Genomic DNA, 57,671 nt, shown 5'->3' with positions numbered 1-57,671 from the left:
CCACTGTTAGACATTAAACCATTTGTTCCTCAATTCGACCATAGAGAAACCAATCGGATCGGCTGGTTTGAAGGGAAAGTTGGAAAGGTTGATCGTACGAAGGCTTATGAGGGGGAGTGAACAGGAAACTGCCAGCATCTCCATTCGATGCTGGCAGTTTTTCATTGCTCATTTCAGAGTCTATAAATATATGTTTAATACCATTTACTCAAGAAGTCATCTTTTTGTTTATTTGAGATTTTTCGACTTCCTACATCATAAATCTCCTCTGTTTTTGTATCAATTCGATAAGTATTTAAATACCAAGAAGCTTCATGATTATAATAACTTAAGGTTTGAAGCTGATTTTTAGCTGTTAATCTTGGCGACCAAGTATAATACAGCCCAAAATCCTCTCTAGTATCTAACTGAACAAGCTGCCCATCTTTAACCATATAAACATTAGCCCCTCGAAAATTAGATGACATCGTCGCTTCTACAAAAAGCAAATCGCCCTGTCCCGCTATAGTTGATTGTTCCACTCTAATTAAATTACGTGTATAGTTATATTCGTAATTAGGTTCAACTAATCGGGATAAAATCGCGGGATTCCCTAATTGATGAAGGGTTAATTGATAATCTGCGCGAAACATTAAGTCACCCTCACCTGCACCTGCCCACACGGAAAATGGTCCATCATCGAATGTAGCATAGCCATATATGCCATTCATTTTCTTCGTGTTCACTTCAAATGCTTGACCATTGGCATCTTTCAACTGAAAAGAAGGAGAAGCAGCTTTACTAATATTAAAAGGCTGAACTTGTCGAATACCTGCTTTATGTAAATTATACAAAAACTTCGCAGCATGCCAACGAGCTAGTTCATCATTATACCCGTATGTGTGAAAATTTTGTACTCGAGAACTTTTCCCTTGCGAAATCTTATGCTTATACATATATTGAACCGCATTATATCCATCGCTTGCTACATTTTGTCCCGCCGCTACAAAACGAGCCATCTCTCCTCGTGTAATCGGATAAGAACGACCATATGTACTATAATAATCCAACAGAGGAATTTTATATTTCTTGAACTCTCTGTAATAGGGTTCACTCCAATGCTCCCCCTTTAACGGCTTCAAACTTTGAGAAGAAATATTTTGATAATAATTCGCCATCATAGCAACAAACTGCGCTTCTGTTAATTTATTATTCGGATAAAACTTTCCATCCTTATATCCATTTAAAAATCCGTTTTTCTTCGCCCATTCCATCTCCTTTGCCGCTGGATGATTAGCTGGTACGTCTTTAAAACTAGTTGCAGATGCTGAACTAAAGCCAAACAGCAACATAAAAGAGAAACACAATGACGCTACTAATTTTTTCATTTTATTACTACCTTCCTGTCTCTACTGTTATTCAATACGACTAACACTTTTCCTATTGTTTCTCAATTTTAATGATGAAACATAGAAATGATTTTCTCTTATCGTTACCTCCAATCTCATTATTGCAAAAACAATACCTTTGTACCACTTAACCATTTCTACAAATAATTCTAAATACCTACAAGTTTCATTCGACATATTTCTACTTTTTTATTTCTTTGAAAAGTTAACCTCAGGAAATAACATAAAAATACAATGCCCCGGTTGAATAAAGAACATTCTTCTTGTCTATATTCATATTTTTCACCTTAAATATCCCAAAAACACTCAGGAAAAAGAGCTTAATTGGCGAATATTTTAATAGTTGTAAATAAAAGAAGGAAATTGTATGAGTAACATAGGAGGGGGTGGAGAAGGACCAGTATCTCAGTTTATACTTCTTAGTAAGCAGTGGACGGAAGAAGCCTATTGCAACTAACATTAAAGAAGCTACAGATAACCCAGCTGAAATTTTAAGAGAGCTGCAAGCGCCGTCTCCACTTTCACAATTTTTAGATGTAAAAATTTAAATTAACTCAATAAAAAGGGGCCTAGACCCTATTCAGAGTCTGACCCCTTATATCGATTAATCTTTAATTAAAATTACCATATGAGCCACTGTATTCAATTGATTTTCCTTCAGCATTTCATTCGTCTGCTGTAAAAACTGTGGATGATGGTCAATCACTTTAGACAATGATTGAATCAATTTTAACACTAAGTCCATCGTTAATTCACCATGATAAGCAGCTAGACCAACGATATGCATTTTCACTAATGCATAATGAAGCACGAGTTGAACATAATCATTGAATAAGTCCTTATCTGATGAAAAGGCATTAGAAAAAGCAAGATGTACTAAATAGTTTTCAAATATGTACTCATGCTGATTCATAAACGGTGCAACAATGGATTCATAAGCCTCTTCATACGTCTTTACTTGTTTCTCTTTAGAAATGTTCGACTCGTTAAACAAAAGCCCTTTTTCTACTTCCTCTAAACATTGTGTATATCTCTCACTAGACACGCCTCCTGACAGCCGTACATTCAAAATAGCTGTCAGCATATTTAACTGTAGCTCCGTATGTTTAGATATCTTTTGAACCATTTGCTTAACTGAATCTACGTCTTGAATCATTTCTAGGAAACGCCCTGTAATCTCTTCAAATGATGTCACTGATAATTTTTCATTGATCTGCTTCACATACAAACCGACTAACAAAAGTCTTTCGACTAGAGTAAACTTTCTTTCTTGCAATAATTCGATCACTAACGAACGAATCTCAAAGAAATACTTGCGATGATCTCTATTTCCCATCGTGGCAGAAAGAACTTTTTTGGCCACATTTAATTGATTAGGTAGCTCTTTTTCTTCCAAAGAAAATTCAATCTTCTCCTTATTTAAAAGGGCTAGTCTCGCTACCTCTGGACAAGAGAGTGTGAGTGATTCCTCAATGATCTCATTGTATTGTGAATAATTTCGTGGATACACTTGGCATGTGTAAGAAAGAAGATCATGCCCAAAATCTTTATGAATCGAACACAATCCTTCCCCATCCAACATTGGACATGCAGCTTCTTCAGTTAGTTGTACATATCCAAAGTCATTGAAACCGACACTATCTTTATTCCGTTTAATCGACTTCTCAAACCGCTCACGCCACGGCCCCTCTTTCACTTTTCGATATTTCTTATACGTCTCTTTATCAATTGTCACACTCCAGCCTTTACAACATGTATCCTCACAAGCTGGCCCAATACAAGAAAACTGCTTCATATACTCTGGAGATAAGGTCATTTGGTTGGTCATTATTCAAGCTCCCATATGTTTAATTTCTACTATTAGTTATATCGGTTGTCGATACAGATTCTTCATTCCTTTATATTCTGGTTCAATAAACATTTGGATAAGCTGTCCAGATAAATTGATAATCTTTAAACCTTGATTAAATCCCTTTAAGCAATGAGTTTCCCACCCCTACACATTCTCTCACAGCTTCAATGACATATTTCACATCTTGATCAGTCATCTTCGGAAAAATCGGTAATGTAAGCGCCCCTTCATACCAAGCTTCAGCTTTTGGACAAAGTCCGCGTTCATAGCCTAGTTGTTGATAGTATGGGTGCAAATAGACAGGAATATAGTGAACATGCACACCAATATTTAACGCACGCAGTTCTTCAAAAATTTGTCGACGTGTTTTTTGTAAATCATTTAAGTTTAGTTGAAGCATGTACAGGTGCCAACCAGAATTCGTACTGGAAAGCTGGGTTGGCGTGATAACCCCGTCCCAATTCGAAAAAGCTTCACTATATTGCTCAGCTATCTCCCGTCTTCGTTCAATAAAAGTATCTAATTTATGAATTTGTGAGACCCCTAAAGCTGCTTGAATATCGGTCATTCGATAATTGAACCCAAGGTCAACCATTTCATAATACCAAGGACCTTCATCTTTGGATAAATGGTCGTGAATAATTCCATGCGAACGAAAGCTTTTTAATTTTTCATAGTAGTAATCTGAATCAGTAACAATGATTCCACCTTCTGCTGTTGTAATGGGCTTCACCGGATGAAAACTGAACATCGTCATATCGGCTTGTGTGCCCACTTTCCGTCCATTATACCCTGCTCCTAGTGAATGTGCTCCATCTTCAATTACCACTAAATCATGCTCTTTCGCTATTTCTAAGATGACGTCCATATCCGCTGGCTGCCCTGTAAAATCCACAGGCATAATGGCTTTCGTCTTGTCTGTGATTTTTTTCTTAATATCCTGTGGATCAATGTTATAGGTTTGCTCATCTATATCCGCAAAGACAGGCCGTCCACCACAATAAAGCACCGCATTCGCAGTTGCTACGAATGTGATAGGAGTTGTAATGACCTCATCTTCCTCAGAAATCCCTGCAGCAAAACAGGCTCCATGTAAAGCTGCGGTCCCATTAGAAAAAGCCACCGCATACTTGGCACCAACATAATCAGCTACAGCATGTTCGAATTCTACAACTTTTGGACCCTGTGTCAGATATGGTGAACGTAGTGTATCAAGAACGATTTGAATATCAGCTTCATCAATTGTTTGCTGGCCATAAGATAAGAAGGTGTCTCGTTTTTTCACAGTAATAACTCCCAACTTAATGGTGTTCCTTTAGGTGCATCTTGTTTGATTGTTTTCCCCAATACTAAATCAAAATATTTTGGCGACAGTCCATGTCCAGGACGAATGATGCGAACATTTTCTTTTGTCAGCACATCTCCTACCTTTAAGTCTTCCCCAATATAAAGAGAGCGTCTATGTTCTAAAGAAGGCTTTTCTGTAGAAGTCGGCCCGTACTTAACCACACCAAGACTTTCCCATGCTCGTTTCGTTTCTACCACCAGTTGCTTCATTTCAGACGGTTCTAGAGAAAATGCGGAATCCACTCCACCATCTGCTCGCGAGGTAGTAAAATGCTTTTCAATAACGGTTGCCCCTAACGCTACAGCAGTCACCGAGGTCCCAATTCCCATCGTATGATCAGATAGTCCGACTTCTGTCTGGAACAGCTCGCGCAGATGAGGAATGGTTTTGATATTGGAGTTCGCTGGCGTCGCTGGGTAGGTGCTTGTACATTTCAATAAAATAAGCTGATCATTGTCTTCCGAACGTACTGCCTGAACCGCTTCATCGATTTCTGCCACAGACGCCATACCTGTTGAAATAATCACTGGCTTTCTGGTAGCAGCTACCTTTTTAATTAAAGGAATGTCGATATTTTCAAATGAGGCGATTTTATAAGCAGGCACATCGAGCGTTTCTAAAAAATCAACAGCTGTCTCATCAAATGGTGAGCTAAAAGCAAGCAAGCCATGTTCCTTACATCGGTCAAAAATAGCTTGATGCCATTCCCATGGTGTATAGGCTTCTTTATATAAATTGTAAAGCGATTGCCCTTTCCATAGGTTGTTCTCACTTTCAATCCTAAACTCTCTAGTATGAATATCCAGTGTCATCGTATCCGGCGTATACGTTTGAAGCTTCACGGCATCCACGCCCGCTTCTGCAGCTAAATCCACAATTTTCAACGCACGTTCTAATGATTGATTATGATTGCCGGACATCTCTGCAATAATAAACGGCTTATGATCTTTACCAATGAATTTTGTTCCAATTTTAATCATTTCTTCTTTTTATACCTCTCTTATTGATAACAAATTTGAAAATAAGCAACTAGAGTTTCCTTGCAAATAGAATGACATCTCTCCCTAAACCATTTTTTGCTAATCCCTCATAAAATACTGATTTAACTTCTTGAAGGTTATTTTTTAATAAAGACATTTCAAAATTCACTCTTTTCCTATGACACTGCCTTCCAAGTTGATCATTTCCAATAAAATTATCCCCCATTAATAAAAACAGCTCCATTGGAAAACTAGTTGTTTCCTTCATGACATCAAATCCATTTTCATTTAATAATTTCTTAAGGGAATTAAATGAAAAATAATTCAAGTGTTCTTGTGGGCTAACCCACCATGGTTTATAGTTATAACTAGAGTGCAAAAGCTCTTGAAATACATTAAAATCATTAGGCACAGCAATACATAAAATGCCGTTTACTTTTAGCTTACTTCTCATTAATTCAATCGTTTGTTTAGGAGAAGGTAAATGTTCAAGTACATGATTCATATGAATAATATCAAATTGATCTAATTCTGTTGCTAACTCTTCAGAGAAAAATCCATTAATGACATCTAATCCTAAAGATTTAGAATAATCGTATGCCTGCATTGATGGCTCAATCCCTAATGTATTCCATCCTCTTTTCTTTCCTTCTACTAGAAAATATCCCGGTCCTGAACCAATATCTAGTGCATTTAACGCTTTACCAGATTCAAAGAAGTTCTCAATAGTAACAGCACGCTCTTTATAAACCTCAGACCACCATTCTTGATCTTGTTTCACTCGATTAATGTATTGCGGTTGTGCCTTTTCGTAATATTCTTCTCCATACAATTTATTTAATTCTTCTTGCTCAGGTAAAGGTATTACATGTTTAAACTCGCAATATTCACATTCAATAACTGAATGTTTTTCACTATCATAAACTACTTGACCTTTATGAATTCCAAATTCTTTGATCATAATAATTCCTCCAGACATTACATATGTAAATATGAGATAACATGATGCATCGAACGGTTGAACACATTCGGCTGACGATAATATTTAATAAAACTGCCAAATTCGGCATTATTCCAATGAGCTCTTCTCTCTAGTATCATAACAAGTAATGTATAATCGATTTTTATTTTTAAAAACGGCTCTTCCATTTGTGAAATATCCACAATCTCTGGTTCTTCTCCGTTAAAAGGGATTTTATATATGTAATCTTGTCCGGCATCAATGTACAGCGTTGAGTCAATTCGCAAATTATAATATACATCATCCATCTTTCTATACATTCGTTTCTGAGCCACTTTTAGTTTAGGTAATAAATTTTCATATTGATCTTTTTCAATTTTATTTTCAGGGAGTTGGAATATGTATTTCTTTTGAGATAACACCTCTTTGAAATATCGTTCTCTTTCTTCTTTTACAGACGGTTCGAATGGTTTCGATTGTATCTCACTACTTAAATCAAGATACTCTTCAGAATTTAGCAAGGTTACTTTTGTTTGAATTTTGTTCCCAAAGAAGAGTTCCTTTAATTCATCCTCTAACTCTTCTAAAGGGGTAGTAGCCGTAAATTTATTTAGAGTATAGAATTCTCCACCTATTACTCGTTGTGCTGCAAATGGTAAAACGAACTTTGGATTTAAATCCCTACAGTAATTGACTGTTCGATTTAAACATTTCTTTCGTATCTTTTCTTTTTCTATTAGCATTTCTTGTTCCGAAAAATTCTCAAAACACTGAGGATAAGGACTAGCTGCATTGTAACTTGTTAATAAGAAATCCACATGATTATATTTTTCAATTATATAACTATTCATCGTATGAGAAAGTTCATAAGGGCAATCATTAGTATTTACGACAACATAATCGCCACCTTTTATAATGGCTAAAGAGTCGATTTGTAGAGACTTTTCATATAGTTGAGAGACCTGGCATCCAAAAAATTTGTGACAAATTGCTGGGTCACAATTATCAGCAGCTAAGATTTCAATTGAAAATTCATTAGTGATTGAAAATATTTCTTTATGTTTTAACTCTATTACATTCTCAAATTCAATACTTTTCAATTTATTTAAAACATGTTTCTCTTCATAACAGTGAATTAATATAGGGATCTCTTTCGGAAAATATTTTAGTGTATTAACATCTAAATGGTCTTCATGAATATGAGAAATATAAATATAATCTACATCACGGAACTCTTCTATTTTCACATTCAATGGAGGATAGTGATATAAAGCACCATAACAAACGCTTTCACTCAACCATGGATCACAAAGAAGCTTCTTTCCTTTATATTCTACTAATACACAAGCATCAGTTATATATGTTACTTTCACTTCAGTATCTCCTCTCGAAAATTGTCAAACCCTCGATTCGCAATATAATCTATAATAGATAAATAAGGGATAAATGACATTTCTCTATATTGTTGATATGTATACGTACTACTTTGATGATAACTCACTTTAATTAACGACTCTTCGAAAACTTGTTCTTCTTCTATATATTCTTTGGAACCTGCAGCACTTAAATACTCATCAGCACCAATATAATGACAAATTTCTAATAAATATTTGGATCTTTTATCATAAATAGGAAGATCACTACTTTTTAAAAAGGTAGTCATTATACCCAACTTTTCTGAGATATCCTTGATAACATCAATAGTAAAGTTTGATAGAAGAATATGCTTTTTTTCATAGTGAGGAAGAATAGTTTCTAGATCTTTGTAGAAGGGTTTCTTTGAATAAGCGTATTTTATTAATTGAAGATGTTGATTGCTCCAATCTTGTTGATTATCTATATGAACTTCATTAATCTTTTGATCCCTCAATCCTTTAGAAACCACGGGAATTGTAATCATTTTTTCCACACTATTATAGGCGATTTTATTCCTTTGTTGCCATGACCTTTTAGCAAATTGAACATCATCTAAAAACACGAATACATCTACTTGATCTATCATATGGAAATATCCAGTCCAAGGTATATATGTCGGCTGCATAATTGCACATTTCAATATCAGTAAGCCTCCTTTCTTATCATCCATTCTCTTTTTAAAATGGAATATCTTAATTGATCTTTAAACAAAGAATTACTATAGTGGGATTCTCTTTCCACTCCTTCTCTTACAAAACCTAATTTCTCATATAAATTGATAGCATTCTTATTATCAGGAAACACTTGAAGCCATATCCGATTTAACTTTAAAGTTTCAAATGCATATTCAAGAACTGCAATTAAAGAATAATATCCAAGTTTTTTCCCTCTTGACTTAGGTTCCCCTAAATAGATCTGAAAAAAAGCTGAGTGATGAAGTGGATTGTAAAACAGAAGAAGGTTACCACAATGTATGTCATTATCTGTACTATAAACAGCCCAAATATAGGTGTTTCTTAAAGAATTAATCCATTCACTATGGGAATCTATTGTTATCTTCTTAGTTAATCCGAAACTTTCATAAACTTCAGGCTTATTTAACCACTCAACTGTTTTTAGATGATGATTATCTGTGTAAGGTACAAGCTTAGAGCTTTTATAAACTAAACAATTATTCATTCTTATCACCTATTCATCAATTCTTTAAGTACCTGAATTATTTTATTCTTTCCTAATCCATCTACATTATTAACACTACTAACAAACAATTGTCTTAATAAATCAGGAGAAGTAAGAAACTCTCTCAATCTTGAGATAAGTGTAGATGTCTGTATTGTTGAAGCTTCACCTAAAAATAAACATAGACCCCTTTCTTGTAGATTCTCCAATATATTTACTTGATTCTTATTAATTGCTAAATAAGCGGATGGAAGCCCTACACATGCTCTTTCCCAAGTCGCCGTACCTGGTGCTCCAAATGCTATGTCGCATTTCTGCATATACTCCGCCATATTGGGAATATTTTTTTTCCATTCAAACCGACCTTCATATTTTCTCTCTAACTGCTGTAAATCTAAGACAAATTCAAATTTTCTTCCTACTATTGACATTATCTTAACATTTGGGAAGTGACTTAAAATTAAGTCACTAAATTTAAACGTATAATTATTTTCATCTATTCCTCCAAAAAACAGATGGATTCTAATATCGTCTTGATTATAGTTAAATGTTTGCTTTCGATAGTATTTAAACTGATCTCTTAAAATTGCATATTGTAATCCATACAGACCTACAGCGCTTGGAGGTATGAGGTTTTGATAACTTTCTCCAGTTTCACCAAAAGTCTGATCCAACAATAAATCACAATTATGAGGACGATTCGCAAGATCATCTATAATCATTATTTTAGGACAAACTGACCGCAATTCACTTTCCCATCGTGCATCTAATCCATAATGATCTACAATAAGCAAGTCAATCTGCCTATTGGATTCCTGAATTACCGCTTTTGTTTCAGTAGCATCCTGTTTCCAGTGATATTGCGTCCAACATAAATCTTCTTTCTTCCTTTCATTAGGCAAAATACCTACGTGAAAGCCCTGACTGTATATAAAATCAATAACATTTCCCTCTAACTCTCGGCACACAAAGGTTATTTTTGCCCCTTCTCGAACAAGCTGTTTTGCTAAGGTCACACATCGCATCACATGTCCAGTCCCAATTTCAATAGAAGCATCTGTCCTAATTATCACATTCATTCATGTCACAACCTAAAATTTCTTTTGTTCAATATGTGAATTAATATCATTCCACTTTGGATTCATCTCTAATAATTGAACTACATCCTTTAAGTAAAAAGTGTCATCTGGTTTGTATAATTCTTTTAAAACAAGTTGAATCAACTCAAAATCTTCCACTGTATCAACGGTCCAGCGGTAATTACTATAATCTCGTTTGCTTCTAACATTCCCCATCCGAAATTGATGACTATTATTGTAGAAATAGGAGGTTACATGCTCTCGTTCAGATGGTAATACTGCTTCACTATGCGCTTTTTTCAGTGAATCGAATGAAAAGACTTCTGTATCCAAGCCTCTTGGAAAAGTACGCTCAAATGTATTTGAGACATAATCAACTGAATTATATTGTTTAAAATATGCCTGGATGACTTCATCCACAATTCGAGGATCAATTAGTGGGCAGTCTGACGTTAATCTAACAATGACATCAGCCCGAAATCGTTCTGCTGCTTCATAATATCGAGATAAAACATCTTCCTCATGGCCACGATACACCTTTACACCTATTTTGTTACATAAATCTTCAATGACAGTATCCTCTTCTTTTACAGTTGTTGCTACGACAATATCATCTATTAAAAAACACTTATTGACTCGCTCAATTTGATATTCTAGTAAAGTTTTATCCATTATTTTTTTCAATACTTTACCAGGAAGTCTCGTTGAACCCATTCTAGCCTGAATAATTGCTACTGTTTTCATTACATCCTCTTCCCTATAATACTTATTACTTATCTTATAAAATTAACGAAATAGATTATTCTAGCTTTATTAATCATTCTTTAGCTTGACATGATAGAATTTTTTACTTTCCATTGACAGACATCCTTTTTCTATATACCATTTTAATAATAATTAAATATTTATGGTTAACTATTCCTAAAAAAAGAAATGCAGGAACATCTACATTTCTTCAACTAAAGCGCGCAATTCTTCAACAGTCAGCCACTCTGTATTACTATCACTTGTGTATTTAAATCCATCTGGTAATGGTTTTCCTTCTGATTCATATTTAGCCCACCATGGAAACTCAGGTTGAATCACATAATACATATCAAACTCTCTTGTATGACGAGCATCATCTTCCATAATCATAGCCTCATGCAACTTTTCTCCTGGACGAATACCGACTATATCTATTACACACTCAGGAGCAACAGCTTTAGCCAAATCTGTAATTGTCATGCTTGGAATTTTCGGTACAAAAATCTCACCGCCGTGCATACGTTGTAAGTTATCAAGGACAAACTGAACCCCTTGATCAAGAGTAATCCAGAAGCGTGTCATACGCTCGTCTGTAATTGGAAGACGGCCCGTTTCTTTGACCTTTTTAAAGAAAGGCACGACACTACCACGGCTACCGACTACATTTCCATAACGAACAACAGAGAATTTTGTCTCTCTTTCACCAACGTAAGAATTAGCTGCTACAAATAATTTATCTGAAGCAAGTTTTGTCGCACCATAAAGGTTCACTGGGCTACACGCTTTATCCGTACTTAATGCAATCACTTTCTTTACATTTCGATCAATCGCTGCTTCAACAATATTTTGAGCGCCATGAATATTCGTTTTAACAGCTTCAAAAGGATTATATTCACACGCTCCTACGTGTTTAAGCGCTGCGGCGTGAATGACGATATCAACACCATCAAACGCTCGGTACAATCTCTCTTTATCACGAACATCACCAATGAAAAAGCGCATACGCGGATCAGTAAATTCTTGTGCCATTTCATATTGCTTTAATTCATCACGGCTAAATACAATTACTTTTTTCACATTTTGTTGAAGGGCTTTTCTAATAAATTTTTGGCCGAATGAGCCAGTGCCTCCAGTTACTAATACTGTCTTATTTTCCAAACTCATCGCTCTCATCCTTACTTATGAAATATATAATTTGTTTTAGAAATTCTTGATGTACTTAGAAAAAGGACAATGGTTCCATCCCTTTATGTAAGCTCCTCCCTCAGTACAGTTAAAGAATTCTGTATCTGTATCTCTTTCAACGTATCTTTCAAACCATTTTAAATATACAGCTAAATTTCGAGAGGTGTAAACAAACTTCTTTTGGTAATAATCCATTACTTTTAATAAAAATGGTGAATCTTTTATGTTTCTTTGAGCGTGAGTGTTTTCGGCATGACTTTTTTGATCCGTAAAAGCTAAATCTTGACCGATTAAAGCAATACTTTTTGCTCCTAAAGTCACTAATACATCTAAAAGACAAGTAGCTACCGATCCTCCTGTGGCAATCAATGGCTCATTTCTCTTACCTGCTTCCGTTTCAGCTAATAGAAAACCTTTTTGCCAAATGATAAAGCGAGGGCCTCGATAATTCATAACTGCTTTTGAGTTTGCTGTACTTAAGTATAGAAGCGGAATTTTATCTTGTTCAATATCCAGTTGTTCAGCAATTACTTCTTTAGGGTCAGCAATCATCACAAAATCAGGTTTAATGCCGAATCTTATCAAAGGGATAAAAGCAGTTCCCACACAACCTATAATGAATTTTTCACTCATGGCTACTTGTTTCAAAAGCGACAATTGCTTTGTTAAAGAAGGTCCTGCCGAAACAAGTATTGCCTTATTTGAGTATTTAAGATTTAATGCTCTGATCCCTTTATCCCCTAATTGAGAATTTCCATAAAAATTCTCAATTAAATCTTTTCTTTGATCTTTCATCGTTCTTTCTTGAATAAGATAATTTTCAAGTGTGTGAGCCATTTCTCGAAAACGATCATCTACTATTTTTAATGAGGGCTTAAATATAATCATTTCTTCTTTTAACTCGTTAGCAAAGTTGGAAAGATCGATATTGGAACGAACCACAAGAAAAGTGATATTTTCATCTTTTAACAGATCGTCCATTTCACCTGTCTGAACAATCCAATCATAAAAGTGTGAATTCAATTCATAAACGGCTATTTTTTTATTTGGACAGACTTGTCGAAGAGCTCGTATATGGTACCCTACTCCGCATCCAATCACCATTAACTCTTTTGTTTGGAGCTTTTCTTGATCAATTCCACCGACCCACTTAACTGCTTCTTTTAATGGATCATACTTACTATGTAAATAAAAGTAGCTATCTTCTTTGCAAACCTTTACAGTCGGAGCCGTTCTTGTTTCGATAAGTTCAAATTTCAATTGAGTTGACCATCCACATGTTGAAGTTGTTCGACCCACTTTTTTAACCACTCAAGAACTTCATATTCAAATAAATCACTTAACAACACAAAATCCTTGATTTGAAACGCTTGCTCCATCTCTTCCAAAAGGCCCTTCCTTTCTTCAATATCAGCCTCTGTCATATAGCCAAGCGCTTGTAGACTACTCACAGATCTGTTCGTCCATTCTAACCCTTCAAAAATAGACGGTAATAGCTGAAGAGCTTCTGTTTCCTCATTTTTCACTAGAAAGTCTACTTCTTGTTCGACTGCTACAATAAGTTTCGGAATATATTCTTTCAGGAATGCAATATTATCTATGATTAATTGTTGATCCATTTTACTCACTCCGTTGCCAATTCTTTTTTGATATCGCTTAATAAGTTTTCATACCACTTTTCCGCTTTTTGCGAAGCATCTAAAATTCCTTTATATAAAACAACTGATTTGTAATAAATTCTCAGATGAGTTTCTTCTTCTGTTTCATTTTCTTTTTCAAGGTAATAATTGTTTACCTGTTTAAATACTTCTCCAAATAAATAAAGCAAAAATTCATCTTCTAGCAATCTCGTTAACTGTTTATCCAGTTTCGATAATTTCTTATTCACTGATGGTTGGAATATTGGGTTTTCAGCATCCATTTTCTCTAAAATTTTCACTGCTTCTTCACTAACGTTAATGACTTTTTTATTTTTAAATTTCTCTTCACGTATTCGTTCATAAAACCTTTTCCACTCTTCCTCACTTCTATTATAATTTATCTCTTTTAATAATGCTTTGATCGAGTGAGGGGTAGGTATATGACAATTTTCACTTAAAAACTGTTCGAATGGGATATGCTCCATTCCTTCAATGATGACGCCACCCTCTGTACAATTATAAATATTAACCGATTTATCTGATGTATTAACGTAATTTATATAATCTTCAAACCCTTTTTTCATTGAAACAAATGGATAATCCGTCCAGACTTCTTTTCCATCATATCCAATAACAGTAAACATTTTTCGACTTTTAATTAGTTCTGGATCAAGTTCTTTTTTACCTTTATTTCCAGATGCATGAGTACTATTGTTAGTATAGGCAAGATCTTGACCAATTAAGCAAATTGAACCGGTAGTCATTTGATAAGCAATATCTAAACAATAATTAGCAACTGAAGCCCCACCTATCACTTTATCAATATCTTTTTCTATTACATCATTCGTTAACTGACTGATATCTAGATGACTTTTATTATTAAAAAATATTTTATCTCCTTTGTACATTTTTAAAATATCTTTATGCAATGTACTTGTATAGAACAGAGGTATATCTAAATGATGCAATTGTTCAAAGTGTTTATAATTAGCTATTCCACCATCAATTGATACGATCCCATCAGGTATAATATCATTTCGTAACAAAGTGTTAATCGTTGAGCCCGCAGATAATAAAATCACCTTTTCTCTATATTTTTTTAATAAAGGTAGTTGCTTAGTCAATGATGGCCCTCCTGAAGCAATGACAACAGGTAGAGTAAATTTCTTGTTCAAGTCATTAAAAGGAGTCGATAGAAAAGCAAAATATAAATTTTTAATATAGTTTTCTTGCCAATCTTCAGCAAAAAAGCTCCATGTGTTTTTATCAACAACATTTAGCATTAATACTTCTTTAATTAAAGAAACGACTTTTTTTGCAAATAAGGGGTATATTTTTTCGAAATTAGGAGAAATAATGAGTTGGATTCTATTGTTAAATGCATTAAAAATCGGTGCTAAAAATTTTTCAATCTCTTCAATTTGTGTGCTTGTTATGAATTCTGCCTTATCTTCAATTTTCGGGTTTTTGAACAGGTCGAGCTTTTGTGACGCTTTCAACACTTTTTCATTTGGTTCAATAATGATTAATCGCTCTTCTTCCGATAATTTCCCACATAATTGTTCAGCAATATACCCACCATTACCACCTAGTAAAACGTGAACATGATGTTTTTTATAGTTTTGTTCAGCAATCTTGCTCGCTTCTTTCTTTGGATCATATTTACTACTAGTTAAATAACCTCCTACCTTTATAATCGGCAAATTTTGTTTAGATTGAACCACTTCATATGTAGTATTCATTTCCAATTCTAGTTCTTGGTTATCTATGTGTGTCATTGTCATTCATCCTTCTTTTTAAAAAAAGGCAACCCTAGTAGCTGGCTGCCTTTTATATTGATTAACGTAGCAATTGAAGAACGCCTTGAGGCTGTTGGTTTGCTTGAGCTAACATCGATTGTGCTGCTTGAGAAAGGATGTTGTTCTTTGTGAACTCCATCATTTCTTTTGCCATATCAACGTCACGAATACGAGATTCCGCAGCTGTTAAGTTTTCTGCACCTGTGTTCAAGTTATTGATTGTGTGCTCTAAACGGTTTTGTACAGAACCTAATTTTGAACGTTCAGTTGAAACTTTTGTAATAGCTGTATTGATAGTAGAGATGGCAGATTGAGCTTTTGTAGTATCTGACACACTGATTGCAGCAGAAGTTACACCTAATGCAGTTGCTGTCATTTTGTTAATAGTTAGCTTAATCGTTTGACCTGAATTCGCACCTACCTGAAATACATATGAATCCTTCGTAGCAATTAATTTCTGCGTATTAAATTCTGTTTCATTTGCAATACGAGTAATCTCACCTTTTAACTGAGTTAACTCATCTTTAATCGCTGTACGGTCAGCTGTTACGTTTGTATCGTTGGATGCTTGAACAGCTAGTTCACGCATACGTTGAAGGATTTCGTGCGTTTCGTTTAATGCACCTTCAGCTGTTTGGATTAAAGAGATCCCATCTTGAGAGTTACGAGATGCTTGCTCAAGATGGGATCTCTTTAATCCAAACAGCTGAAGGTGCATTAACCGAAACGCACGAAATCCTTCAACGTATGCGTGAAGGATTTCGTGCGTTTCGTTTACTGCACCTTCAGCTGTTTGGATTGAAGAGATCCCATCTTGAGAGTTACGAGATGCTTGCTCAAGATGGGATCTCTTTAATCCAAACAGCTGAAGGTGCATTAACCGAAACGCACGAAATCCTTCAACGTATGCGTGAAGGATTTCGTGCGTTTCGGTTAATGCACCTTCAGCTGTTTGGATTAAAGAGATCCCATCTTGAGAGTTACGAGATGCTTGCTCAAGACCACGGATTTGTCCACGCATTTTTTCTGAGATCGAAAGACCTGCAGCGTTGTCTCCTGCACGGTTAATGCTTTGACCTGAAGATAATTTCTCCATGTTCTTTTGGGCATTTGATGAATTTGATGTTAATTGGCGGTATGTGTTAAGCGCCGAGATATTGTGGTTAATTCTCATTGTATAGTTCCTCCTTGAATAAGTTGTTCACTTCCATGTGAACAAAAATTTTTAGGGGTTATCTAGGTCGGCCGCCCTGACTTCCCCTTACATTTCTAATATCGGTGAAGAAGAAAGTTATTTAATAGTTTTATCAAAAATATTTTTTGTTTTTTATGCAAAAAAAAGAGCTTCGTTGCCGAAACTCTTCTCTTACTCTTTCAATTCATTAACGTAATAATTGAAGAACGCCTTGTGGTTGTTGGTTTGCTTGAGCTAACATCGATTGTGCTGCTTGAGAAAGGATGTTGTTCTTTGTGAACTCCATCATTTCTTTTGCCATATCAACGTCACGAATACGAGATTCCGCAGCTGTTAAGTTTTCTGCACCTGTGTTCAAGTTATTGATTGTGTGCTCTAAACGGTTTTGTACAGAACCTAGTTTCGAACGCTCTTTAGAAACAGTTGTGATCGCTGTATTAATTGCTGTAATAGCTTTTTGAGCATTTGTAGTTGTATCTACTTTGATTGCATTAGCAGTGATTTTTAATGCATTAGCATCCATTTTGTTAATAGTAAGCTTAATCGTTTGACCTGAATTCGCACCCACTTGGAATGTATAAGAACCTGTTGCTTTAATTAACTTCTGTGTATTGAATTCAGTCTCTCCTGCAATACGAGTAACTTCGCTTTGTAGCTGAGTTAACTCATCCGTAATCGCTGTACGGTCATCTGCTACGTTTGTATCGTTCGCTGCTTGAACAGCTAGTTCACGCATACGTTGAAGGATTTCATGTGTTTCGTTTAATGCACCTTCAGCTGTTTGGATTAAAGAGATCCCATCTTGAGAGTTACGAGATGCTTGCTCAAGACCGCGGATTTGTCCACGCATTTTTTCTGAGATTGAAAGGCCAGCAGCGTTGTCTCCTGCACGGTTAATGCTTTGACCTGAAGATAATTTCTCCATGTTCTTTTGAGCATTTGATGAATTAGATGTTAATTGGCGGTATGTGTTAAGCGCCGAGATATTGTGGTTAATTCTCATTGTATAGTTCCTCCTTGAATAGGTCGTTCACTTCCATGTGAACATACATTTTTACAGATTGTACAGGTCGGCCGCCCTGTCTTCTCCGTTACATCTTTAATATCGGTACAAAGTAAATATCTTTAATAGTATTAATAGAGATTTTTTCTTAGCTTTCTTTCAACAAGCTAAACACATCTTTAACTTCCACTGCCGCTGACTGATTCTCTTCTAAAATCGAGAGGTACACTTCTTTGCGGTGAATATCAATATGCTTCGGTGCATTGATACCTAGCTTGACTTGGTCTCCTTTGATACTGACGACCGTGATTTCAATGTCGTCGCCTATTTGAATGGCTTCTCCTGTTTTTCTTGTAAGGACTAGCATAATGGCTCACTCCTTTTTGGCGTTAGCCGGGAAAATGGCATGACGCGTTTCATAGCGGCTATCATTTAAAATGGTTTGCTTTGCCGCGTTATTTTCGGTATTTACGACAATTGGTGCTTGCAAGTTGGCTGTTGTTTTCTCAAAAGGATCTTGAACCGTTAAAATTGTGTAAATGGCTGCTTCTTCCGCTTTTTGCAATTGTAAAGTTTCAATCGTTGCTTCATCTAATTGAAACTCATAATCCGGGAAGAATGAAAATGGATTGGCAACAACAAAGCCAAGGTTTGGTGTGTTTATTGATTGCAAAATAAAAAATACATCATTATCAGGAAAAGCTAGCAAAGTGAATTGTTTTTCTTCCACAAAACCAGGAATTCCTGGAGTAAATGTCCATATCTTCTCTTCTTCAATCTTGACCTGTCCGTGATATTTTGTTTCGATGATCATTATGTATCACGATCCTTTACTTATATTTCTGTCTCAAAGCTCATATTTTTAAACTTTAAATTAACGAAATCAATGTTTAGCGACTCTCGTGGCTTCACATCAGTTGTGACTTCACCTGGCTGATAATCAACGATCGGCTTTTGTGCTTTTGTATTGTTGATTACTTTCTTTGGCTCCCAGTTGATTTCTAGCATCCTCGGTTGATGATTATTTTTCACACTAAAATGTGGTGGACTCCAGCCAAGTTGAAGCTGTTTCGGCTGTCTCTCACCGTTGCTTTTTGCAATCGCTCCTAACGCATTTCCCCCATGTTCAATTTTCATTAATTGATCACCATCTTGCGCTCTTCTAGCGATCCCCTCTAAGAAATCTTGATGACCTTTTTGAGCAAACTCTTCAATTCGTCTGAAAATATGCTTTAAATCCATCGCTTCCCAAGCGGCCGTTTGATCAATAGAAAGTTGAGCTGGTGTTGTTTTCATTGTCAACTCTGCTTTCGGTTGCTCAATATCTAATTGAGCGCGCGGTTGTTCAATTGATTGCACCGGCTTTTGAATCGTTAATTCAGTTTGAGCAAATTGGCTATTTGTTCTAATTTGTGGCAATCTCATTTCCTTTCACCTCACAAAGAAAAGCTATCCCTTTTGGAATAGCTTAACGTAAAAAGTCTAGTAAAGATGGTTGAATAATTCGTGCTCCCACACCAAGGGCTGCGCGGTGAACACTTTCTTGAGTTATTAAATCGGTGATGACTCTCTCAATATCGGCATCTTCATTATCTGACAGCATACGAGTGGTTGTTACTTCTTGTTCTAATACACGATCCTCCATCAGTTCAAGACGATTCGTCCGTGCCCCTAATTCAGCACGAGCGTTTGTTAAGTTATTAACATGTTCATCCAACTGACCAAGAAAACCCGTTAAATCCTCGCCAGAAGTTGCTGGTGAATCTAATTTATTCATCAAATCATCGATATCGGTTAATATATCAGGAGCAAAAGCTGTTCCTGGATTTATGTTAACTTGAATTTGAACACCTTTTGATAATTCAATTTCGACTGGATTTGAATTGGTGGAAATTGTATCCGTTCCTGCCAGGATCGGTGGATTAGTTGTATCCGTACCGTTAAAAATATATTTATCGCCGACTTTTGTATTAATAATATCTTTTAAATGCTCTTTTAATTGTTCTATTTCTTGCTTCATTGCTAATCGCTGCTCTTCTTCATATGTGTCATTGCTAGCTTGAACTGTTAGTTCTCTTATACGTTGAATAGCTAATGTGGCTTTATCTAAGGAAGAGTCAGTATTTTCTACCCAATTATATGCTTCACCGAAGTTTCGTTTATATTGCTCTACTTCCATTAGACTAGTTCGATAAGCGATCCCTTTCATCGCCACAACTGGATCATCCGATGGGCGATTAATCTTCTTTCCTGTCGCTAATTGATCTTGATATTTTCCCATTCTTGCATAACTGGAACTTAAGTTTTTCATCATATTATTTGTAAGCATTGACTGTGTAATTCTCACGGTTGTTACTCACCACCTATTTTTTATAATCCGACGCGTCCCATTCCATTAATAACTTTGTCTAGCATTTCATCGACTGTCGTAATATTTCGCGCCGCTGCATTGTAAGCATGTTGAAAGCGAACCATATCCGTAAATTCTTCATCTAGAGAGACAGAACTGATCGATTGACGATTTCCCTCGATTGACTGAAGTAATATCCCACTATTAGCCGCTTGTCTTTTTGCTTCTTGCGTCTCTACACCTAACCGTCCAATCATTCCTTGATAGAATGAATCAATCGTTGCACTCCCTAAACCTGCAAGAGGCTTTTCCTTTACTTTAGATAATGCCAATGCATTTGAACCGTCTCCTTGATCTACTGGAGGTGCTGGTGGAACTGGCGGAGAACTTGGTTTAGTCGCAGCAGCAATCTCATTTGGGTCAGTAATTGCTACAAAAATATTGGCAGCAGCTCCTGCTTCACTGGTTACCCCATCAAAGAATGGCTTTCCATCTACTCCATTAAAGTCCACACCTAATCCATGCTGTTTATTAAATTCTGTCGCGAACTCATAAGCCATCTTATCTAGCTTTTTCAGCATTTCGGGATATGCACCTTGATCTGCACCATATCCAAATGTTTCAATGATTCCTTTTAATTTACCTTTCGAGAAATCTGAAACACTAATTTGGGCACCATTTAACGTAACGTTGGTAACATTGCCTGTCGGTGTATCTAACACTCCGTCTCCATCACTGTCCGTTGCTGGATCCATTCCAATGACACTAGGGATATCTTCAACAACTAAATCGCCTTGTTCAGTACCATCTGCCCCAATTAATTTAATGTTGTATTGTCCTTCAGCTATTGGTGAAGCATTTCCTCCTGACGGTACTTTCTCCACTTTAATATTTACATATTTAGATAGTTGATCCACTAAAACGTCTCGCTGATCATACAAATCGTTTGGTAAATATCCATGTGGTTCAATTTCTCCAATTTGCTTGTTGATCTCACTAATTTGCTTAAGTAAAGAGTTCACCTCGGTCACACTCACACCAATTTCGTTTGCCAAATCTTTTTTTATGGTAGTAAGTGAATTGTAAACGTAGTGAAACGTATCAGCCACTGCTTTTCCACGTTCCAATACAACTGTACGCGGTCCTCTGTTTTCCGGATTTCCACTTAAGTCTTGTAACGATTGCCAAAACTGGCCCATAACTTTCGAAATCCCATCTGTAGAAAATTCATTAAGAATTCCCTCCATTTGTGATAGGGATGAAGCTTTTGCCTCATAATATCCTAGTGTTTGGTTTTGTCCACGAAATTGCAAATCTAAAAAACTATCCCGAACCCGCTGTACAGATCCCGCTTCCACTCCTGTTCCCATTTGCCCAGGAATTTGCGGACGGTTCATTCCTATACCTGGATAAGGTAGGGTCGTTTGGAAGTTGATTCGTTGGCGCGTGTAGCCTGGTGTGTTGGCATTTGAGATGTTATGACCAGTTGTGTATAGGGCACTTTGCTGTGTGAACATGCCGCGTTTAGCGGTTTCTAGTCCATGAAAAGTGGATCGCATTGTTGGACCTCCCATTGTTTTTTGTTAGTTTTCATTAGAAGAAGCGGTGTGTGGTCCACCGCTATCATTGTTTATGCTTGTGAGTCGAACATTGAACGTTTTTGTTGTCCGTTTTGTCCTTGGGTTGGATGACTATACGTTGGTTGTTCCGGTTGCGGCCTCATGAGGCTCATGCTCATGTTAACGAACTGTAGCGATTGATAGATAAGCTGCTGATTGAGCTCATTTTGTTCTTTGAGCTTTGCGACATTTGCCACTAGTTGTTCTTTTAATGCTTGTAGTTTAATTTTTTCCTGTTCGTGGACGACTTGTTGACAGTCAGTGATTGTAGCGTCTGCGTTCCCTGTCAATGCTGTCGCTAATTTCTGCCGCTCTTTTTCCATCGTGTTAATGGCGGCGACGTATTTCTGCTCGTCCTTGAGCAGTTGATCGAGTCCGTTCATGTCGTTTTGTTTCATAATGTCTGTTTTCTTTTCGGCTAGCGTATAGAGCATCTCATGCAGGCGATTCATTGTATCTAGTACATCGATTAGTTTTGGTGCAGACATGATATCTCCCTCTGCTTTCTTGGCGGTCAGCCGCTAGTTATTCATGGTTTTCTAAAGAAATTGATAAGTCCTTTGGCGATCTGTTCCGGATTCGGCTGATACTCTCCAGCAGTCACTTGCTGCTTGAGGCTAGACACTTTCTCTTTGCGCGCTTCTAGCAGCTTAGAGGCTTCTTGCATTTCCTTGGCAGTGGACGAAATTTCGAGCTTATCCGCTTGCATTCCGGAAAGTTTCTTCATTCCTTCTTGTTTGTTCAACTGCTTTTGGTATGGATTGATTCCGGATACGCCTGTTCGTTGAATTTTCAATGCATATCCCTCGCTTTCTAAATTCCCTTTTACTACTATTTTGCCTTTATATCGACAGATTAAAATGAAAGTTTAGTGTGCTTTACTTATTTAGAGGTTTCTTTTATTGACCGCATAGTACGTAGCACGATGCTCACTTTCTTGTTTCTCTTGTTGAAACTTTTCTTCTCGCTTCAATTTTTTCAGATCATCTTCAATTTGCTGTGTACATTTCGCACAGATCTTTCCTTTACTAATGATGGCTCCGCAACGGTCGCACGGATAGCCCATATTTGGAAAATGAGTGGCGTGTAGTCTACCTTTCTTCATCCATTTATGAATCAGTTCTTCCTCTACTCCAGTCACCTCTACAACACGCTCAATCGTTGCTGCCCGATTTTCACGTTGGCGTAAAAATTTATATACCGTTTCATACATTTGTTCTTCTTCCTTCGCACATTTCGAACATACGTCACGAAAGGCATTGCTCATATGTAATTCGCCACAACGAGGGCAATTCACGATTTCACTCATATTTATTCCTCCAACTACTTTTTTCTATATCATATATCTATCCTCGAATGAGTGTAAAGCCATAGATTTCCTTGGCTCCTGCTTCTTTCAGTAGCTTGGCTGCCTGTCTAAGGGTAGCGCCTGTAGTATATATATCGTCAAAAATTAATATTTTTTTATTGTAACAATCATTTTTTTCAATTAAGCGAAACACTTGTTCAGTGTTAATGCGCTCTATTCGTGATTTCTTTGACTGCTTTTCTGTATGCACTCGCCCCAGCATCTCTGTTACGTCAATCCCTGCTTCCGTTGCCAATGCCTTCGCTTGGTTAAACCCTCGCTCTTGAAGCCGCTCATCACTTAATGGAATCACCGTCGCTTCATCATAGTCAAGTGTTTGGATCGCTCGGCAAATGTCTGTCGCAAAGCTGCGAGCGAGCACATAATCACCGCGATATTTAAAGCGAGCCACCCATTCTTTCATTGGCTCATTGTAGATAAACAACGAAATATTTTGTTCTAGCACACCATTAAATTGTGGGTCTTGCTCCCAACGCAGGCAATCTTGACACGATCCATCTTTTTTATACGTATCCTCAAGCTCAGCAAGTGGCCGCGAGCATATTTGACAGCGCTCGCCTTCAATGAGTTGAAATGTAGCTTGGCATCTGTCACATAGTTCAGCAGCCTCCTCCATCCGTAAAAATTGACGCCAATTCAATTGTAGGTTTGTCTCCTTTTGACATAATAAGCATCGCTTCATCCGTCAATCAGCCCTCTACTTCGCCCTTCCTTGTTCATCGCTTCAATATGAGCAATCGCCCGTAGCATCGCTTTTGTACGGCCAAAGTGAAAAAAGGTGACAACCCCATTTGGGAAATCCGCACTGCGCCCAACTCGACCAGCAATTTGAACGAGCGCACTTTCGGTGAAAACATCATCCTCTGCACCGATCACCGCCACATCAATATTCGGAAAGGTCACTCCTCGTTCCAAAATCGTTGTCGTCAAAAGGACGGGAAGCTTTTTTTCGCGCATGAGAGCAACTTTCTCCTTTCTGTCAGGATCTTCGGCATGGACAGCTTCAATTCGCGGGTCGAGTCGTTGAAATAACGGTAGAGCTTGTTCCATTACATCAATATGAGGAAAAAAGAGCAGCGCTTGTTTATCTAAAGTGAGACGAGATTTCACCCATTCCTCTACTTTTGGAGGGATGTTCCCTTTTAGAAAGAGTTTTTGCCAGCGACCACACCACAGCATTTCAGGGACTGGAAGCGGATAGCGATGAAAACGAGCCGGGATTTTCGTATGTTGTCTTTTTCCTGTTTGGCATTCCAATTGCCATTGTGCATTCGGCGTGGCGGTTAAGTAAATGAGGGCGGAATGGGGCTTGCGAGCTTTGTGGACCGCAAATTGAAGCGTGGAATCATAGGAGTACGGGAAGGCATCAACTTCATCGACAATCATCACATCAAAGGCCTCTTGGAAACGAAATAGCTGATGAGTCGTTGTGACAACGAGGGAGCTATATTTATGGCGGTCGGGGCTACCACCGTACAGAGCTGAGATTTCTATTTCGGGGAATACTTTTTGTAGCCTCGGAACCAATTCAAGCACAACATCCGTTCTGGGTGTGGCGATACATACTCGTTTTTGCGCTTTGAGAGCGGCTTCAATGCCACGAAATAACACCTCTGTTTTTCCTGCGCCACAGACCGCCCAAATGAGCGTGTCACTTTGCTGTTGAACAGCTTCGATGACCGCATCAGAGGCTGTAAGCTGTCCTTTCGATAGCTTCCCTTCCCAATGCAATCTACCGTCCTCACGCTTCACTGGCGTTGGTCCCGTCCAGCGCACGAGCTGAGAGCATTCGGATACGCGTCCCATCATGAGACAGTTGCGGCAGTACGTGCAGCTTTGACCACAGCGGGCGCACGGAAAGGAAGCAAAAAGGAACGGTTCGTTGTTTCCACATCGCGAACAGCGATACTGATTATTTTCTTTAAAAACACCTTGGAGAAATTCAACTGGTTGATCTTTGAGGGAAAAGGGGACTTCTTCTTCGAGTAGTAATCGGCCGGAGAGAAAGAAGGATAACTCTTGGTTCATGTAATCAGCTCCTTATTAATTGAAGGTTGAGGTTACAATTCTATTATAAAGGAAATAAGTGGGAGGGTCATATTAATTTTATGTTAAGGGAAATGTTAGAAAGGTTCTTTGGCTTTCTAGCCACTTTCTTCGGCCTTTGCAAGATTTCTTTGACTTTACAGCTATTTTCTTCTACCTTTGCGAACTTTCTTCAACTTTATAGCTGCTTTCTTTCACCTTCACGACCTTTCTTCAACTTTACAGCCACCTTCTTTCATCTTTGCAAAATCATCAGCAATTTAGACAGCTTTTCCAACAAACCGAAAGATCACAACGAGCCCTTCCTCTTTTTAATGGAGAAAGGGCTCGTTGTTTATAGTTGGGACAAGGGACCCGTCCCCTAGTCTCTCGGTCCCCAACTTAGGCCAAGAGAGCCTTCGCCAAGATGAGTGCCGATGACAGGGCCGAAGTAGCTGATGTCGAATTCGGCTTCGGGAAAGCGTTGTTGTAGAATGTCACGCAATTCTTTTGCTTCTTGTTCACGGTTGGCGTGAATAATAACAGCTTTAAGTGGTACTCCTTTTTTGCATTCCTCTTCGAACAAGTCACCGATGCGTTTTAATGCTTTTTTGCTTGTGCGAATTTTTTCGAATGGAACAATCAGTTTATCAACAAAATGGAGGACAGGTTTCACTTGTAATAATCCACCGATGAAGGCTTGAGCGCCATTTAGGCGACCGCCACGTTTCAAATGGTTTAAGTCGTCTACCATGAAATACGCACCAACAGTTGGTCTCATCGCTTCGAGAGCTCCGATAATTTCTTCTGGTCCTTTGCCTTCGTTAGCTAATTGTGCCGCTCGTAGCACATAAAAGGCTTGTGGCGCACAGCTAATTTCTGAATCGAAGGAATAAACATCAAGTCCTTCGACCATTTCTCCAGCAGCGATCGACGTTTGGAATGTACCGCTAATACCGCTTGATAAATACACACCCACGACTGCATCATGCTCTTTTGCTAACTCTTCATATAATTTCACAAAGTGACCGATTGGTGGCTGTGAAGTAGTCGGAAACTTCTCCTCTTCACGAACCTTTTCATAAAACTGCTCAGCTGTGATATCCAATTCTTCACGGTATGTTTCTTGTCCGATAATCACACTTAATGGGATCATATGTATGTTTAATTGGTCGCGCAATTCTTTCGGAAGATAGGCTGTACTATCCGTTACAATTGCCGTTTTCATATTTATACCTACCTTATTTTTAAATTTGACGTTAGAAATGCCATGTTCTTCTTATTTTATAAGAAACGAGTAGCTTTTGCACGATTTTATTATTGCAAACGATAGAAAGGCTGCCCCAAAGAGCAGAGTCATTTGGAAGCAGCCTTGTCTTGCCTTACTTTTTAACTAATACAGCTGTGAATGTGACAGGACCGTTTAGAAAAACATCGTCCCCATCTGGTTGTAAAGTCACCGTGTATGTCAAGTTGCGTTCATTGAAATTGATTACATCTACATGAGCTAATGGCTCTACCACTTGGTCATCATTACCTGCATCATCAATTTCAATTCTAGCTAAATAAATTTCTTGGCCCGGGATGAATACCGTTGGGCTGCCTTTATAGATTCTCATTAATACTTCGCGAAAGTTATTATCATCATTGTCCAACCCGAAAACACCGTTTAGCCAAACAAGATTTCCTTTTTTGACTTCGTTTAAAGTGACGGAAGCTACTGGAGTTTGAACATCTTCTGGCAATTCAAAACGGTTATCAATTGAGACGTTTGGATCTAGTGTATAAAACTCGAAATCAACGAAACTGGCTTGATTATTTCTTTGAGCATGATCGTTCCATTCCTTATCATAATGTCCACTACAATGTCTACCCATCATCATCACCTCCTTTCTTCTACTTCTATTAAATGAAAGAAGAGGAGGTTTTGAATGGGTTAGAAGTTTAATAGGCTAAAAAATGGTTATTGAACTTACTTTCACTAGAAGCAGGCTGCTCTTGTTTAAGAACAGCCTGCTTCTGTTAAAAGATTTCCGTCCACTCATTTCGCTTTTCAAGCATGTTTCGAGCAATTGCTTTTGCTCCTTCTAAGCTATGGCTCGCCGCCCAACCGCATTGGACTTCGTTGCAAGCAGGCACCTCAGTCGCCTCTAGCACATCCTGCAATGTCCGTTCGACAATTCGTAAAATATCTTCATAATTCTCATGATTGATGACGGATAAATAATAACCAGTTTGACACCCCATTGGACTAATATCGACAATTTTCTCCGAATGATTCCGGCTGAACTCCGCCATCATATGTTCTAACGAGTGAATAGCCGGCATGTCCATATGTTCCTTATTCGGCTGACAAAAACGAAGGTCATACTTATGAATTTGATCTCCGTTTACCCCTTCTTTCACACCTGCTAAGCGAATATATGGTGCCTTCACTTTTGTATGGTCCAAATTAAAGCTTTCCACATTCATTTGCTGTCGATCCGTCATTCCTTTCACCCCTTTGATTATGAATTGTCTTTATTGTATCAATTTTTAGACATTATTGCATAGCAGACAAAGCGGCTTGTTTCCATCCTTCTTTTTCCTTCTTAAACGTCATTACTTGGCGTGTTTCATCCTCAATTTCTTTTCCTGTCTCTAAATCCTTCGTTACTGACTTCATCACGATAAACATATGAGCCTCTTGCTGTTCTTCATCGTATTTGATAATTTTCGTATGCTGTGGCTCCATATGTATATCAAAGGCGTCGAAATACTTTTTCACATATTCGCGCTCCTCTTCCAAATCCCGAGATTCTTTAGAAATGGTATTGATATACGCATCTAAATCCTTGGCATTAAATGCCGCCATATGCTGCTCAAACGCCGCCATAATCTCTTCTTTTATTTCAGGAGGCAAATTTTTTGCTTCCTCGATTGGTTGCTTCACTGTTTGAGTCTCTGTTTCATTCGTTTCTCCTACTTGCTTCGGTTCTTCCTTTTTCTCCTCCGCTCCACATCCAACAAGTGCAGCACTAACGAGCAAAGCAAGAGCGATCGATTTCAACCTTAACACATTCATCCACGTCCTTTCCGTACTATTGTATTCTAAATTCGAGTCTTACCTCAACTGAAAGGAATATACGAGCGGTAAATGAGATGTTTCAAGCGCGATTCGGTCATGGACTCTTTTTCATGACAAAAAAAGACCGCCCACGCGGACGATCTTTCACTCATTATCTTACTTCGACCCAGCCTTTTTTAATAGCGGTAACGACGGCTTGGGTACGATCATTGACGTTCATTTTTTGCAGGATGTTACTGACGTGGTTTTTTACCGTTTTTTCACTGATGTATAGAGCATCTCCAATGCCACGGTTGCTTTTTCCGTCAGCTAGAAGCTGCAACACTTCACATTCACGGCGTGTGAGTAAATGAAGCGGACGACGCACCTCTACCTGTTGGAAACCCTTACCTTTCCCTTCATCATTGGCTAGGCGACGATAGTCTTTAATAAGGTTATGGGTCACGCGTGGATGTAAGTAAGATCCACCTTCAGAGACGACTTTGACTGCTTCGATTAAAGCATCCGCGTCCATTTCTTTTAATAAATAACCCATAGCTCCTGATTTCAAGGCGTGTGTAACGTAGTTTTCATCATCATGAATGCTCAAAATGATCACTTTCGTATTTGGGAACTTGTCCACAAGCGCACGTGTTGCTTCTACTCCGTTGACTTCCGGCATATTGATATCCATTAACACAACGTCCGGATTATGTTCGATGACAAGCTTCATTGCTTCCGATCCGTCGTCTCCTTCAGCTACCACATCAAATGATTCTTCAAATTCTAAAATCCGCTTAACTCCTTCACGGAATAATTGATGATCATCAATAATAATGATTTTTGTTTTCATTTTTCTTCCCCCTTTATACAATGCTATTCCAATATAGGAATACTAATCATGACTACAGTTCCTTTGTTCGGTTTAGATTGAATCGAAAGTTCTCCCTCTAGAAGCTCTAGTCGTTCCTTCATCCCAATGATGCCAAATGACCCTTTCTTTTTCTCGGTGACATCGAACCCTTTTCCATTATCTTTCACGACAACTAGTACATTCTGTTTATTGATTTCTAACTTGACAGTAATCTCAGTTGCTTCAGCATGCTTCAACGCATTTTGAACAGATTCTTGTATAAGTCGGAACAAGGCTACCTCTAACTTGGCTGGTAAGCGTTTTTCGCCCCCTATATTGACAAAATGAAGTTGTGTCGATTTACTTAATGATTGTATATATTCTTCAATGGTTGCTAAATATTTTTTTATCGTTGGGATTAAACCTAAATCATCTAAAGCCATAGGACGTAAATCATAGATAATCCTTCTCACTTCATACAATGCAGAACGAACCATCTTTTTCAAACTACGAAGTTCCTGAAATGCTTCCTCTATATCGCGTTCTTTATATAGTTTCTCTATTAAGTCCGATCGCAATAAAACGTTGGCCATCATTTGCGCGGGACCGTCATGAATTTCTCTTGATAGCCTTTTTCTTTCCTCCTCTTGAGCTTCCATAATTTGAAACCCAAACTCCTGCTTCAAACGAGCATCTTCTAGCACTTCACCAATCTTCTTCATGTCCTGGTTCAAGTAGTTTAAAACAACCGATACTTGTGCGACAAGATGTTCCGCTCGCTGAATCGTGGACTCAATTGAGATTAGTCTTCTTTCTAAATCATTTCGCTTTTCAATGAGCTGCTTCTCGCTTTGGCGTGAGATCAGTAGCTTTAGTTGCAAGTCATGCGCTCTTTCATACGTCTCGCGAACAAATTCTTCAGAGTAGGAGTGAAAATTCTTACTCACTTCCGCTAGCCTTTTGCGCGCCATATTTACTTTCAATTCAAGTTGATCTTGCTCCTCGATTAGCGTATGTACTTGATCGCGAACAGTATTCAGTTCAACAAGTAAGATTTGATGGTCCTTTCTACTTTGTTCTGCAATAGTGAAAATTTCTCCTTTACTATTGTCCACGGTTTCGATGATTTTTTTTAATATCGTATCTAAAACGGATATATTATTGTTCGAATTAAACATAGAACGTCCTTCCTCCGACAATACCATTTTACCTGTATCTCCACTTTTTCACTAGAAAGAACAGACGGTTTTATGGAAATTTAATCAAAAAGGCATATAAGTATCATATTTGTAACATATCAGTAGGTCTTAAGACTTTATAATTATCAACAAATTTCATACTTATTATGCAACCATTATGGCCTAAACCTACTTTAAAGTGATGACGATTGTATTATAACATGTAAACTTTTAACTTAGCTTAAAGTTGCATGACCTTTTGATTAAAAATTGATGTCAACGGAGATATCTCTTTTTTCTTTTTCTATTTTTATATATTATAAGTGTGATTCATTTCCTATTACTAGTTACAAAAATTGATGACGATATTTTTTCGTATGAATTGGAGGCAGGTCCATTGTTATCTCAATATTATACAGTTAAAGGCTACGGTGAACATGAAATTATTATACAAAAATCAAGATTTATTGCCTATGTTAACCGTGCGGAAACGGAAGAAGAAGCCCAGCAATTTATCGCAGACATCAAAAAACAGCATTGGAACGCTACGCATAATTGCTCTGCTTATATGATCGGAGAAACAAATTCGATTCAAAAAGCAAACGATGATGGCGAACCGAGCGGAACAGCAGGTGTTCCCATGCTTGAGGTGTTGAAAAAACGAAATTTAAAAGACACAGTCGTTGTCGTTACCCGTTACTTCGGCGGCATTAAATTAGGAACGGGCGGATTAATTCGCGCTTATGGCAAAGCAACGTCTGAAGGAATTACCACAACTGGTGTTGTTGAGCGTCGCCTTATGCAAATTATGAAAACAACGATTGACTATACTTGGCTCGGCAAAATTGAAAATGAATTACGCTCATCCATTTATACCATTAAAGACATTCATTATCTAGATACTGTCGAAATCGAAACCTTCGTCAAAGAAAACGAAAAAGAGGCATTTACTCAGTGGATGACGGAATTAACGAACGGACAAGCTATTATTCACGAAGGCGAAGTCCTTTACCAAGAACAACTGATTGACAACAATTAAAAAAATAAAATTTACTGTTAAATCTAATCATAGTAAAATAAAGTGTGGGTTATTTGATCAAAACACGATTCACCATGTTGAAATTAGCTATTCCCTTAGCAAGATTAATTATTGAAGGAGCTTAGGAAAATTTATGCCAACCGAAAGACAACGTACGCAAATGCGCAAGAGGCGAAGAAGACAGCGCCGCCTTGTGTTTCTTGTGCTACTCCCACTACTATTTCTCACATTTACTGCCGCTGGTTATGGTGCCTTTTTATACAAAAAGGCCGAATCCGTTTTCAAAGACTCTTATCTTGATGACGGACGTCATAAATCTGAGCTTCGCGATGCGAAAGTTCACCCGTTAAAAGATAATATTTCTATCTTGTTTATCGGCGTAGATGAAAGTGAATCACGAAAGAAAGAATTCGGGGATAAAACACGTTCAGACGCTTTAATGCTAGCCACATTAAACATCGAAGATAAATCGATTGAGTTAGTCAGCATCCCTCGGGACTCTTACGTGTATGTCCCAGAAGTGGGATACAATACAAAGATCAACCATGCCCATGCTTACGGTGGTCCAAAAGCGACCATTGAAACAGTCGAGGAATTGTTCGGACTACCTGTTGACTATTATGTGCGAATGAATTTCTACGCATTTATGGACGTAGTCGATGCACTCGGCGGAATTCCGTTTGATGTTCCCTATGAATTAGTGGAGAAAGACTCTAGAGATTCACACAACGCCATCCATTTAAAGGAAGGAAAACAAACTCTGAATGGCGAAGAAGCGTTAGCATTAGCCCGTACTCGTAAATACGATAGCGATATCGAACGTGGTGAACGTCAACAACAATTATTGACAGCAGTGGTCAAAAAAGCGATCTCTGTCAATTCTCTTACGAAGTATGATGAAATTCTAGATGCTGTCGGTGCCAATATGCGAACGAATATGACATTTGGAGAAATGAAGGCTCTTATCGAATACGGAAAATCTGGAAGTCTAAAGTTTGAAACCATCACTTTAGCAGGTACCGATGGAAAATCAAACAACGGCGCCTATATTTACCAACTAGATGAAACAGAACTCGAAGTCACTAAGAGCAAGCTCGCTAGACATCTTGGACTAGAGAATTAAATAGACAACACAGTACCGAAATATGGTACTGTTTTTTTCTGTTCACCGTCGGTATGAACGAGCAATCACTATAAATCTATCACTATCTCAACTAAAACAAAAAGCGGTCGAAATCAATCGACCGCTTTTTGTTTCTTTATATTAATTCTTTTTGACTCGAACGCGCATCAAATTCATTAACGGCTTATAATTGGAGCCAACAAGCCCGACACTTTCGACAAACAATTCAATCGCCACAACTAAAACAGCGATAAGGACGATCGCTCCCCAAATCGTTGCCATCGTAAAAATCACCGCAGCCAAACCAAACATTGAGGCAATCGCATAGATAATGACAACTGTTTGCTTATGCGTATAACCCATGCGTAGCAAACAATGATGCAAATGCGATTTATCTGGAGCAGATAGCGGTTGCTTGTTCACTTTCCGTCTAATGATCGCAAAGAATGTATCTGTAATCGGCACACCGAGAATAATAATCGGAATAATTAACGAGACGACCGTTACATTTTTGAATCCCAGCAAAGCGAGCACCGAAATAATGTAGCCTAAAAATAGCGCACCTGTGTCTCCCATAAAGATCTTTGCCGGATGAAAGTTATAATGTAAAAACCCAAGCGTGCTTCCTAATACAAGTAAAGCGACACTCATTACATATAAATCACCTTTCATGAACGCCATTAGGCTAATCGTAAACAAGGCGATTGATGACACACCAGCGGCTAGTCCATCTAGTCCATCAATTAAATTAATCGCATTCGTAATGCCGACAATCCAAAGAATCGTCAGCGGAATGCTAAAGTAGCCAAATTCCATTTGACCACCGAACGGAAGGTTAATATCTTCCATTTGTACACCACCATACACAACGACTACAAGTGCGGCAAGCAGCTGTCCAGCAAGCTTGACTTTAGCGGATAATTCAAAGCGGTCATCGAGCACTCCTGTGATGATAATGATCACGCCACCAAGAATAATCGCAACATTGAAATCCGCTTGTGGTTGTAGCACGAACATTCCAATCATGAAGCTAATAAAAATCGCTAATCCTCCCATTCGGGGCATAATTCTCTGGTGTACTTTACGATAATTCGGTTTGTCCACTGCACCAACAGCAATCGCCAGTTTCTTGACAAGCGGCGTGATTGCTAACGATGCGATTAAACAAATCACAAAGGCAAGGGCAACCATGTAGTACCTCCTTAAATAATGAACAAATGGATATATTTTTATCTTAAAATCATTGAAGTCAACATCATTATTTTTTACAACATAAAATAATTTTACAGCAACTCATCTTACATTTTCTCATAAACTGTTTTTTTTTCAACAATTTAATTGTAAATTTTTCAGTTACAAACATTTTACAATTACACCCCCCTTTTTAAAATCCGTGATAGGACACTACATTCGTCAAATAAACAGGTTAAAAATCATTTTTCGAAATTGTCACGCGAATTCCGTTATGATAGTCAATCGTTTCGTATTTTGGTAAGATTAAATAATGATTTGAATTGATTTTCGAGTGAATTACTCTAAGGGAGCGTAAAAATACATGATTTCGTTTTTTAAAAAGCTAAGCGATTCAAATGATCAACGCTTAAAAAAATATTATAAACTCGTCGAACAAATAAATGCATTAGAAACCACTTTCGAAGGACTTACAGATGAGGAATTAACTCAAAAAACGGTGGGTTTTAAAGAAAGATTAGCCAGCGGGGAAACGATTGATGACATTAAAGTCGAAGCATTTGCCGTCGTCCGCGAGGCATCTAAACGCGTGCTTGGCATGAGGCATTATGATGTACAGCTGATTGGTGGTCTTGTGCTAACGGATGCTAATATCGCTGAGATGCCTACAGGTGAAGGGAAAACACTCGTGGCTTCGCTTCCAAGCTATTTGCGTGCCCTTGAAGGAAAAGGAGTTCATGTCATTACCGTCAATGAATATTTAGCTGAGCGTGACCGTCAAACAATTGGACCGCTTCATGAGTTTCTTGGCTTAACCGTCGGATTAAACCTCCCTCTGATGGACCCTCATCAAAAACAAGCAGCTTATCGAGCGGACATTACATATGGAGTTGGAACTGAATTTGGCTTTGACTATTTAAGAGATAACATGGTGTGGCATCCGAGTCAACGAGTGCAGCGCCCATACCATTTCTCCATCATTGATGAAGTCGATAGCGTGTTAATTGATGAAGCAAAAACACCGCTCATCATTGCTGGAAAAATGCCAGGAAGCTCTGAGCTCCATTATATTGGTGCGCGTGTAGCGAAACGATTCAAAAGAGATGAAGACTACCATTTAGATGATGAAACAAAAGCAGTTAGCCTCACCGATCAAGGCATTGAAAAGGTGGAAAAAGCGTTTGATGTAGATAATTTATATGATCTTGAGCATCAAACGCTGTATCATTATATGATTCAAGCCGTGCGTGCTCACGTGATGTTTACACGGGATGTAGACTATATCATTAAAGACGGAAAAATTTTGCTTGTGGATATGTTCACGGGTCGGACAATGGAAGGCCGTTCATTAAGCGATGGACTGCATCAAGCCATTGAAGCAAAAGAAGGTCTCGAAATCACCGATGAAAATAAAACACAAGCATCCATTACAATCCAAAACTACTTCCGCATGTACCCTCACCTTTCCGGAATGACAGGGACAGCAAAAACGGAAGAAAAAGAATTTGAACAAGTATACAATATGATGGTCATTCAAATTCCAACGAATCGACCGAAACAACGGGTGGATATGCCAGACTACATCTTTTCAACATCCGATCAAAAGTATCAAGCAGTCACAGAAGAAGTAAAGAAAAGGTATGGAACGGGACAACCAGTACTTGTTGGAACGACGTCAATCCTACAATCCGAAAAAGTGGCCGAGTACTTTACACAAGCTGGACTAACCTTTGAGCTATTAAACGCAAAAAGTGTCGAGCAAGAAGTCGAATTAATCTCAAAAGCAGGACAAAAAGGACAAATTACGATCGCTACCAATATGGCGGGTCGAGGAACAGATATCCTGTTAGGGGAGGGTGTCGCTGGGCTTGGAGGACTGCACGTGATCGGGACAGAACGTCATGAAAGCCGCCGCGTCGATAATCAGCTGAAAGGACGTTCCGGACGTCAAGGGGACCCGGGCTCAAGCCAATTCTTTATTTCATTAGCAGATGATATGTTCAGACGATTTGCTAAAGAAGAATTAGAGAAAATGGAAAAGAAGCTAGACATCGATGAAAACGGCCTTGTGCTGAACAAGAAAATTCATGAATTTGTTGATCGCACTCAACGCATTGTAGAAGGCGCCAACTTTTCGATGCGAGAATATAACTTAAAACTAGATGATGTCATTAATGAACAACGTAATATTATTTATAGCCTAAGAAACAAAATGGTCAATGAAGAAGAAATATTTGACCATTTCCTTAACATGGTCAAGCAAGCGAGCCACGATGAAGTCGAACACATTTGTCATGAAGAGATCGAAGCAGGCGAATGGGATATGAAACAACTGAAAGCCAATGTAGAATCCATTCTTGGAGGACGCTCAATTTCCTTGCCAGAAGACATCACAAGCAGAGAAGAAATTCAACAAATCGTTAAGCAAGCAACTGACAGCTACTATGAAGAGTTACAAACGCTAGCAGAGCCTTCATGGGACGACTATATTAAACAAATTACCCTCTCAAATATTGATCGCCTGTGGGTAAGCCACATCGAAAATATGACAAGGCTGAAAGAAGGAATCGGTCTTCGCTATTACCAGCAGGAAGACCCGATGCGGATTTATGCACGTGAAGGGCTCGAAATTTTCACAATGATGCACCATCAGCTACAAAAAAACATCGCCATTCAATTCGGTTCATTTGTGAACGAACTAACTAAAAAGGAGTAGTCAGCTTATGTTATCTTTTTTCAAAAAGAAAAGTAATGATAAAAGCAAATTAAAAAACGACGGCCTCGAAAGCACGGTGCCATCCAGTGAATTAACAAACAATGACACTCAAGAATCAACAGAGGAAGTCGAAACACCGCTTTCCATTCATCCAGCGGCGACGATTTCGAAAGAACAAATGTATGTGCTGCGCTTTTTAAACAATGAGCTGCCATTACTAAAGGCAAACCAGCTATCTTTATCAGGGATCGAATGGGAAGAACAACCAGAAGGATTAGCTGTTTCCGCCTTCGTTCGCAACTCCGTTGATAAAGACCTTCAACTAGGAGAAGTTAGCCTACTACTGATTAATGAACAAAAACAAGTGAAAGCAAAGCATCTATTTAATATGAAAGAGGTTGGCAGTCTACCGGCGAAAAGCAGTCGTCCATGGACATTCACGTTCCCAGCTAAAACGCTCGATCCATCCGTTGATTTAGCAAAGGAAGATTGGACACTTGCTTTTGATTTGACCTCTACAAAGCATGAATTAGATTTAGCGCCTTCGTGGGAAGAAGCCTTACCAGAAGCGCAAAAAGAACAATTACGAAAAGTCGTGGAAGAACTTGGAGAACCGAACAAAAATGAACTCAACTTTACCGGCCTACAAGCCAATTTCGCAGCCGACGGTCAATTTCATGTCACCTTGTTAATGCGCAACGGCTATGAGAAAAATTTAAAAATCGAACAGTTGCCACTGCAAGTACTAGATCATCAAAAGGAAGTCATTGCAGAAGGACAGTTCACGTTCGAGGGTTTCGAAGTCAAAGCGAACACAACGAAGCCATGGACCGTCATTTTCCATAAAGAGCTAGTGAAGATCGAACAACCCGATTTAACCACCTGGAGCGTTCGAGTAAAAGGATAGTTTACTAGAATAAAAAATGATGATATTCCATCCAAGATATGAAATTTTTTCTTGTGAATATAAGTAGATATGTTACAATAAAAATATAGTTTTCCGTTTTGTAAGTTATCGATAATATAGTGGCAACGGTTGGTGGTGGCCCGAAAGCACTTGCTCTTTGTAGCAGGTGCTTTTTTCTGTACAAAAAAAGATGCAGACATGTTGCCTACATCCTTTCTAGTTGATTAATAAAACCGTTTAAAGCTATCAAACTTCGGTTTAAAATAGGAATTATCTAAACTAGTAATTGTAATCCCTTGAGACGAGCTTGCTTGAATAAATTGATTGTTTCCAAGATAAATCCCCATATGTGAGATCCCTTGTTTATATGTGTTATTAAAAAAGACGATATCGCCAGGCTGAGGATTAGATACGAAGTAAGAACGACTGTAATACCCTTCCGTATTCGTTCTAGGTAACTTCTTCCCAACTTGGTTAAATACATAGTAAATATATCCGCTGCAATCGAAACCAGACGGCTGTGCGCCTCCCCACACGTATGGCACACCCATATGCTTTTTCGCTTCAGCAAGCAAGCGAGCCACAGAAAAAGACCCACCAGATGGCTGTTCAGGTTTATCGACAACAGGTGGCTGACCACCATCATCTGTCACCTTTAATGTTTGTCCAACATAAATAAAATCGGAAGTTAAACCATTTAATTGCTTCAATTGCTGTACGCTCATATTAAACAAAATAGCAATTAAACTTAAGGAGTCGCCATTTTTCACCACGTATGTACCACTAGACGTAGGCGGCTTTGGCTTCGATGTTGGTGGCTCCGGCTTCGGTTGAGGAGGTATCCCACTCACCTTCAACTTTTGTCCGACATAAATGATATGCGATTGCAAGCCATTTAGTTGCATTAATTGCGTCACACTCATTTTATGCAGTGCCGCAATTTTACTTAAGGAATCTCCACTTTGAACTGTGTATGTACCCGATGTAGTAGGTGGTTTGCTTGGCGGTTTCGGTTGAGGCGGTGCCCCACTCACCTTCAACTTTTGTCCAACGTAAATGACGTGTGAGCTCAAGCCATTTAACTGCATTAATTGCGTCACACTCATTTTATGCAGTGCCGCGATCTTACTTAAGGAATCTCCACTCTGAACTGTGTATGTACCCGATGTAGTAGGTGGTTTGCTTGGCGGCTTCGTTTGGGACGGTGTCCCACTCACCTTCAACTTTTGTCCAACGTAAATGACGTGTGAGCTCAAGCCATTTAACTGCATTAACTGCGTCACACTCATTTTATACTTGGCTGCGATCTTGCTTAAAGAGTCACCGCTTTGGACCGTGTAGGTCGAAGCTGATGCTGTCACAAAGGGTTCTGTCTCGCTAACAGAAGTAGCCGGTTCAGATGATGCTTGGCCGCTGACAGTCAACTTTTGACCTGCATAAATGTTCGTTGACTTTAATCCGTTCAATTCCTGCAATTGAGCGATACTCATATTATAAATTGTAGCAATCGCAGACAGTGAGTCGCCTCCTTGGACAATGTATGTCTTCGCCCCAGAGACTTGTTTCGGCACGTGAGCATTTGTTGCTTGAATAGCTGGTTGTTCCTCCTTCACTGGTGGTTCTTCTTTAACCAGTAAAGGTTCGCCGATCACCTTCAATGCTTGCCCCAGGTGAAGGAGAGTCGTTGTTAATTCATTCAGCTCTTTCAGCTGATCCACTTCCATTTGATAGAGTGTAGCAATCGAAGCGAGCGTATCCCCCTCTTTCACAATGTAAGTTGGATGATTAACTTCAACAGGCACCTCAATATCTGCACTAATTTTCAATGTTTGATCTGCATACAGTTGATCACTGTTTAATTCATTTATTTTTTTTAGAACTTCTAAATCGACATTATATGTTTTGGCAATGCTCTCAAGCGTCTCACCAGGCTTAACCACGTGGTTTTCCGCTGCTTCTACCGCTGTAACAGCGCTAGCTGAAATCACCACTGCTGTCGATAAGGTGAATAGAGTTTTTTTCATTTCGACTCTCCTCTCGCATGAAGCTTCTTGAACGAATCACTTTTTTCTTTATATCGACCCACTTCGGGTAGACTTAATATACATCCATTTTTAAACATCTTTATACCTACTATATTTTTTAACTTTTCCACCAAAATCCATTTTATCATGAAAAAAGATACAGTTTAAAAGTATGTAAAATACTTGATAGCAAAACTATGGCTGATCAGCTAAATTCATCTTTTACCAATTGGATAGTACTGAACTCCTGTTGCTTTCATCTCCCCCATCGAAAAACAATTTCGCCCATCGATGACAATCGGATCGTTCAATAATTGATGAAATTGTTGAGGAGAGACCTTTTTGATATCGGTCCATTCCGTTAAGATTAAGGCAACATCGCTACCTTGGAGGGCCTCTTCAATTGAAGTAGTATAAGCAATACGGTCTTGAAAAATAAGACGCGCATTAGCAGTAGCCGCTGGGTCGTAACCAATAACGGTTGCCTTTTCCTCTAACATGGCTTCAATCACCGTAATCGATGGGGCTTTTCTCATATCATCGGTGTTCGGCTTAAACGAAAGCCCAAGCACTGCCACTTGCTTACCTGTTAGCGGAGACATCACTGTTTTCACCTTGTTAATAAAGTAGTCCATTTGGAGCTCATTAGCTCTTTTTGCCGCTTCAACAGTTGTGAGCTGAACGTCATATTCACTCGCTAAATGCAACAGCGCGGTAATATCCTTAGGAAAGCAAGATCCCCCATAACCAACTCCTGCTTGTAAAAACTGGCGGCCAATCCGGTCATCCATTCCCATTCCTGTTGCCACATCCTCAATATTTCCTCCTACCTTCTCCACCAGGCGTGCCATTTCATTGATAAAACTAATTTTCGAAGCTAAAAAGGCATTAGACGCATACTTAATCAATTCGGCGCTGTTTAAATCCGTTGTAAACAGTGGGCGGTCAAGCGGTTTATACAGACGTTTTATTGCGTCAGCCGTTCGTTCATCCTCCGCTCCAATAATGATGCGGTCTCCATGAAAGGCATCGTGAAGAGCAGACCCTTCGCGTAAAAATTCTGGGGTCGATGCGATGGAAAATGCCACTTGAGCTGTTTGCGCTTGTTGAATCCACACTTTCATTTTTTGGCTTGTCCCCGGTAGAACGGTGCTTTTGATAACCGCGATAAAATCTGGGCGAGCGGCATATTTTCCGATCTCACTCGCGAGTGTACGGAGCGATTCTAAGTCGGCGTCCCCATTCGGTAAAGACGGTGTCCCAACAGTGATAACAATCATTTCAGCAGCAGTCAGCGCTCGTTGCGGATCACTTGTAAACGAAAGCTTATCCCCATATGTATGTAGAGCTACTTCCAATCCAGGCTCAAAGATTGGCAGCTGCTTCTTTTTTAATTGCTTAATTTTAGACGTATCTGTATCTAGGCATATGACCTCACAGCCTACATGAGCGAGGACAATCGCTGTAACGATACCCACATAACCCATGCCGGCCACGGTTACTTTTTTCATATTAGACGACCTTCCTCTTCTTTCGTTGCTTCATTTACTATACAAAAAAAGACAGCTATCAACAAATCATTGATAGCCGTCTTTTCCTTCCCTATTTAGCTTGTAAAAAGACATTTCGACTCGCTTCAATCGCTAATTTACTTCCTCCCTGTCCGTTGACCCCTTCCACCATCAGGGCTAACATCAACGTAGGGTTATTCTGATCGTAAGTGACAAACAGCCCATTTTCTTTTCCTTTTGTTCCTTGAACTGCTTTTAATTCAGCTGTGCCTGTTTTGCCAGCTAACGCTAAGCTTGGCACATCCGCTGATTTCGCCGTTCCTTTTTGAACGACAAGTCGCAAATCTTGTTGCAACATCTTGGCATCCTCTACTGTCAACAAGCCTTTTTTCCATTGTTTTGGCTGCGTGTTAGCAAATAGCTGTGGCTTCATCATCGTTCCATCATTGACAATCGCCCCATATATCGAAGCCAGATGAAGCATGCTCGTTAGTACTTCGCCTTGACCATAGCCTGTATCGCTTAACAATAACTCTTTATTCAAATCGCCACTATTTGAAATTTGTGATTTTCGAATCGGATAGTCGAATGGCACCTTTTCAGTAAAACCGAATGCTTTCATTCCCGATACCATTTTTTCTGGACCGATTTCTAGTGCCGTTTGGGCAAAGTAAATATTGTCAGAATAAGTGAGTGCTTCTTGTAAGTTGACTGGCTGACCGATATCCTTTACCCGAGTGACGCGATAACTTCCCCATGAAGTATCCTTTTGCCATTGCAACCCTTGAATATCTCGCTCTTTTTTCGGGTCAAGTGTCCCCTCTTTTAAACCGATCGCTGCGGTCAACGGCTTGATCGTAGAACCAGGTGAATAAGTCGCCGCAAATCGATTGAGCAGTGGCTTCTTCGGATCGCTTTCTAATTCTTTGTAGCGTTCATTGCTTACACCACGCACAAATTCATTCGGGTCAAACGCTGGAGAGCTCGTGAGCGTTAACACCTCTCCTGTTGTCGGATGAATAGCAGCGGCAGTACCCGGCATCCCTTTGAATTGCTCATATACATTTTTTTGCAGTTCTGCATCAATCGCTACTTTGACATCCTTTCCGTTTTGAGCAGGTGTTTCAGCTAACGTTACCGGTTCTGCTTTCGCTTTTTTAATGTAAATTCGATGCCCGTTCTTTTCCTTCAGTTCGTCTTCTAATAACTGCTCAAGTCCGCGTTTGCCAATTTGGTCATGCTCTGTATACCCTTTATCCTTTAATTTTTTCAGCTCATCTCCATTAATCGCGCCAATGTAGCCCGTTAAATGAGCTGTCGCTTCTTTATACGGATATTCACGCATCGAAATTGCCTCGACCGTTGCCCAAGGTAGCTCCTGAAGCTTGACCACCGTTTGTTGCTCGCTATAAGCTAGCTTCTTCAACGGAACAAAATAGCCTGGCTGTACCCAGCTTTGCTTCAGCTGTTCGTCAATAAATTGTGGCTCAATCTGAAGCAACTGAGCGACTTTCGCTTTCGCCTCAGCATTCTCATCTATTTCCCCCGCGCTTATCCCCGCCATATAACCTCGACCATTGATCGCTAACGAGTTGCCATTGCGGTCAAAAATTTGCCCACGTATCCCCTTTAACGTTTCAACACGAATCTTGTCACCTTCATCTAATTCAGGAAAAATATACGTCGTATCCCAGTCGATAAACCAGCTTTCTCCTTCTTCTGTTTCTTTCAACTTTAAGACAGCTGTCTTTTCAAACTGGATCGGTCCTGCTAACGTATCCATTTCCACCTTGATTGGAATTTCCGCTCGCTTTTCCTCTCCCCAATCTTTCTCCTCTTTTGCAAGAGAAGTGACTTTAAAGTTTTTCACCTCTAAATCTTCATAAATCGCCTGATAGCGCTCGCTAAAATCCTTCTCCTTCACTTTTTCTTTCACAGTAGGAGAGACATACGTTTTGTACATGCTACTAAACTTTTGTTGATTCCATAGCTTGACATATTCATTAAGACGCTCTTCTGGAGAAGGCATCCGGTTGCAGGCCGCAAGACTGAACATCAACAAGAGTAGCCCGGTCATCCATATGTATTTCTTCATCTTCTCACCTCGGGGTTTTTATGATCACATCTAACTTCTTCTTAATTATAACAGGAAAAATCTAGTTATTTATGATAAGTTTTTTCGCATGTGATACGTAGCTATGTAACACCATTCCAAGAATAATCAACAACATGCCAAAACAAAATAAAAAAGCGCCGGCAAAAAGAAATTCTTTTCACCAGCAGCTTTTCGTTTATTATGCCCAATAAGCGACGGAACGCTTTTTCAGCATTTCACGGTTTTGTTCAGTTGTTTTTCTTAACACTTCGTTTGTTTCTTGGTCAATGATCACACCGTAGCGACGGATAAGGTCGAGAAGGTCAATCTCTCCTGCTTCGAACTTAGCTAACACGCTATCAACATCTTCATTTAACCAATCTTTACGTGCATTACGAATAAATTCTCTTTCCTTCTGAGTCGCTTCTTCATCAATTTCGAATAAATCGATGTCACGATCGATTTCGCGGATGACAACGCCATAATCTTTTTTCGCACGTTCGATGGACACGTACTCGTCGATGACGTCTTCCATAACTGCTTGCGGATCACGCTCTAACGGATCACCTAATCCACCGCCACCTGCTGATGGTCTTGTGAATTGATCCCCTTGTTTCAATTTCACATTCGAGAAGATTGCTCCCAAGAAATGCTCTTCTTCTGTGTCTTTATTTAACCATGCGCCATGAGGAGTAGAAGGAAGTCCGCCGAAAATTCCCCATGTCACCGAGCGAGAGCGGTCACAGCAATAAGACATGACCGTGTCATTCGCTGCCGTTAAAATACCACCTTTTTCAATTCCGCAGCCGCCGCGGAATTTCCCTGGTCCGGCTGAGTCAGTGACGATCTCATGCTTTGTTGTGATTACCGGAGATAAGCGTTCTTGCCCTTCACAAGGCTGAATACTAAGTCCGACACCGAATACTGGAGATAAAGCATTCGCTCCATCCTTTGAGTTACGGCCTCCATGTCCACCGGCCATCCAGTCGTACCACATAAAGTAGTTGTCATAGCCTTCTCGTTTGTCCCAACCACCGATTAATAAGTACTCAAGGTTAAAGGAACAAGCAAGCGCGCGTTCTGGCATGACATGGGACCAAAGCTCAAAGCAAGCATTCATAATTTTTTCATAAGCTCCCGAACAGAAGCCTGTGACCGCCACTGGCCAGCCCGCATTAACGACTGAATTTTCAGGTAAATGAACGTGAACCGCACGGTAGAAACCTGAGTTTAATGGTACATCTGGGAAGAATGTTTTCGTTCCCGCATAAGCAGCCGATAAAGAAGCGCCGAATCCAGCGTTCAAGAAACAGCCGATATAGCTATGAGATCCTGTTAAATCGTAGAAAATTTCATCTCCTTTGATCGTCATTTTTACTTTAATCGGGATCAGTCCTTCACCGACAGCTGGGTCCATGTCGATATAGTCGGTTGTTTCCCATTCACCATCAGGAAGTTCTGCTACTTTCACACGTGTTAAACGCTCAACATAATCCTGTACTTCTCTAAATGCCGTTAAAATCGTATCTAGTCCGTATTTTTCTACTAGAGCAATTAATTGTCTTTCTCCTGTTTTTGTTGCTTCTGCTTGTGAACGCAAATCTCCAAGACGTTCTTCTGGTACACGCATATTCGATACGAGCACATTAGCTACGTCGTGAAGATACTCCCCTTTGCTCCAAATACGAAGCGGTGGAATCCGCATTCCTTCACCGTAATGATCTTTTGAGTTAACATCAAATGAACCTGGCACCGACCCACCCATATCTGCCCAGTGACCATTCAATTGCATAAAGGCAATCAATTTGTCACCATGGAAGACTGGACGAATAACACGAGTATCACTAAAGTGAGTACCCCCGCGATACGGATCGTTGACGATGAACACGTCACCAGGGTGAATGTCATCTCCAAAATCTTCAATAACGGCTTTTGCTGTTAAATGTAGTGTTCCAACGTGTACGGAAATATCTTGTGTACCTTGCATCACTGTATTTCCTTCTGCGTCACAAAGCGCCGCACTGAAATCACGATTGTAAATAACGAACGAATAACAAGTTCGTAATACTTGCTCAGACATTTGGTCTACTAAGTTCACAAAACCATTTTTCAATACCTCAAACGTTACCGGATCTAGTTTACTTTCAAATACAGTACTCATTTCTCCACCCCTTCTACTATTTGAATTAGTTCAATGTTGGTTGTTTTTTTGCTGCTGCTTTTTCTTCTGTTTCACTTTGCTCTTGATGTGTCATAATGATGTTACGGTATTCATCCACTTTCACAGTGAAATCAGGTGGTACAACAATTGTTGCATCAAGCTGATCGATGATAGCTGGACCACTAAATTCAGAAAGCACTGGAATTAGTTTACGATTATATACTTGTGTTTCAACGAATCCACCAGCTTCTTCAAAGTACACATCACGTGTTTCTTTTAATGCCTCTTCAAGAGAACCAGTTGACTCTTCTTTCGGGAACTCAGGCTTTTTCACTGTTCCAATCGCTTCTACACGCAAGCCGTAGATTTCAATACCTGTTTCTTTATCAGAGAAAGCGAACTCACGCTCATGCTCTTGGTGGAAACGCTCAACGGCATATTCAAGAGAAGTTAATGGGCGATCGACTGATACAGAAAGGGTTCTCCACTGTCCAACATAACGCATATCTACGTAACGGATTAGGTTCATATTTTCCGGCTCGATTCCTTCTTCTTCAAGTAATTGGATCGCTTCCTTCTCCATGCCGATGAATTCGTTTTCAAGATCATCTTTAGAAATGTCTACTACGTTACTTAAGTACGTTTTCGTTACGTCATGACGAACATCTACTAGTAAACATCCCATTGCAGCCGCTACACCTGGATGTGCTGGAACGATCACGTTTGGAATGTCCATTTCTTTAGCTAAATGAGCCCCATGAAGTGCTCCTGCTCCACCGAAAGCAACGAGAGCGAAATCACGCGGATCATAACCGCGACGAACAGAAATGAGACGAAGAGCGTCACACATATTCGCATTGGCTACTTTGATAATGGCATCAGCTGCTTCATTAACATCATAGTTAAATTTTTCGGCAATTTTTTCAACTACTTCTACAGACGCATCACGATCAATGGTCATTTGACCATCTAACAGTTTTGTACTTAAACGACCAAGAACTAGGTTCGCATCTGTATTTGTTGGTTCTGCACCACCGCGACCATAACATGCAGGTCCAGGTACCGCTCCCGCACTTTGCGGACCATTTCTTAAAGAACCACCTTCATCAACCCATGCTAGGCTTCCGCCACCGGCTCCGATTGTCAAAATTTCAATACTAGGGAAACCGATTGGATAACCGTATTCAATGTACCAGTCTTTCGTAATACGAAGATCATTGTCGTACATTAAAGAAATGTCGGTACTTGTTCCACCCATGTCTAAACCGATCGCATTTTTAAATCCGCACATATTGGCAATATGCTTACTCGCGATCGCACCAGCGGCAATACCTGAGCTTGCTAGACGAGCGGCATAGCGAGGCACGGTTTCCGATGTCATAACTCCTCCTCCTGAATGAAGAACGAGAATGTCGCCATCATAGCCAATATTTTTCATTTCTTTTTCAAGTGTTTTAATGTATTTAGAAATCGTTGGTCCAAGCACCGCATTAACAATCGTTGTACTCATACGCTCATGCTCGAAAATCTCTGGTAACGTTTCTGAAGATGTACAGATGTACACATCCGGTAATTCCTCTTGGAAAATCTCCTTCGCCCGCAATTCGTTCGTACCATTGACATACGCATTCATGAAACAAATGGCAATTGATTGAACACCACGTTTCTTTAATTTTTGAGCTAGTGTACGCACTTCTTGTTCGTCGATTTCCTGCATCATTTCCCCAGAATAATCAACACGCTCTGTTAGCTCGAAACGATCGCGACGCTTAATGTACGGATCAGCAACGTCATTGTACGCATCCCATAAATCTAACTTCGTACCACGACGAATTTCAGGTACATCACGGAATCCTTTCGTTGTCACTAACGCCGCTTTAGGCAACTTTCTTTCGATTAACGCATTCGTTCCCACTGTTGTTCCGTGAGAAAACATCGCAATTTGATCCCCTGTTAATTGCGCTTTAATGATCCCATCTAACATTCCTTTTTCCGGATTAGCTGGAGTAGAAGAGGTTTTCGTTACATAAATTTCTCCCGTTTCCTCATCAAACACAAACACATCCGTAAACGTACCCCCAACATCAACCGCTACATGATATTTACTCACCTAGTTCGCCTCCAATATATTTTTAATTATTTATTTTTTATCGTTATATCCTATTTCTTAAGCAAACGATGCTTCCCCCTTTGTCCATCACCTCCTTAAAGTTATTATCGCTGAATATTCTGAATCAAAAAGTGGCAGCTACTAAACTTGCTGAATGATCTCTTTCACCTTCTCCACCTTTTGCTCGATTTCGCGTCTAATCTGAAACGCTTGATCAATTGTGACAGCATGAAAACGGACCTTCGATTGTGGTCTTGTCTGAGCCAGCAAGTTTAAGTCTGGACGGATGACCGTTCCAATCGTGACATAGCCACCCCCACCTGTGCCGTCTGTCATTAAAATAATTAACTCCTCTTCATTCGGAACAATGACTCCTCCGATCGGATAAGGAATATCGACAATATTGCCAAAGCTATTGCCAGATCCAAATGGCGGTACTTCTTCTTTATAATTCACTCGCCCGCCATGTAACCGATACGCCACTCGATTGGATTCTGTTTGAATGACCCATGCTCGATTTAAAAGACCGACCAGTCCTTCGTCTTTGATTCTGTCACACGTAAGCCCCATCACGAGACGAATATTCATTTCCTTTGAAAAAGAAGGATGAGCTTTAGCCGGCAAGGTCTTTCCTACCTGTCGAATCGCTCCTGGCAATGGCTCATGTAGTGGAAGGAGGTCTCCTTTTAATAAAGGTCTTCCTAACACACCAGCAAATTCACTGGCTAGACAAACAGATCGACTGCCGAGCATTTCTGGTGTAGCGAGCCCTCCTGACACACAAAGGTAAGCGAAAACACCTTCACGAATTGCACCAACAGACAGTACATCTCCAGGCTGTACAATAAATGGCTGCCATAATGGAATCAGTTCTCCATTCAATCGAACCTCCGCTGGTGCCCCAGTTACAACAGCGACTGTTTTTTTCTGAAATTCTACGCTAGCTCCTTTAATCATCATTTCTAAAGCTGCAAAATGACGAGGGTTTCCAAGCATAATATTGCCGAGTACATAAGAATATTTATCGGCCGCTCCGGATGGCGGTACGCCCATATGGTAATAGCCAAACCGTCCCATATCTTGGATCGTCGTTCGAATGCCTGGTTCTACGATGCGTATGACCATTTAAAATCCCTCCATAATCTGTGAGATATAGGCCGCTCGTTTTTCATCGTATTCCTCACCGGAAAATGGCACGTGCTTCACCTTGTATTGATACGTATGCTTATGGACCTCTTCACGAATATTACGGTATTCAGCTTCACTCACCGGTCGATATTTCCATAAATCACCTGGTCTTGCTAGAAAGAACGACTCTTGAAACACCTCTAAGCTTTGTGTCGGATCATACACCGGCACTGCTGACAAGCCGATTAACTGATAGCTTCCTGGTGATTGTGTCGGATAAACAACGGTGAACGCTCCACCGACGCCAACTGCTTCCCGCGGCGTTTTCGCTCTCGGACTCGTATATTTCGGTGCCTGAATCACTTGTTCATTTTCAACCCCTAGCGGAAACGTCCAAGCAGTACCTGGCTTGAATCCGAGCGAAGTCACAAAATACGGCTGCACGGAATGGGCTTCAATAAAACGCTCCTTATCCGTGAACCCATTAATCTCCATCACAAAGTCGAAGTTGGATCGACCTGGTTCTTGATGGCGGTGCTGATCCTTTGCGATCGCTTCCTTCGTGATGTGATCATCGTACCAAACAGGGATCTCAATTAAGCGACTGTCAAAGTTCAACTCCGAACGCTTACTTTTTTCCCGGTCAACTTCCTGCAAATAAGCAAGCAAATCATGAGGAGATACCTCGTTCGGGTTGTAGCGAATTAAATAGGATGCATTAGCTGGATAAATTTCAACAATGCCTGGGATTTGCCGCTTTCTCAGCTCATTCGTAATTGAAATCGCTTTAAAATTGCTTTCTATTCTCATTTCCTTTGAAATCTCGGCATAAATATACTCATCACCACAAAAGTCAAACCTGGTTTCAGGGAAGATTAGCATTTCGATCACTCCTTTACTTTGATGTCTTTTTCATTCGGCGGCTAATGGTCGAAGCACTGACTCCTAGTACAGTGGAGGCTTTAGCTGCGGTACCGTATTTTCCAACGGCTAGCTGAATGAGCTGATGCTCAATTTCTTCGACCGCTTCCTTTAACGGCATAATGCCTTTCACCGTAATGCGACCAGCCTCTTCTCCATCGGTATCCCAAATGGCTCGAAAGACATCATTTCCAGAAATCTCTGCTTGTTTGGAAGTAACCACTAATCGTTCCATCACATTTTGTAGCTCTCGTATATTTCCCGGCCATTGATAGCTCTCTAATAAATGAAGCCCTTCTCTAGACAGCTTCTTTTCTTTTTGATAAGCGACATTAAACTCTTTCAAGAAGTAAAGCGATAACGGAGCGATATCCTCCTTCCGCTTGCGCAATGGCGGAACCGCTAACGGAACGACATGCAACCGGTAAAAAAGGTCTTCACGAAAGTTCTGATCTTGCACCATCTTTTTTAAATTTCGGTTCGTGGCAGCCAGCACGCGAACGTTGACTGGAATCGGCGTCAATCCTCCGATCCTCACTACTTCACGCTCCTGAAGGACACGCAACAATTTCACCTGCATATGAAGCGGGAGTTCGGAAATTTCATCGAGAAAAATCGTGCCTCCGTGAGCCGCTTCAAATAGCCCCTTCTTGCGATCACCCGCACTTGTAAACGCTCCCTTTTCATGCCCAAACAATTCACTTTCTAGCAAATTCTCAGGAATGGCTCCACAATTAATCGTCACGAATGGCTGCGTCGAGCGCGCGCTGTACGCATGAATATGACTGGCGATCACTTCTTTTCCGACACCGGATTCTCCCGTAATGATCACCGTTGAATCGACGGCTGCTACTTGCTTCATTTCTTCAACAAGCTGTGTCATCACTTTGGAGCGATACACCATTTTTTTATGCGTTACGGGGGGAGAATCTTCTCCTAACAACCTGCGTTCAACTGGTTCGTCCGCCGTCACATCTCGCGAAAGAACAAGCACTTTTTGAAGCTCTCCTTCTTTATATACCGGAGTGGCTGTTGATAGAATCTTACTGTTATGATGATTATGCTGAGCTAAGCTAATTCGCTGCTTTTCTTCCATGCAAAGGTTAACGATATTCGGTTCTAGCATACCTTGCTCGGCTAAGTCATTGACGTTTTGGCCTATTAAATTCTCTTTAGAAAGCCCTTTCCAGAAGCTTTGTAAAAATGCCCCCGCTACGCTTGTGATCACACCTGATGGATCAATCACCATAATTTGTTCATTCGAGGCCCCATAAATCGCTTGCAACTCTTCACTCAGCTCGCGAACAAACTGTAACTCACTCACCGCTTCTTCTAAAATCTCCTGTAAGTAAAAGACGTGAACAATCCCTTGAATTTTCCCTTCATGATAGAGTGGAGAGAAATGCCCCATAATCTTTTTGAAATTAAAAGAACATTCAATGCCAAACTTTCTTTCTCCCACTAAAATGTTATCTAAGTTGGTTTCGGTCGCAATCATTGTTTGGTAATTGCGGCTGACGAGAATGGAACGTGAAAGCCCTAAAATTTGCTCGGCCGTTTCATTCATGAAATTCACTTCAAACTTCTCATTCGTTGTGATAATGCCCATTTCTGCGCTATCTAAACTATGGTTTAATAGAGCAAGCTGCAAGTGACTCATCGTTTGTTTCGCTTCATCGACCGTCACATAACCGACGATTTCATCTTGCGCATTCACCCCAACAAACAAATAACAATTATGCCAAAACTCCACCCAACTCGTTTCGCGAACGAACAACATATCCTTTTCAAAATGGATCAGTTCATCGAAAGAGGCAACGTGCTCAAGCTGACGAAATAAAGTGGTGGGGGTGATATACCCAACGAGTTCCTCATCCTCATCAAACACAAAGGCAATCGGGGTCTTTACTTGATTAAACAAACGAATTGCTTCTTGCAAGTTTGTTTGCTTTGTCATCTTTAGCGGAAGAGGCTTTAACACCTCTTTCCATTTCCATCTCATCTTCGCCATCCCTCCGATCTACACTTTCAAAACGAGGGAAGATCCTAATAAAGTGAAACTTTAATCAGTGGGGGGCTCTTCATCCCCCACTGATTATTAGTTGAACCAATCGGGCTTTTACGGGCAGTTGCCCCTCCACCTAACTTCTTTGCTTTCGCTAAATTTTGAGTTAGGGGTCTTACTGCCCGTTAATGCGGGATAAACGCAGTGAATACGTTTACATTTGTCTTAATATAAGCAAATACCGTGCCAAAAACTCAAAATATAAAAAATTCAGAAAACAAACGCGGTATAACTAGGAATCTTCCCTATTCGACATAAAACTACTTCGATTCAAAACTGCAATAACCCTTTTTATAAATTGCAAAATTGCAAATCAACTTGCAATTTTGCAATTTATAAAAGAATAACTGTGGCAGACAAATGTCCATGACAGCCCTAAATGCTTCCTATATAATAGAACAGTTAAAAATTTAAATTGTGAGGTTTTCTTCGTGTCTAAAGCACAAAATTGGTTATCATTAAACTTTTTCACTTTCTTCTTTACTTGGGGGATTTTCATGCCGTATTGGACGGCTTGGTTAATTTCGAGTAAAGGCTTAACAGTCGAATCAGCGAGTACCGTCATTGCGGTCGGCTTACTCGTTCGCTCATTTTCCACCTTTTTCATTTTCCCTGCTTTAAGTAGCAAATTCCCGATCGGTCTACTAATGAAGGGATTGGCTATTTCAAGTGTCATTTTGCTCTATTTATTTATCCCGTTCGATTCCTTTTATGCGATGATTTTGGCGATGACGTTGTTTAGCCTTGTGTATCCACTCATGCTGCCATTGACGGAAAGCATCGGGGCGATCATGATGCAAAGTGAACATATTAACTACGGAAAAAGTCGCTCATTTGGGTCTATCGGTTACACAGTTGGTTTATTAGTCATCGGAGCTGTCACTGCCTATTTTGGCGAGGGAGCAATCATTTACATAATGTTTGCCGGCTGCTTGCTCGTCGTCATTTCGGCGTTTTACCGGACACCTGCCTCCTTACAGGAAAAGTCTGAGACAACCTCTGTCCCGTTTCGCTCTTTGCTACAATCGAAGCGTTTTGTGATCGCGATGATTATTTGCGTATTAATTCAAGGTGCTCATGCGTCTTACTACAATTATGGCTTTTTATATTTACAGCATTTAGGTGTAAATAATACGTGGAGCGGCATCATATTAAATATTGCCGTCATTTCAGAAATTATCTTTTTTACGATGGCGGATCGATTAATGAAGAAAGTCCATGTGTCTTCGATGTTCCTTGTCGCTGCACTCGCTTCGGTCGTTCGTTGGACATTGTTATTTTTATTTCCAAACGTATCGGTGTATATTTTCACGCAGCTACTTCATTCGTTAACATTCGGACTCGCTCATTTCGCTTTTATTCGCTTACTCTATCAAGAGTTTTCTAGCCGTGAAATTCCTACAGCTCAAGGGATTTATGCGTCGCTTGGAATGGGACTTAGCACGTCTTTACTAACCTTTGCAGGCGGCTATTTATATAAGGAAACACCAGGACTTGCTTTTCTAGGAATGACTGTTGTGATCATCCCAGCTATTTTACTTAGCCTCTATATGAAAAAAAATTATGATTCTTCCGCAGAAAATCGTTGAAAATGCTTTCAAAACCTTTTTTTTCCCTTATACTTAAGAGGATACACACGTCAAAGGAGAGGACAAAATTAATGAAAATTGTAAAAGCTGAAGTATACGGCATTCATTTGCCACTAAAATCACCATTTATTATTTCTTATGCTACTTTTCATCACATGCCTTCGGTCATTGTGAAATTAGAAGCAGATAACGGCCTCATCGGTTGGGGAGAAGCGGTGCCTGATGAACATGTAACAGGGGAGAGCTTCCATGGTACACTTGAAATTTTGAAACATGTACTTTTACCGATGGTTATGGGGAAAAATCCATTTCAAATTGAACAGATCCATCATATAATGAACAAACGAATTATTGCGAACCCAGCAGCTAAAGCAGCGATCGATATCGCTTGTTATGATTTAATGGGGAAAGCAACGGAACTACCGGTATACGATTTAATCGGTGGTCGCGCTCACGAAGAACTAACATATCCGAAAGTACTAAGCATTGAAGAGCCTGAAGTAATGGCTGAAAAAGCACTTGAAGCGATCAAAGCTGGATTTAAATCACTAAAGCTAAAAGTTGGAATCGATACACAAATGGATGTGGCACGAATCGCTGCTGTCCGTGAAGCGGTTGGAGCCGACGTTCCAATTCGTGTCGATGCGAACCAAGGTTGGCACGTCTATTCCAAAGCGGTCCAAGCGATGAAACAACTTGAACCATTACAGCTATCTTGGGTAGAACAACCAATCCGCATCGGCGACATCGACGGATTAGCTCAATTAAAACGTCAATCAACAACGCCATTAATGGCTGATGAATCGCTTCAAACAGGCGAGCAACTCATGGAAATGATCAAAAAAGAAGCTGTTGATAAAATTAACATTAAACTAATGAAGTCAGGCGGTATCTTCCCTGCTATCCATATCGCGAAAGCTGCGGAATATGCAGGAATTGACTGCCAAATCGGCTCAATGGTCGAGTCATCGATCGGATCAGCGGCTGGCTACCATACAGCAATTGCTAGAAAAAATATTACAAGCACTGAATTAACTGGACCAATTTTATTCAGCAAAGATATCGGTGATCTACATTATGATGTGCCATTTGTTCGCCTGAATGAAAAACCAGGTCTTGGACTGACAATTGACGAAGACATGTTACAGGAATTAACGGTCACGAAATTTGACGTTCAATAAGGAGATGTCTCACTTGAGTAAAACCGACACCAAGCTAGAAAATCGCCTGCTTGATATTTTTAATCATTTGCATACTCATGCAGAAATTAGTTGGGAAGAAACGAAAACAACCGCTTATATTGCTGATTTACTTCGGTCTGAAGGGATTTCTGTTTCTACCTTTGATGATTGCACTGGACTTGTTGCTGAAATCGGTTCTGGCAAACCAGTGATTGCTGTTCGCGCTGATATGGACGCGCTCTGGCAAGAAGTGAACGGAGTCTTTCAAGCGAATCATTCATGCGGTCATGATGCTCATATGTCGATCGTCATCGGCGCAATCTTACAATTAAAAGAGCAAGTCACTAATGGCTGCGTTCGCTTCATTTTTCAACCGGCAGAAGAAACCGGTGGTGGGGCATTGAAAATGGTGGAAAAAGGGGTCGTCGACGATGCAGATTATTTATTCGGCATTCATTTGCGTCCAGTTGAAGAACTTCCATTCGGCAAAGTTTCACCGTCGATTCATCACGGAGCAGTGACTTTTTTACAAGGAAAAATCGAAGGGCACGATGCTCACGGTGCCCGCCCGCATCAAAACATCAATGCCATTGATATTATTTCTACGCTCAATGAGCAAGTGAAATTAATTCAATATTCGCCATTCGAAGTCTATTCTGCCAAAATGACGTATGTCGAAGCCGGTAGCCAAAACTATAACATCATTCCTGGCTCGGCTAAGTTCGGAATGGATTTACGAGCACAGAAGAATGCGGTTTTGCAAGATATGCAGAAGAAAATGGAACAGAAAATCGAGCACGTTTGTCAGCTTTACGGCGTGAACATCAGCTATGAATGGCTCGATTTCACTCCCGGTGCGGAAGTGTCGGCTGAAGCAGAAGAATGGCTCCGCCGAGGAATCATCGAAACTGGCGGCATGGATATGCTAGCTGAACCAGTGATCACACCTGGAAGTGATGACTTTCATTTCTACACGATTAAACGGCCACACTTAAAAGCGTCGATGATGGGAATCGGAGCCGACTTAAAGCCTGGCTTACACCATCCCAATATGACATTTGACAAAAATGCGCTAAAACTTGGCGTTGATGCATTAACAAACACCGTTTTACTGGCGTTAAAATAATTAAAACCCTGAAAGTAGCCAGCTACTTTCAGGGAAATATCAGAAACAAAAAAAAGGTGGAGAAAAACGAGTCGTTTTTCTCCACCTCTTTTATTTTAGGACCTATTAGGCGCCCTCTCTATTAATCTAAAATAGTAATATTAACTGAGCGTACGCCCCATTGATACGCTTGCTCTTTTGTCGGCATATGAAGATCGATTTTATTTCCTTTAATTGCGCCACCCGTATCTCCAGCAATCGCTGTTCCGTATCCTTCTACATGTACTTTTGAGCCTAATGGAATAACGTTTGGATCAACGGCAATGACTTTTGCATTGCGATTTGCATTTAAATTAATACCTGTTGCAGTAACTCCTGAACAGCCGTTACATTGTGCTGTATACGCTGTTGCAGTGACCGTCATTGTTTTTCCTTGTACGTTAGATGAAGCTGCTTTAGCAGGTGCTTCTTTTACAGGCGCCGGCTGTGTAGATGCTTGTGCCGCCGGCTTCGATGCTTGCTCGACTTTCGCATTACCAGCAACCGCTAATTGATCTCCTGGGTAAATCATATGAGAAGATAAGCCATTTAATGCTTTTAATGAGCTAACAGATAAACCGTGAGCTGCAGCAATTTTCCCTAAAGTATCTCCAGCTTTAACCGTGTAAGTACCGTTGCTTGATTGAACTGGTGCTACAGTTGAACCACCGTTTACTTCTAATCTTTGATTAGGAAAGATCAAGTCTGAAGAAAGGTTGTTCCAGCTCTTTAACTGTTGAACAGTTGTGCTATTTTTTTGTGAGATGCCCCAAAGTGTATCTCCCTTTTGTACTGTATATGTTTGTGCTGATGCTGCCGTACTAAAAAGGCCTCCGCCAATCACTGTAGTAGCTGCAAGTGCAATAATTTGTTTTTTCATAATAGAAAAACCTCCAAATTGTTCTCATACATGGCTGCCGCCTGTGAGAATCTTTTTTTATTCGGTCCATTGGTCAAAAGTAACAATCTATTTACTATTTATATAAACGCGTTAGGCACCTCGCCTTTCGCTAACATGACTCATTGTATCACGCAGACACCCTGTAATGTTTTTAAGAAGTCATTACTCTTTCATGTGTGTTTATGACGAAAGGATTACAAAGAAGTCATTCTTTTCTATTTGTCATCTTGATGAAATAGTTCAGATTGTTTCTATCTTTTCGACAACAAAACTGTAAAAAAAAAGAAACCCAAGAACAAATGGATTTCTAGTAAACTGAGAAGTTATTATTTTAAAACTTTAATTTTTACTTTCCGAACGCCCCAACTATACGCCTTCTTTTTCGTTGGCATATGGACGTCAATTCTATTACCTTTAATAGCGCCGCCTTTATCACCAGCAATCGCTTCTCCATATCCTTCTACATACACCTTTGATCCAAGTGGAATCACTCTAGGATCAACCGCAATCACTTTCGCATTAGGGTTCTTTTTTAAATTAATTCCTGTAGCTGTAATACCAGAACACCCTCTACAGTAAGCCGTATAAGCACTCGCTCGAACCGTCAATTCCTTCACTACTTTTTGGTTTGCAGGCTCAGAAGGCTTGGAAGGCTTAGCCGAAGCAGCCGTAGAATCCGTATTAGAAACTATTAATTTAGTACCCGAATACAACATATTAGATTTCAAGTTGTTCCATTTCTTAATTTGAGCAACAGTTGTTTTATATTTTTGAGAAATGCTCCATAATGTATCTCCATGTTTTACTGTATAAGTCGTAGTTGCTGCTTCAGCAGTTGAAGCACTAAAGACTAGCGCGGCAAAAATAAACGACATAATCGTTTTCTTCACGAATAAAAACCTCCTTAATTTTGAACACAGTCCACATTCTACCATGAGATTATAACGAGCATATTACACACAGATGTTTCTTTCATTACACTAATATTTCATCAGATTGAATTTTCTGATAGTTACTTCACCAACAAACTGTTTAGTCTATTGATTTCTATCAGATTACCTTTCAAATTCTCCTAAAATATTTGTCATCATTTTGTCATTTTTCTTCTATTGTGATAGACATTTTTTTATGCATCTTTATTATAAGCAGTCGTTAGATTATAATAGACTAGTGTCAAATGATTACAGATAACAAGGGAAGATGTCATTTTATTCTATTTATTGGAGGATTTTCGTGATGATTTATCAATTGCAGCTAGTCAAAGGGCTGTTGCGACCAACAGATAGCTTCTATCGCCTCGAACAAGCAGAAGCGATCCGCGGGTTATGGAGCCGCTTGTCTTTATTAGTGTTTTTCAGTATGTTAATTTCTTTCATAAGTGGCTATTTAGGCATTCAAGCAGAGCCTGTTTCTACATATATAATAGAAATGAATCCAACCATTTTCGAGTGGAAGAAAATGCTCTTCGCTATTGGAACAGCCGTATGGGGGCTGATTTACCCACTAGTGGTCATTTTTATTCCAACTCTATTATTTTGGACGTTTTTAGAAGTCGATTTTCGTAAATTAATGGCTTTACAAACATTTGTCTACTTGATTTATTTAATAGAATTTTGCGTATTAATCGGATTACAACTATTTTTAGCGATTCCA

General features: G+C 39.5%; 52 protein-coding genes and 3 pseudogenes (2 of these 55 cut by a window edge). 11 read left to right on the top strand and 44 right to left on the bottom strand.

Features of this window, described 5'->3' with window-relative positions:
* Positions 1 to 120: the 3' end of a tRNA (N6-threonylcarbamoyladenosine(37)-N6)-methyltransferase TrmO gene (tsaA, locus tag CEF22_RS02845; protein WP_198508012.1), read on the top strand. 297 nt of this gene lie to the left of the window's left edge; only the last 120 of its 417 coding nucleotides appear in the window; its start codon lies beyond the left edge, outside the window; its stop codon occupies positions 118 to 120.
* Positions 121 to 194: 74 nt separating this feature from the next.
* Here tsaA and CEF22_RS02840 read toward each other — a convergent pair whose 3' ends face one another.
* Positions 195 to 1,367, bottom strand: coding sequence for an S-layer homology domain-containing protein (locus tag CEF22_RS02840; protein WP_100401674.1), 1,173 nt, complete (start codon positions 1,365 to 1,367; stop codon positions 195 to 197).
* Between the two features lie 407 nt (positions 1,368 to 1,774).
* Here CEF22_RS02840 and CEF22_RS02835 point away from each other — a divergent pair, with 407 nt between their 5' ends.
* Positions 1,775 to 1,936 (top strand): hypothetical protein, encoded by a 162-nt coding sequence (locus tag CEF22_RS02835; RefSeq protein ID WP_232726048.1) that lies wholly within the window; start codon positions 1,775 to 1,777, stop codon positions 1,934 to 1,936.
* 56 nt (positions 1,937 to 1,992) lie between these two features.
* Here CEF22_RS02835 and fliB read toward each other — a convergent pair whose 3' ends face one another.
* From fliB to CEF22_RS02765, 14 genes and pseudogenes are all read right to left on the bottom strand, one after another.
* Positions 1,993 to 3,216 carry a flagellin lysine-N-methylase gene (gene fliB / locus CEF22_RS02830; protein WP_100401673.1) on the bottom strand — a complete coding sequence of 408 codons (1,224 nt, stop codon included), beginning with the start codon at positions 3,214 to 3,216 and terminating at the stop codon, positions 1,993 to 1,995.
* 136 nt (positions 3,217 to 3,352) lie between these two features.
* Complete coding sequence (gene pseC / locus CEF22_RS02825) at positions 3,353 to 4,525, bottom strand: UDP-4-amino-4,6-dideoxy-N-acetyl-beta-L-altrosamine transaminase (protein WP_100401672.1); 1,173 nt, start codon at positions 4,523 to 4,525, stop codon at positions 3,353 to 3,355.
* Positions 4,522 to 5,568, bottom strand: a complete 1,047-nt coding sequence (gene pseI, locus CEF22_RS02820; RefSeq protein ID WP_100401671.1) for a pseudaminic acid synthase — start codon at positions 5,566 to 5,568, stop codon at positions 4,522 to 4,524. Before pseI ends, pseC begins: the two co-directional genes overlap by 4 nt.
* 49 nt (positions 5,569 to 5,617) lie before the next feature.
* Positions 5,618 to 6,529 carry a class I SAM-dependent methyltransferase gene (locus tag CEF22_RS02815; RefSeq protein ID WP_157843148.1) on the bottom strand — a complete coding sequence of 304 codons (912 nt, stop codon included), beginning with the start codon at positions 6,527 to 6,529 and terminating at the stop codon, positions 5,618 to 5,620.
* 17 nt (positions 6,530 to 6,546) lie between these two features.
* Positions 6,547 to 7,902, bottom strand: a complete 1,356-nt coding sequence (locus CEF22_RS02810) for an MBL fold metallo-hydrolase (protein WP_100401669.1) — start codon at positions 7,900 to 7,902, stop codon at positions 6,547 to 6,549.
* Positions 7,899 to 8,585: a WbqC family protein gene (locus tag CEF22_RS02805; protein ID WP_157843147.1), complete on the bottom strand. Its 687-nt coding sequence runs from the start codon at positions 8,583 to 8,585 to the stop codon at positions 7,899 to 7,901. The genes CEF22_RS02810 and CEF22_RS02805 overlap by 4 nt, the downstream gene beginning before the upstream one ends.
* A 2-nt stretch (positions 8,586 to 8,587) precedes the next feature.
* Entirely contained in the window at positions 8,588 to 9,124 is a 537-nt protein-coding gene (locus tag CEF22_RS02800; protein ID WP_100401667.1) for a GNAT family N-acetyltransferase, read from the bottom strand.
* 5 nt (positions 9,125 to 9,129) lie between these two features.
* Positions 9,130 to 10,203 (bottom strand): UDP-2,4-diacetamido-2,4,6-trideoxy-beta-L-altropyranose hydrolase, encoded by a 1,074-nt coding sequence (gene pseG / locus CEF22_RS02795; protein WP_100401666.1) that lies wholly within the window; start codon positions 10,201 to 10,203, stop codon positions 9,130 to 9,132.
* A 12-nt stretch (positions 10,204 to 10,215) separates the two neighbouring features.
* A complete protein-coding gene (locus tag CEF22_RS02790; RefSeq protein WP_100401665.1) occupies positions 10,216 to 10,947 on the bottom strand; it encodes a cytidylyltransferase domain-containing protein in 732 nt (243 codons plus the stop codon).
* A 201-nt stretch (positions 10,948 to 11,148) separates the two neighbouring features.
* Positions 11,149 to 12,114: a UDP-N-acetylglucosamine 4,6-dehydratase (inverting) gene (gene pseB / locus CEF22_RS02785; protein WP_100401664.1), complete on the bottom strand. Its 966-nt coding sequence runs from the start codon at positions 12,112 to 12,114 to the stop codon at positions 11,149 to 11,151.
* A gap of 36 nt (positions 12,115 to 12,150) precedes the next feature.
* Complete coding sequence (locus CEF22_RS02780) at positions 12,151 to 13,395, bottom strand: motility associated factor glycosyltransferase family protein (RefSeq protein ID WP_100401663.1); 1,245 nt, start codon at positions 13,393 to 13,395, stop codon at positions 12,151 to 12,153.
* Positions 13,392 to 13,754: a DUF8042 domain-containing protein gene (locus tag CEF22_RS02775; RefSeq protein ID WP_100401662.1), complete on the bottom strand. Its 363-nt coding sequence runs from the start codon at positions 13,752 to 13,754 to the stop codon at positions 13,392 to 13,394. The genes CEF22_RS02780 and CEF22_RS02775 overlap by 4 nt, the downstream gene beginning before the upstream one ends.
* A gap of 5 nt (positions 13,755 to 13,759) precedes the next feature.
* Positions 13,760 to 15,553: a motility associated factor glycosyltransferase family protein gene (locus tag CEF22_RS02770; protein ID WP_157843146.1), complete on the bottom strand. Its 1,794-nt coding sequence runs from the start codon at positions 15,551 to 15,553 to the stop codon at positions 13,760 to 13,762.
* A gap of 61 nt (positions 15,554 to 15,614) precedes the next feature.
* A pseudogene (locus tag CEF22_RS02765) lies at positions 15,615 to 16,202 on the bottom strand (flagellin); the annotation flags it as partial.
* Between the two features lie 47 nt (positions 16,203 to 16,249).
* On the opposite strand from CEF22_RS02765, the pseudogene CEF22_RS18795 reads away from it, so the two are divergent.
* Positions 16,250 to 16,330: pseudogene (locus CEF22_RS18795) on the top strand (flagellin N-terminal helical domain-containing protein); the annotation flags it as partial.
* Between the two features lie 310 nt (positions 16,331 to 16,640).
* On the opposite strand, the pseudogene CEF22_RS19035 reads toward CEF22_RS18795, so the two are convergent.
* The 18 genes and pseudogenes from CEF22_RS19035 to CEF22_RS02660 all read right to left on the bottom strand — a co-directional run.
* Positions 16,641 to 16,748: pseudogene (locus CEF22_RS19035) on the bottom strand (flagellin N-terminal helical domain-containing protein); the annotation flags it as partial.
* Positions 16,749 to 16,956: 208 nt separating this feature from the next.
* Positions 16,957 to 17,772, bottom strand: a complete 816-nt coding sequence (hag, locus tag CEF22_RS02745) for a flagellin Hag (RefSeq protein ID WP_100401660.1) — start codon at positions 17,770 to 17,772, stop codon at positions 16,957 to 16,959.
* A 148-nt stretch (positions 17,773 to 17,920) separates the two neighbouring features.
* Entirely contained in the window at positions 17,921 to 18,139 is a 219-nt protein-coding gene (csrA, locus tag CEF22_RS02740; protein ID WP_100401659.1) for a carbon storage regulator CsrA, read from the bottom strand.
* A gap of 6 nt (positions 18,140 to 18,145) precedes the next feature.
* Positions 18,146 to 18,586, bottom strand: a complete 441-nt coding sequence (fliW, locus tag CEF22_RS02735; protein ID WP_100401658.1) for a flagellar assembly protein FliW — start codon at positions 18,584 to 18,586, stop codon at positions 18,146 to 18,148.
* A 20-nt stretch (positions 18,587 to 18,606) separates the two neighbouring features.
* Positions 18,607 to 19,197: a DUF6470 family protein gene (locus CEF22_RS02730; RefSeq protein WP_100401657.1), complete on the bottom strand. Its 591-nt coding sequence runs from the start codon at positions 19,195 to 19,197 to the stop codon at positions 18,607 to 18,609.
* 43 nt (positions 19,198 to 19,240) lie between these two features.
* A complete protein-coding gene (gene flgL / locus CEF22_RS02725; protein WP_095480944.1) occupies positions 19,241 to 20,119 on the bottom strand; it encodes a flagellar hook-associated protein FlgL in 879 nt (292 codons plus the stop codon).
* Positions 20,120 to 20,142: 23 nt separating this feature from the next.
* Positions 20,143 to 21,681 carry a flagellar hook-associated protein FlgK gene (gene flgK, locus CEF22_RS02720; protein ID WP_100401656.1) on the bottom strand — a complete coding sequence of 513 codons (1,539 nt, stop codon included), beginning with the start codon at positions 21,679 to 21,681 and terminating at the stop codon, positions 20,143 to 20,145.
* A gap of 71 nt (positions 21,682 to 21,752) precedes the next feature.
* The gene (locus CEF22_RS02715; RefSeq protein ID WP_100401655.1) at positions 21,753 to 22,229 is read right to left on the bottom strand and encodes a flagellar protein FlgN; all 477 of its coding nucleotides are present in this window, start codon (positions 22,227 to 22,229) and stop codon (positions 21,753 to 21,755) included.
* Between the two features lie 41 nt (positions 22,230 to 22,270).
* The gene (gene flgM / locus CEF22_RS02710; protein WP_100401654.1) at positions 22,271 to 22,537 is read right to left on the bottom strand and encodes a flagellar biosynthesis anti-sigma factor FlgM; all 267 of its coding nucleotides are present in this window, start codon (positions 22,535 to 22,537) and stop codon (positions 22,271 to 22,273) included.
* A 90-nt stretch (positions 22,538 to 22,627) separates the two neighbouring features.
* Positions 22,628 to 23,050: a TIGR03826 family flagellar region protein gene (locus tag CEF22_RS02705; protein ID WP_100401653.1), complete on the bottom strand. Its 423-nt coding sequence runs from the start codon at positions 23,048 to 23,050 to the stop codon at positions 22,628 to 22,630.
* 37 nt (positions 23,051 to 23,087) lie between these two features.
* Positions 23,088 to 23,750, bottom strand: coding sequence for a ComF family protein (locus tag CEF22_RS02700; RefSeq protein WP_232726047.1), 663 nt, complete (start codon positions 23,748 to 23,750; stop codon positions 23,088 to 23,090).
* A gap of 38 nt (positions 23,751 to 23,788) precedes the next feature.
* Positions 23,789 to 25,138, bottom strand: a complete 1,350-nt coding sequence (locus tag CEF22_RS02695; RefSeq protein WP_100401651.1) for an ATP-dependent helicase ComFA — start codon at positions 25,136 to 25,138, stop codon at positions 23,789 to 23,791.
* 379 nt (positions 25,139 to 25,517) lie between these two features.
* Complete coding sequence (locus CEF22_RS02685) at positions 25,518 to 26,363, bottom strand: DegV family protein (protein ID WP_100401649.1); 846 nt, start codon at positions 26,361 to 26,363, stop codon at positions 25,518 to 25,520.
* Between the two features lie 154 nt (positions 26,364 to 26,517).
* Positions 26,518 to 27,012 (bottom strand): hypothetical protein, encoded by a 495-nt coding sequence (locus CEF22_RS02680; RefSeq protein WP_100401648.1) that lies wholly within the window; start codon positions 27,010 to 27,012, stop codon positions 26,518 to 26,520.
* Positions 27,013 to 27,157: 145 nt separating this feature from the next.
* Positions 27,158 to 27,625, bottom strand: coding sequence for an S-ribosylhomocysteine lyase (locus CEF22_RS02675; protein ID WP_100401647.1), 468 nt, complete (start codon positions 27,623 to 27,625; stop codon positions 27,158 to 27,160).
* Positions 27,626 to 27,677: 52 nt separating this feature from the next.
* Positions 27,678 to 28,193, bottom strand: coding sequence for a nuclear transport factor 2 family protein (locus CEF22_RS02670; RefSeq protein WP_157843144.1), 516 nt, complete (start codon positions 28,191 to 28,193; stop codon positions 27,678 to 27,680).
* 160 nt (positions 28,194 to 28,353) lie between these two features.
* Entirely contained in the window at positions 28,354 to 29,034 is a 681-nt protein-coding gene (locus tag CEF22_RS02665) for a response regulator (protein WP_095480956.1), read from the bottom strand.
* A gap of 23 nt (positions 29,035 to 29,057) precedes the next feature.
* On the bottom strand, positions 29,058 to 30,212 hold the full coding sequence (locus CEF22_RS02660) for a sensor histidine kinase (RefSeq protein WP_095480957.1): 1,155 nt from the start codon (positions 30,210 to 30,212) through the stop codon (positions 29,058 to 29,060).
* A gap of 397 nt (positions 30,213 to 30,609) precedes the next feature.
* Here CEF22_RS02660 and CEF22_RS02655 point away from each other — a divergent pair, with 397 nt between their 5' ends.
* A complete protein-coding gene (locus CEF22_RS02655) occupies positions 30,610 to 31,251 on the top strand; it encodes a YigZ family protein (protein WP_100401645.1) in 642 nt (213 codons plus the stop codon).
* Between the two features lie 133 nt (positions 31,252 to 31,384).
* The gene (locus tag CEF22_RS02650; protein WP_100401644.1) at positions 31,385 to 32,374 is read left to right on the top strand and encodes an LCP family protein; all 990 of its coding nucleotides are present in this window, start codon (positions 31,385 to 31,387) and stop codon (positions 32,372 to 32,374) included.
* 141 nt (positions 32,375 to 32,515) lie between these two features.
* Here CEF22_RS02650 and CEF22_RS02645 read toward each other — a convergent pair whose 3' ends face one another.
* Positions 32,516 to 33,565 carry a glycosyltransferase family 4 protein gene (locus CEF22_RS02645; RefSeq protein ID WP_095480960.1) on the bottom strand — a complete coding sequence of 350 codons (1,050 nt, stop codon included), beginning with the start codon at positions 33,563 to 33,565 and terminating at the stop codon, positions 32,516 to 32,518.
* A 364-nt stretch (positions 33,566 to 33,929) separates the two neighbouring features.
* On the opposite strand from CEF22_RS02645, the gene secA2 reads away from it, so the two are divergent.
* Positions 33,930 to 36,281: an accessory Sec system translocase SecA2 gene (gene secA2 / locus CEF22_RS02640; protein ID WP_100401643.1), complete on the top strand. Its 2,352-nt coding sequence runs from the start codon at positions 33,930 to 33,932 to the stop codon at positions 36,279 to 36,281.
* A gap of 7 nt (positions 36,282 to 36,288) precedes the next feature.
* Positions 36,289 to 37,188, top strand: coding sequence for an accessory Sec system S-layer assembly protein (locus CEF22_RS02635; protein WP_100401642.1), 900 nt, complete (start codon positions 36,289 to 36,291; stop codon positions 37,186 to 37,188).
* A 224-nt stretch (positions 37,189 to 37,412) separates the two neighbouring features.
* Here the strand turns inward: CEF22_RS02635 and CEF22_RS02630 are convergent, their stop codons facing one another.
* The 8 genes from CEF22_RS02630 to CEF22_RS02595 all read right to left on the bottom strand — a co-directional run bounded on the left by CEF22_RS02630 (position 37,413) and on the right by CEF22_RS02595 (position 51,140).
* Positions 37,413 to 39,212, bottom strand: a complete 1,800-nt coding sequence (locus CEF22_RS02630; protein WP_100401641.1) for a C40 family peptidase — start codon at positions 39,210 to 39,212, stop codon at positions 37,413 to 37,415.
* Positions 39,213 to 39,427: 215 nt separating this feature from the next.
* Positions 39,428 to 40,723, bottom strand: coding sequence for a UDP-glucose dehydrogenase family protein (locus CEF22_RS02625; protein WP_100401640.1), 1,296 nt, complete (start codon positions 40,721 to 40,723; stop codon positions 39,428 to 39,430).
* Between the two features lie 91 nt (positions 40,724 to 40,814).
* Positions 40,815 to 42,818 (bottom strand): penicillin-binding transpeptidase domain-containing protein, encoded by a 2,004-nt coding sequence (locus tag CEF22_RS02620; RefSeq protein WP_100401639.1) that lies wholly within the window; start codon positions 42,816 to 42,818, stop codon positions 40,815 to 40,817.
* Between the two features lie 199 nt (positions 42,819 to 43,017).
* The gene (locus tag CEF22_RS02615; RefSeq protein WP_100401638.1) at positions 43,018 to 44,979 is read right to left on the bottom strand and encodes a hydantoinase B/oxoprolinase family protein; all 1,962 of its coding nucleotides are present in this window, start codon (positions 44,977 to 44,979) and stop codon (positions 43,018 to 43,020) included.
* 25 nt (positions 44,980 to 45,004) lie between these two features.
* A complete protein-coding gene (locus CEF22_RS02610; RefSeq protein WP_100401637.1) occupies positions 45,005 to 47,089 on the bottom strand; it encodes a hydantoinase/oxoprolinase family protein in 2,085 nt (694 codons plus the stop codon).
* Positions 47,090 to 47,230: 141 nt separating this feature from the next.
* Entirely contained in the window at positions 47,231 to 48,214 is a 984-nt protein-coding gene (locus tag CEF22_RS02605) for a 5-oxoprolinase subunit C family protein (protein ID WP_100401636.1), read from the bottom strand.
* Complete coding sequence (locus CEF22_RS02600) at positions 48,215 to 49,099, bottom strand: 5-oxoprolinase subunit B family protein (RefSeq protein WP_100401635.1); 885 nt, start codon at positions 49,097 to 49,099, stop codon at positions 48,215 to 48,217.
* 13 nt (positions 49,100 to 49,112) lie between these two features.
* Positions 49,113 to 51,140 (bottom strand): sigma 54-interacting transcriptional regulator, encoded by a 2,028-nt coding sequence (locus CEF22_RS02595; RefSeq protein WP_100401634.1) that lies wholly within the window; start codon positions 51,138 to 51,140, stop codon positions 49,113 to 49,115.
* 494 nt (positions 51,141 to 51,634) lie between these two features.
* Between CEF22_RS02595 and CEF22_RS02585 the strand changes: the two genes are divergently transcribed.
* The 3 genes from CEF22_RS02585 to CEF22_RS02575 all read left to right on the top strand — a co-directional run bounded on the left by CEF22_RS02585 (position 51,635) and on the right by CEF22_RS02575 (position 55,099).
* Positions 51,635 to 52,792, top strand: coding sequence for an MFS transporter (locus tag CEF22_RS02585; RefSeq protein ID WP_100401633.1), 1,158 nt, complete (start codon positions 51,635 to 51,637; stop codon positions 52,790 to 52,792).
* A 71-nt stretch (positions 52,793 to 52,863) separates the two neighbouring features.
* Positions 52,864 to 53,973 carry a mandelate racemase/muconate lactonizing enzyme family protein gene (locus CEF22_RS02580; protein ID WP_095480295.1) on the top strand — a complete coding sequence of 370 codons (1,110 nt, stop codon included), beginning with the start codon at positions 52,864 to 52,866 and terminating at the stop codon, positions 53,971 to 53,973.
* A gap of 4 nt (positions 53,974 to 53,977) precedes the next feature.
* Entirely contained in the window at positions 53,978 to 55,099 is a 1,122-nt protein-coding gene (locus CEF22_RS02575; RefSeq protein WP_095480294.1) for a M20 peptidase aminoacylase family protein, read from the top strand.
* Positions 55,100 to 55,220: 121 nt separating this feature from the next.
* On the opposite strand, the gene CEF22_RS02570 is transcribed toward CEF22_RS02575, so the two are convergent.
* Positions 55,221 to 55,997, bottom strand: a complete 777-nt coding sequence (locus CEF22_RS02570) for a LysM peptidoglycan-binding and 3D domain-containing protein (RefSeq protein WP_100401632.1) — start codon at positions 55,995 to 55,997, stop codon at positions 55,221 to 55,223.
* 347 nt (positions 55,998 to 56,344) lie between these two features.
* Positions 56,345 to 56,908, bottom strand: coding sequence for a 3D domain-containing protein (locus CEF22_RS02565; RefSeq protein ID WP_100401631.1), 564 nt, complete (start codon positions 56,906 to 56,908; stop codon positions 56,345 to 56,347).
* Between the two features lie 343 nt (positions 56,909 to 57,251).
* Between CEF22_RS02565 and CEF22_RS02560 the strand changes: the two genes are divergently transcribed.
* Positions 57,252 to 57,671: the 5' portion of a hypothetical protein gene (locus CEF22_RS02560; protein ID WP_157843143.1), read on the top strand. The gene runs 246 nt beyond the window's last position; the window shows 420 of its 666 coding nt (coding positions 1-420); it begins with the start codon at positions 57,252 to 57,254; its stop codon lies beyond the right edge, outside the window.

The organism is Bacillus sp. FJAT-42315 (genome assembly GCF_002797375.1).
Lineage (GTDB): Bacteria > Bacillota > Bacilli > Bacillales > Domibacillaceae > Bacillus_CE.
This window is presented reverse-complemented; position numbering and strand designations above follow the sequence as displayed.

Coding starts and splice junctions, on each gene's coding strand:
- CEF22_RS02840 (WP_100401674.1), bottom strand. CDS start 1,367: ATGAAAAAATTAGTAGCGTCATTGTGTTTCTCTTTTATGTTGCTGTTT.
- fliB (WP_100401673.1), bottom strand. CDS start 3,216: ATGACCAACCAAATGACCTTATCTCCAGAGTATATGAAGCAGTTTTCT.
- pseI (WP_100401671.1), bottom strand. CDS start 5,568: ATGATTAAAATTGGAACAAAATTCATTGGTAAAGATCATAAGCCGTTT.
- CEF22_RS02815 (WP_157843148.1), bottom strand. CDS start 6,529: ATGATCAAAGAATTTGGAATTCATAAAGGTCAAGTAGTTTATGATAGT.
- CEF22_RS02800 (WP_100401667.1), bottom strand. CDS start 9,124: ATGAATAATTGTTTAGTTTATAAAAGCTCTAAGCTTGTACCTTACACA.
- pseG (WP_100401666.1), bottom strand. CDS start 10,203: ATGAATGTGATAATTAGGACAGATGCTTCTATTGAAATTGGGACTGGA.
- CEF22_RS02790 (WP_100401665.1), bottom strand. CDS start 10,947: ATGAAAACAGTAGCAATTATTCAGGCTAGAATGGGTTCAACGAGACTT.
- pseB (WP_100401664.1), bottom strand. CDS start 12,114: ATGAGTTTGGAAAATAAGACAGTATTAGTAACTGGAGGCACTGGCTCA.
- CEF22_RS02775 (WP_100401662.1), bottom strand. CDS start 13,754: ATGGATCAACAATTAATCATAGATAATATTGCATTCCTGAAAGAATAT.
- CEF22_RS02770 (WP_157843146.1), bottom strand. CDS start 15,553: ATGACACACATAGATAACCAAGAACTAGAATTGGAAATGAATACTACA.
- hag (WP_100401660.1), bottom strand. CDS start 17,772: ATGAGAATTAACCACAATATCTCGGCGCTTAACACATACCGCCAATTA.
- csrA (WP_100401659.1), bottom strand. CDS start 18,139: ATGCTAGTCCTTACAAGAAAAACAGGAGAAGCCATTCAAATAGGCGAC.
- fliW (WP_100401658.1), bottom strand. CDS start 18,586: ATGATCATCGAAACAAAATATCACGGACAGGTCAAGATTGAAGAAGAG.
- CEF22_RS02730 (WP_100401657.1), bottom strand. CDS start 19,197: ATGAGATTGCCACAAATTAGAACAAATAGCCAATTTGCTCAAACTGAA.
- flgK (WP_100401656.1), bottom strand. CDS start 21,681: ATGCGATCCACTTTTCATGGACTAGAAACCGCTAAACGCGGCATGTTC.
- CEF22_RS02715 (WP_100401655.1), bottom strand. CDS start 22,229: ATGTCTGCACCAAAACTAATCGATGTACTAGATACAATGAATCGCCTG.
- CEF22_RS02705 (WP_100401653.1), bottom strand. CDS start 23,050: ATGAGTGAAATCGTGAATTGCCCTCGTTGTGGCGAATTACATATGAGC.
- CEF22_RS02695 (WP_100401651.1), bottom strand. CDS start 25,138: ATGAACCAAGAGTTATCCTTCTTTCTCTCCGGCCGATTACTACTCGAA.
- CEF22_RS02685 (WP_100401649.1), bottom strand. CDS start 26,363: ATGAAAACGGCAATTGTAACGGATAGTACAGCCTATCTTCCGAAAGAA.
- CEF22_RS02680 (WP_100401648.1), bottom strand. CDS start 27,012: ATGGGTAGACATTGTAGTGGACATTATGATAAGGAATGGAACGATCAT.
- CEF22_RS02675 (WP_100401647.1), bottom strand. CDS start 27,625: ATGACGGATCGACAGCAAATGAATGTGGAAAGCTTTAATTTGGACCAT.
- CEF22_RS02665 (WP_095480956.1), bottom strand. CDS start 29,034: ATGAAAACAAAAATCATTATTATTGATGATCATCAATTATTCCGTGAA.
- CEF22_RS02660 (WP_095480957.1), bottom strand. CDS start 30,212: ATGTTTAATTCGAACAATAATATATCCGTTTTAGATACGATATTAAAA.
- CEF22_RS02650 (WP_100401644.1), top strand. CDS start 31,385: ATGCCAACCGAAAGACAACGTACGCAAATGCGCAAGAGGCGAAGAAGA.
- CEF22_RS02645 (WP_095480960.1), bottom strand. CDS start 33,565: ATGGTTGCCCTTGCCTTTGTGATTTGTTTAATCGCATCGTTAGCAATC.
- secA2 (WP_100401643.1), top strand. CDS start 33,930: ATGATTTCGTTTTTTAAAAAGCTAAGCGATTCAAATGATCAACGCTTA.
- CEF22_RS02635 (WP_100401642.1), top strand. CDS start 36,289: ATGTTATCTTTTTTCAAAAAGAAAAGTAATGATAAAAGCAAATTAAAA.
- CEF22_RS02630 (WP_100401641.1), bottom strand. CDS start 39,212: ATGAAAAAAACTCTATTCACCTTATCGACAGCAGTGGTGATTTCAGCT.
- CEF22_RS02625 (WP_100401640.1), bottom strand. CDS start 40,723: ATGAAAAAAGTAACCGTGGCCGGCATGGGTTATGTGGGTATCGTTACA.
- CEF22_RS02620 (WP_100401639.1), bottom strand. CDS start 42,818: ATGAAGAAATACATATGGATGACCGGGCTACTCTTGTTGATGTTCAGT.
- CEF22_RS02615 (WP_100401638.1), bottom strand. CDS start 44,979: ATGAGTACTGTATTTGAAAGTAAACTAGATCCGGTAACGTTTGAGGTA.
- CEF22_RS02605 (WP_100401636.1), bottom strand. CDS start 48,214: ATGGTCATACGCATCGTAGAACCAGGCATTCGAACGACGATCCAAGAT.
- CEF22_RS02600 (WP_100401635.1), bottom strand. CDS start 49,099: ATGCTAATCTTCCCTGAAACCAGGTTTGACTTTTGTGGTGATGAGTAT.
- CEF22_RS02595 (WP_100401634.1), bottom strand. CDS start 51,140: ATGAGATGGAAATGGAAAGAGGTGTTAAAGCCTCTTCCGCTAAAGATG.
- CEF22_RS02580 (WP_095480295.1), top strand. CDS start 52,864: ATGAAAATTGTAAAAGCTGAAGTATACGGCATTCATTTGCCACTAAAA.
- CEF22_RS02575 (WP_095480294.1), top strand. CDS start 53,978: ATGTCTCACTTGAGTAAAACCGACACCAAGCTAGAAAATCGCCTGCTT.
- CEF22_RS02570 (WP_100401632.1), bottom strand. CDS start 55,997: ATGAAAAAACAAATTATTGCACTTGCAGCTACTACAGTGATTGGCGGA.